The sequence below is a fragment of the Streptomyces sp. NPDC102490 genome, assembly GCF_044765285.1.
In the GTDB taxonomy this organism is placed as follows: domain Bacteria; phylum Actinomycetota; class Actinomycetes; order Streptomycetales; family Streptomycetaceae; genus Streptomyces.
Genome location: NZ_JBIWJU010000012.1, coordinates 57,363 through 113,005 on the forward strand (window position 1 = coordinate 57,363; position 55,643 = coordinate 113,005).

Below are 55,643 nucleotides of genomic sequence, written 5' to 3' on the forward strand. Positions count from 1 at the left end.
AGGACGACTGGTCGGCCCGCGTCACCATGGAGATCAACGGCGACGTGCGGCTGCCCGCCGACGCCACCGCACGCCTCCAGCAGTCCAGCCTGCTCGGCGAGAAGTACGTCCAGCTCGTCGCCCCCGCCCGGGAGACCGGAACCGGCCGGCTGACCGACGGCAGCGTCATCCCGCTCTCCCGCACCAGCCGCAACACCGAGGTCGAGGAGGTGTTCGGCGCGCTGTCCCTGCTCCTCAACGGCGGCGGAGTCAACCAGCTCAAGACCATCACCCGGGAACTCAACGCCGCGCTCGGCGGCCGCGAACCCGAGGTCCGCTCGCTGCTGAAACGGGTCAACACCCTGGTGGGCGACCTCGACGACCACCGCAAAGACATCACCGACGCCCTCGACGCCGTCAACCGGCTCTCCTCGACCCTCGCCACCCGCAAGGACGACGTCGGCACCGTCCTCACCGGCCTCTCGCCCGGACTGAAGACGCTGGAGCGGCAGCGCGGCTCCCTGCTGACCATGCTGCGCTCCCTCGACACCCTGTCCGGCGTCGCCGTCTCCACCATCGACGCGAGCAAGGAGGACGTGATCGCCGACCTCAAGGCCGTCGCGCCGACGCTCAAGGCCCTGGCCGACGCGGGCACGGACCTGCCCGACTCGCTCCAGGTGCTGCTGACGTACCCGTTCACCGACGAGGTGCTGCGCGGCGTGAAGGGCGACTACCTCAACACGTACCTGAGCGTGACCGCCGTGCCCGGGACCCAGGTGATCCCGCCGCTCGTGCCCGGCGACACACCGGCGAAGAAGCGGTCCTCCTCGCCCCTGCCGCTGCCCTCCGTGTCCGAGCCCGGAGGTGACCGGGAATGATCACCCTGGCCGTACGGCTGAAGAACCTCGCCTTCCTCGTGATCGCCGTCCTCGCCCTGTCCTACCTCGGCATCCGCTACGCCGACCTCGGCCGGTACGTGGGCGCCGCCGACTACTACACCGTGGACGTGCGACTCCCGCGCACCGGCGGCCTCTTCACCCACTCGGACGTGACCTACCGGGGCGTCTCGGTGGGCCGCGTCGGCCCGATCGACCTCACCGCCGAGGGCGTCGTCGCCGAACTCCGCATCAAGAAGTCCGCGCCCCGCATCCCGGCCGACACCAAGGCCGTGGTCGCCGGGCTGTCCGCCGTCGGCGAGCAGTACATCGACCTGCGGCCCGAGAGCGACGGCTCCCCCTACCTCGCCGACGGCACCCGCATCGAACAGGCCGACACCGAGGTGCCCGCACCCGTCACCGACGTCCTCACCAGCGTCGACGACCTCGTGAGCTCGGTCCCGCTGGAGGACCTGCGCACGGTCGTCGACGAGTTCGGCAAGACCTTCGAAGGACACGGCGACGACCTCCAGGTGCTGCTGGACAGCGGCAGCGACTTCGTCGCGGCCGCCGACCGCGCCCTGCCCTCCACCTCGCTGCTCATCCGCGACGGCGAGACCGTCCTGCGCACCCAGGCCCAGGAGTCGCGGGCCATCCGCGACTTCGCCGTCGGGGCCAAGGACCTGGCCGCCGCGCTCAAGGGCTCCGACGCCGACCTGCGCCGCCTGCTCGCGGTCACCCCCGAGGCCGCCACCCAGGTCAGCGGTCTGCTGCGGGACCTCGACCCGAGCCTCGGCGTCGTCCTCGCCAACCTCCTGACCACCTCCGAGGTCGCCGTCACCCGGCAGCGGGGCATCGAGGAACTCCTCGTGACGTACCCGGCGGCCGTCGCCGCGGGCGCCACCGCCGTCGACGGGGGCAAGCTGAACCTCGGCCTGGCCGTCACCTTCTTCAGCCCCCTGCCCTGCACCGAGGGCTACGGTGCCACGCGCTACCGCAACGGCCTCGACCTCGGCACCGCGCCCGCCCTCAACACCGGCGCGGCCTGCACCGCCCCGGCGTCGAGCGGGAAGAACGTGCGCGGCTCGGCCCACGCCCCGAAGGGCGGCGCGGTGCCCGACCCGGCCACACCCGGCTCCCTGCCCTCGGGCAGCGGCGGCCGGACCACCCCCGGCAAGGACGGCACCCCGGCCCTGCCCGGCGCGCTCGCCCTGCCCGGACAGAGCGGTGAGGCACCGGCCGGCCTGACCGGTCTCCTCGCCCCGGCCACCGGGAGCACACGATGAGGCGGGCCAAGATCCTCACCGGGGCGGGGCTGGTGCTGGCCCTCGCCGTCTGCGGCACCGGCGCGTGGACCTACGCCGAGGCCCGCACCGACGACGCGCTCGCCTACGGCCGGGAGCGGGACGAGGCGCTCGCCGACGGGCGGGACGGCATCGCCGTACTCACCACGCTCGACGCCTCCACCCGGCAGCACGCGCAGCGGAGCATCCGGGACTGGCGCGCCGTCTCCACCGGGCCGCTGCGCGAGGAACTCGGCGACACCGAGGCGGCGGCCGGGACCTCGGCGCGCGGCACGGTCACCGAGGCCGCCGTCACCGCGCTCGACACCCGGTCCGGCACGGCCGAGCTGATCGCCACCGTCCGCGTCCGGGTCACCCCCGCCGGGACGAAGAAGCCGTCCACCGACCGCAAACGCCTGGAGGCGGTCCTGGCCCGCACGGGCGAGGGGGAGTGGAAGGTACGGGCGCTGAGCGCCGTGCCGGTGGCGCAAGGGAAGGGCGAGCAGTGATGACACCGACGTGGCTGCTGCGCGGGGACGCCGCACCGGAGCCCGGCACGGAGCCGGACCAGGAGACCCAGCGCACGGACGCGCCCGCCGAGAAGGGCCCGCCGAACGGGCGCCTGCGGAGGGCGGCCCTGGCCGCTACCGCCGCCGCCCTCGTCCTCGGCGGCTGCGGATTCTTCTACGCCGCCCACCAGGTGAGATCGCAGGCGCCCGCCCAGAACCACGCGCTCACCGACACCGAGGCCACCACCCGCGTCGCGGGCGAGGTCGGCGACGCCCTCGCCCGGATCTTCTCCTACACACCGGACGGCACCGCGGCCGCCGAACGCTCCGCGACCACCGTCCTCGACGGCCGCGCCGCCCGCCAGTACGAGACCCTCTTCGCCCGGGTCCGCGACGACCTCGCCGAGCAGCGCGTCACCCTGAGCACCCGGGCCGTCCGCACCGGAGTGATCGAACTCGACGGCGACCGGGCCCGCCTGCTGGTCTTCCTCGACCAGACCTCCCACCGCGGCGAAGACAAGGCCAAGGGCAAGGCCACCACCGCCGCGGCCCAACTCACCGTCACCGCACGCCTCGACGACGACCGGTGGCGGATCGTCGACATCAAGGCCCGCTGACCATGCGCGGGAGACTGGAGCACCCCATGACACGCGCGGTCCCGGCCCTGGCCCTCGCCCTCACCCTCGTGGCGGGCGGTTTCGCCGCCTGGGCCGGTCAGGACTGGTACGGAGCGGCCCACGACGAGCAGGCCGCCTACGCCGCCCAGCGGGACGCGGCACTCTCCGCCGGTGAGCAGGCCGTGCAGAACCTCAACACGCTCGACCACCGCGAGCTGAAGCGCGGCCTGGACCTGTGGGAGTCGTCCACCACCGGCGAACTGCACGAGCAACTCGCCTCCGGGCGGGACGCGTTCACCGCCCAGGTGAAGGAGGCGAAGACGGTGAGCACGGCCCGGGTGCTGTCCGGCGCCGTCACCGAACTCGACGACCGCGCCGGACGCGCCCGGGTGCTGGTCGCCCTGCGCGTCACCGTCAAGGCGGCCGACGGGGCGAAGAGCGACAAGGACAGCCGCATGCTCGGCGAACTCACCCGGACCGACGGCCGGTGGAAGCTCAGCGCCCTGGGACAGGCACCCGTCGGCGGCACATCGACCGGCTGACCCGGTTCCCGTACCGCGAAGCCGGCCGCAGCGAGGAGGACACCGCACCATGTCGACGACCCGTCACCACATCAACCGCCAGCGGCGCCGCCAGGCCCGCGAGACCCGGCCCGCCGCCTCCGCCGGGAACCCGGAACACACCGAGCGCACGCCGGTGGCGACCGGTACACGCGGCGCCACCGCCGTCCTGGAGCCCGCCGGGGCCGCCGCCACCGACCCGCCCACGGACGGAGCGGCCCCGAAGGCCACCGGGGACCGGCCGCGCCGCCGCCCCCCGCTCCTCGTGCTGCTCTGCGCGCTGACCGTGCTCCTCGGCGGCTTCGCGGGCTGGGCGCACGCGAAGGCCGAGGGGCTCAGGTCCGAGCCCGCGCGGAGCAACACCGCGCTGACCGACCTGGCCCGCACCAGCGAGATCAAGGGACAGGTGACCAAGGCCGTCGACCGGCTCTTCTCCTACGACCACGCCGACCCCGGCGCCCTCGACGAGGCGGCCAAGGACCTGCTGACGGGCAAGGCCGTCGACCAGCACCGCGATCTGCTCGCCGACGTCCGCGCGCGGGCCGACGAACAGAAGGCGGTGATCACCACGACGGTCACCGAGAGCGCGGTCGAACGGATCGACGGCGACCGGGCCCGGGTCCTCGTCTACGCCGACCAGAGCAGCGTCGCCACCAGGGGCAAGAAGAGCAAGGCAGGCGAGGAGGCCGCGCGGGACGAGGGCGTGTACGCGGCGGCCATGCTCGCCGTCGACGTCGTGCACCGCGACGGACGCTGGCTGGTCTCCGCCCTCGACACCTTCGGCCGCTGAACCGCCGCACCACCGACCACACTTCGCCCCGCAGCCCCGACCCGCCTCCCGCCCCCCCCGACGGAACCGACAGGAGTGACGACCATGTCCGTACGCCGTGCCCGACGCCTGTACCGCGGGCGGGCCCGCAAGGGACTGCGCACGACCGCCCTCGCGGTGGCGGCCATGGCGGCCCTCACCGCGTCCCAGGCCCCCGGCCTCACCGGCGACGCGCGGGACACCCGCACCGGACCGGCGGCCGACGACCCGAGCCTGCCGACGACGGACGGCCCGTTCGCGGCGCTCACTCCGCCGGGCGACGGCTCCTACCACACCGAACTCCCGCCCCTGACGCCCCGGAACGGGGGAGCGGCGGCCGCTCCCGCGCTCGGGCCGGAGATCCGCGCCCAGTCGGGCATCCCGGCCACCGTGCTGCGCGCCTACCGCGCCGCCGAGACGGTCGTCGGCAGGACGGACCCGGGCTGCCGGCTGCCCTGGGAACTGCTCGCGGCGATCGGCAAGGTCGAGTCCGGCCAGGCACGCGGCGGCGCGGTCGACCGGAACGGCACGACCCGCGGCCGTATCACCGGACCGCCGCTCGACGGACGGGGCTTCGCCCTGATCCGGGACACGGACGGCGGCGCCCACGACGGCGACACGGTCTACGACCGGGCGGTGGGCCCGATGCAGTTCCTGCCGTCCACCTGGGCCCGCTGGGGCGCCGACGGCAACGGCGACGGCCGCGCCGACCCGAACAACGTCTTCGACGCGGCGCTGGCGGCCGGGCACTACCTGTGCGCCGGTGACCGGGACCTGGGCCGGGCGGCGGACCTGGACCGGGCGGTCCTCAGCTACAACAACTCCCGCACCTACCTCGCACTGGTCAGGCACTGGCTGGAGTTCTACCGCCGGGGAGTCCACACCGTCCCCGACGGCGCGGGCGTGGTCCCGAGGAGCCCCGGCGCGGGCGGCGAGACCCGGGCGACCGAGCCCGTCGACGGCGAGAGCGGCAGCGGCGGCAGCGGCGGGGGACACGGCGGCGGGAACGGCGGTGGAGGCGCGGGCGACGGCATCGACATCGGCCCGGACCCGAGCACCACGCCGGGCGGCCCCGGACCGTCCCCGTCGGCGTCCCGCCCCGTACCGTCCACGGGCCCGTCCTCCCCGACGGCGCACCCGACGAGCCCGGACCCCTCCCAGTCGCCCACCGGGTCCCCGGACCCCTCGCCGGACCCGACCGGCCCGAGCCCCTCGCCGACGCCCACGGACGGCTGCTCCACGGAACCGGGGACCGCGTCCCCGGACCCCGCGGCCTCCCCGACGGGCCCGGCCTGCCCGTCCCCGTCGGGCAGCACGCCGGCCACCTCGGCGGCCTCGGCCGGGTAGGAGCGCCCGGCGCGGATCAGCCCACGCGGCCCATCCCCGCCGCGTTCGGCCAGCCCGTCGCCGGGACCGACTCCAGACCGTCGGTGCCCCGGACCTGGGCGGCGGTGAGGCCGCCGCGGGCCGGGACGCCGGGCGGGGTGGGCCCGAACGGCGGCGGGTACGCGGCGGCCGGGGCGGGCACCGGCACCGGCGCCGGCCCGGGCTGCGGGGCCGGTGCCGGGTGGGGGACCGGCGCCGGCCCGGGATACGGCACCGGCTGGGGGCCCGGCACCGGCTGGGGCACCGGCGCGGGGCCGGGCACGGCGGCCGCCGCCGGAGCGACCGGCACCGCGGCGGGGAGCGGCATGCCGGTGCCGGTGCCGGTGCCGGTGCCGGGGGCCGGAGCGGCGGCGAGCCCCGGGGCACCGGCACCGGCGGTCTGTGCGGTGATCGCGCGCATACCGGAACCGTTGGTCTCGTGCATCAGGCGGTCCACCGCCGCCGTGCCCGAGCTGTAGCCGGTCCCGGTGGCCGGCCCGGGCACGGCGGCTCCCCTCCCGGTCCCGTAGAGCACCTGTTCCAGGCCGGACACCAGGCGACGCACGTCCGCCTGGGGGCGCACCACGAGACGCAGGAAGCGGCTGGACGAACCGATCTTGTTGCCGCACTCCCGGACCAGCACCCGGTGCTCGGTGAGCATGCGGTCGCGCACGGCGGTGCCCTCCGCGCCCACGGGGAGCCGGACGAAGAGGAAGTTGCCCTGGGAGGGGTAGACGGTCAGACCGGGCAGCGCGGACAGCTGGGCGGCCATCTCCAGGCGGTCGCGGCGCACCTGGTGCAGGCTCCGCGCGTACTCGGGACCGTGGTCGCGCAGCATGAACACCACGTGCTCCGCCAGGGAGTTGAGGTTCCACTTGGGCAGCATGGCGCGCACCCGGCCGGCGAGCGCCGGGTTGGCGACGAGGTAGCCGAAGCGGATGCCGTGCAGCCCGAAGTTCTTGCCGAGGCTGCGCAGCACGACGACGTTGGGGCGGAGCATCGCCTCCTGGACCACGCTGGGTTCGGCCTCCGCGTCGGCGAACTCCAGGAAGGACTCGTCGATCACCACCAGGTCCCGGTCGGCCATCGCGTCCATGAACTGCACCAGCGCCTGCTTGTGCAGATAGCCGCCGTCGGGGTTGTTGGGGTTGCAGACGACCACGGCCCGGGTGCCCCGGGCCCGGACGAACTCGGCGTACCGGGCGAGGTCGAGGGCGAAACCGCCGGCCTCCTGGAGCGGGAACATGTCGACCCGCTTGCCGGTCTCCATGGGCTGGTCGGTCCAGCGGCCGAAGGTGGGGACGGGGACGGCGAGGGACTCCCGGACCAGCAGGTGGTCGATCCAGGTGATCAGCTCGGTGGAGCCGTTGCCCATCGCCACGCACTGCGGCGGGAGCTGGAGCAGGCCGCACAGCTCGGCGGTGATGGTGTCCGCGCCGCTCGGGTAGTACGTGATGATGTCGCGCAGCCGGCCGGCCAGCTCGTCGAACATCGCCGGGGTGGGGAAGTACGGGTTGCAGGGGGTGCAGAAGTCCACCGGACCGGCGCCCGCCGCCTCGCCGCTCTCCCGCGTCAGCGCCGCCATCGAGGGGCTGTGCGCCGCGGTGCTGCGGAACAACGAGGTGACGTTGCCGGACAAGGGGACCTCCGTGAGTGGGCGGCCCGCGCGGGGGCACGGGCCGCCCTTGTGTACGGAGGCGGACGGGGCACCGTTCAACAGGTGTGAAGAAAGTGTGCCCGCGCCCCGTCGTCGGCTAGGCGTCGAAGGAGTGCACCGTCGACGTCCGGTAGGTCTCGCCGGGCCGCAGCACGGTCGACGGGAACGACGGCTGGTTCGGCGAGTCCGGGAAGTGCTGCGTCTCCAGGCACAGGGCGTCGCCCTGGCGGTAGAGGGAGCCGCCGGTGCCGGTGAGGGTGCCGTCGAGGAAGTTGCCCGAGTAGAACTGGAGCCCGGGCTGGTCGGTGGCGATGCGCAGGGTGCGGCCCGAGCTGTTCTCGCGCAGGGTGGCGATGTGCTCGGGGCGGTCCGTGATGCCCTTGTCGAGCACCCAGTTGTGGTCGAAGCCCTTGGCGGTGACCAGCTGCGGGTGGGCGTCCCGGATGTCCCGGCCGATCGGCTTGGCCCGGCGGAAGTCGAAGGGCGTGCCGGACACCCGGGCCAGCTCGCCGGTGGGGATCAGGCCCGCGTCGGTGGGCGTGAAGCGGGAGGCGGCGATCGACAGCTCGTGGTCCTCGATCGTGCCGCTGCCCTCGCCGGCCAGGTTCCAGTAGACGTGGCTGGTGAGGTTGACGACGGTGGCCTTGTCGGTGGTGGCCTCGTAGTCGATGCGCCAGTCGCCGCGCCGGGTGAGGGTGTACGTCACCTTCGCCTTGAGCGTGCCCGGGTAGCCCATCTCGCCGTCGACGCTGGTGTAGTGGAGCACCAGACCGGTGTCGGAGCCCTCGGTGAAGGGCTCGACGTCCCACACCCGGTAGTCGAAGCCGAGGGCGCCGCCGTGCAGGGAGTTCTCCCCGTCGTTGACGGAGAGCTGGTACTCCTTGCCGTCCAGGGTGAAGCGGCCCTTGGCGATGCGGTTGCCGTAGCGCCCGATCAGGGCGCCGAAGTGCGGGCTGCGGGCGACGTAGTCGTCGAGGTTGTCGAAGCCCAGCGAGACGTTCGCGTAGCGGCCCCGGCGGTCCGGGATCTCCAGGGACTGCACCACGCCGCCGTACGACAGCACCTTCATCCGCGTGCCGCCGTTCTCCAGCGACCAGCGGTACACCTTCGTCCCGTCGGCCAGTTTGCCGAAGAGTTCCTTCACCGGTTTCCTGCCTCCCGACGCGTGCGCCGTGCCGCCGACCGCGGTGGCGGCCACGCCGGCCGCGGCCGCCGACGCGATGACCGTTCGTCTGCTCAGTTCCATACGTGCGGCTCCTGTACTTCCGAGAAGAAGCGGGCCCCGCCGTGAGTGGCGGGGCCCGAGATCCGTTACGAACCGACCCTGCGCTTGTTCCACACGTCGAACCCGACCGCCGCCAGCAGCACCGCGCCCTTGATGACCTGCTGCCAGTCGGTGCCGATGCCGACGAGGTTCATGCCGTTGTTCAGCACGCCCAGGACCAGACCGCCGATGATCGCGCCGAGGACCGTGCCGACGCCGCCGCTCATCGACGCGCCGCCGATGAACGAGGCGGCGATGGCCTCCAGCTCGAAGTTGAGGCCCGCCTTGGGCGAGGCCGCGTTGAAGCGGGCGGCGAAGACCAGACCCGCCAGGGCCGCGAGCATGCCCATGTTCAGGAAGACCAGGAAGGTGACCTTCTTGTCCTTCACACCCGACAGCTTGGCCGCGGGCAGGTTGCCGCCGATGGCGTAGATGTGGCGGCCGACGATCGCGTTGCGCATCAGGTAGCCGAAGCCGACCACCAGCGCGCCCAGGATGAGCAGCACGATCGGGGCGCCCTTGTAGCTGGCCAGCAGCAGCGTGACCACGAGGACCGCGGCGATCAGCGCGACCAGCTTGAGCAGGAACAGCTTGACCGGCGGCACGTCGAGGGAGAACTCCTGCTGCCGCTTGCGGTCGCGGACCTCCTGGTACACCACGAAGGCGATCAGGGCGAAGCCCAGCAGCAGGGTGAGGTTGTGGTAGTTGGTGTTCGGGCCGACCTCGGGCAGGAAGCCGTTGGCGATCTTCTGGAGGTCCTTCGGGAACGGGCCGAGGGTCTGGCCCTTGAGGAAGATCTCCGTCAGACCGCGGAAGAGCAGCATGCCCGCGAGGGTCACGATGAACGACGGTATGCCGAGATAGGCGATGAAGAAGCCCTGCACGGCGCCGGCCGCGGCGCCGATGGCCAGGCAGAGGATCACCGCCACCGGCCAGGGCAGGTCGTGGTTGACCATCAGGACGGCGGCCGTCGCGCCGACGAAGGCGGTCAGTGAGCCCACCGACAGGTCGATGTGGCCCGCGATGATGACGAGCATCATGCCGATCGCGAGGATCAGGATGTAGCTGTTCTGCAACACCAGGTTGGAGACGTTGCGCGGCAGCAGCAGGTCGCCGTCGGACCACACCGCGAACAGCACCACGATCAGGCCGAGGGCCATCAGCATGCCGTACTGGCGCATGTTGCGGCGCATGCCGTCGAGCATCAGGTGGAGCAGGCCGCCGCCGGAGGCCGAACCCCCTCGGCCGGGCGGCGCCGGTGCCGGGGTCTTGGCGGTCACGTCGGTGCTCATCGGCTTACCTCTTCGTCCTTCCGGTCCAACTTGTCCTTCGTCATCTGCCGCATCAGCGCTTCCTGCGAGGCTTCGGCCCGCGAGAACTCACCCGTCAGCCGTCCCGCGGCCATCGTGTAGATGCGGTCGCACATGCCGAGCAGCTCCGGCAGTTCGGAGGAGATGAACACGACCGCCTTGCCCTCGGCCGCCAGGCGGTCGATGACCGTGTAGATCTCGTACTTGGCGCCCACGTCGATGCCGCGCGTGGGCTCGTCCAGGATCAGCACCTCGGGACCCGCGAAGATCCACTTGCTGAGGACGACCTTCTGCTGGTTGCCGCCGGACAGCTTGCCGACCGGCTCGAAGACGGTCGGCGCCTTGATGTTCATCGACTTGCGGTAGCCCTCGGCGACCTGGCGCTCGCCGTGCTCGTCGACCACGCCGCGCTTGGAGACCTTGCCCAGCGCGGTCAGCGAGATGTTCCGGTTGATGGTGTCGATGAGGTTGAGGCCGTAGTGCTTGCGGTCCTCGGTGACGTACGCGATCCCGTGCCCGACCGCCTCCGGGACGGACTTGGTGCGGATCTCCTTGCCGTCCCTGAGCACCGTGCCGCCCGCGTGCCGGCCGTAGGTGCGGCCGAAGACGCTCATCGCCAGCTCGGTGCGGCCGGCGCCCATGAGTCCGGCGATGCCGACGATCTCGCCGCGCCGCACCTCGATCGAGACGTCGTCGACCACCTTGCGCTGCTGGTCGATGGGGTGGTGCACGGTCCAGTTGCGGATCTCCAGGGCCGGCGCCGCGCCCTGCTCGGGCTGGTGCGGGGTCCGGTCCGGGAAGCGGTTCTCCAGGTCGCGGCCGACCATGCCGCTGATGATCCGGTCCTCGGTCGTCTCCGCCGCCTTCACGTCGAGCGTCTCGATGGAGCGCCCGTCGCGGATGATGGTCACCGAGTCGGCGACCGTGCGGATCTCGTTGAGCTTGTGCGAGATGATGATCGAGGTCATGCCCTGTTCCTTCAACTGAAGGATCAGGTCGAGGAGTTTGCCGCTGTCCTCGTCGTTGAGCGCCGCCGTCGGCTCGTCGAGGATGAGCAGCTTCACCTTCTTCGACAGCGCCTTGGCGATCTCCACCAGCTGCTGCTTGCCCACGCCGATGTCGGCGACGCGGGTCTCGGGGTGCTCGTCGAGACCGACCCGGCGCAGCAGTTCGGTGGCGTGCTTGAGGGTGTCGTTCCAGTTGATCAGTCCGCGCTTGGCGTGCTCGTTGCCGAGGAAGATGTTCTCCGCGATCGACAGGTACGGCACCAGCGCCAGCTCCTGGTGGATGATCACGATGCCGTGCTGTTCGCTCGCCCGGATGTCCTTGAACCGGCAGGTCTCGCCCTCGAAGAGGACCTCACCCTCGTAACTGCCGTGCGGATGGACGCCGGAGAGCACCTTCATCAGGGTCGACTTGCCGGCGCCGTTCTCCCCGCAGATGGCGTGGACCTCGCCCTGGCGAACGGTCAGCGTGACGTCCGACAGCGCTTTGACACCGGGAAAGGTCTTGACGATCGAGCGCATTTCCAGGACGGGTCCCGCCATGGTCGTGCCTTCCAATCCTTGAGGGGTCCCGGTCAGTTGAGCTGGTCGGCGGTGTAGTAACCGCCGTCGACCAGGGTCTTCTCGTAGTTGGACTTGTCGACGCTGACCGGCTGAAGCAGGTAGGCGGGGACGACCTTGGAGCCGTTGTCGTACGACTTGGTGTCGTTGACCTCGGGCTTCTTGTCGTTCAGGACCGCGTCGACCATGTTCGCGGCGACCTTGGCCAGCTCGCGCAGGTCCTTGAAGACGGTCTGGGTCTGCTGGCCCGTCTTGATCGACTTCACCGAGGCGATCTCGGCGTCCTGGCCGGTGACGACCGGCATGGCCTTGCTGCCGGAGCCGTAGCCGTCCGACTTCAGGGCGGACAGGATGCCGATGGAGATGCCGTCGTAGGGCGAGAGCACCGCGTCGACCCGGGCGCTGCGGTAGGTGGAGGTGAGCAGGTCGTCCATGCGCTTCTGCGCGGTGCCGCCGTCCCAGCGCAGGGTGGTGACCTGGTTGAGCGCGGTCTGCTTGGAGCGGACGACCAGCTGGCCCTTGTCCAGGTACGGCTTCAGCACCTTCATGGCGCCGTTGAAGAAGTACTTGGTGTTGTTGTCGTCGTTGGAGCCGGCGAACAGCTCGATGTTGAACGGGCCCTTCTTGCCGGCCTTCAGGCCGAGCTTGTCGACGATGTAGCCGCCCTGGAGCTCGCCGACCTTCTCGTTGTCGAACGAGGCGTAGTAGTCGACGTTCTCCGTGCCGAGGATCAGCCGGTCGTAGGAGATGACCGGGATGTCGGCGTCCTTGGCCTGCTGCATGACGTTGCCGAGGGACTTGTTGTCGATCGCGGCGACGATCAGCGCGTCCACACCCTGCGTGATCATGTTCTCGATCTGCGAGACCTGCTGGTCCGGGTCGTCCTCGCCGTAGACGAGCTTGGTCTTGAGGCCCTTGGCCTTCAGTTCCTTCTCGACGTTGGCGCCGTCGGTGATCCAGCGCTCGGAGGACTTGGTCGGCATCGCGATGCCCACGGTGGCGCCGTCGCTGCCTGACTTGTTGTCCTCGCTGCCGCCCTCGCTGTCCTGGCCGCAGGCGGTCAGCGTGAGGGCGAGCGAGGCGACGGAGGCTATCGCGGCGAGAGCGGCTCTGCGGTTGCGCATGGTCATCATCCTTGATGTGAGGACTGGGTCGGCGAGGCAGGTGTGTGGGATTGTGCGCGGTCGTGTCGTCTTTTGAGAAGGAAGTTTCCGGAACGTTATGACGAGATCTCGAACCGGTTGAGCGACCCCGGCAGTCGGGTGCCGAGCGGCGCCATGTCGCCGTCCGCGCCGTGCCGGGCGAGCAGGTCCAGGGCGAGCCGGCCGCGCCGCACCCGCTCCTTCGCGGTGGCCAGCGTCAGTTCCCGCAGGTGGTGGCCGTACGGATAGATGCCGGGCGCCTTGGACAGGCCGAACTTCAGATACAGCGGGGCGCCGCGCCGGATCAGCTCGGCCACCTCGTACATGCGCACATAGCCGCCGAGGTCGTCGGGAGCCTCGATGTACATGTCCATCGGCGCGGCCGAAACCCGCCGTATTTCGGTCAGGTGATCCAGCGTCAGGTCGCTGGGCACGTTGATGGAGTCGGCGCCCAGCCGCTCGTACACCGCGTACGAGGCCGGGTTGACCGGCCCGACGAGCGCCGAGAGCTTCAGCGTGGTGCCGGCGGGGAGGATGCCGGCGGCGCGGGCCCGGTGCAGGGTCCACAGCACGCCCTCGTCGGCGACGAGCAGGCACGCGACGCCCAACTCGGTGGCCCGTACGGCGTCTTCGACGCATCCGGCGACCGCGTCGTGGCCGCGGGCGCGCAGGCCCGCGCCGCCCGAGTCGGTCCGGGTGGAGCCGCCGATGTCCCAGGTGCCGCGCGGGCCGGTGAACAGGCACAGCTCGATGTCGCGTTCGGCGGTGGCCTCGACCATCTCGGTGATCTCGGCGTCGGTCAGCATCCACACGCCGCTGCCCTGGCTGATCCGGTGGATCGGCACGTCCAGGCGGGAGGACTCCTTGAGCACCACCCCCAGCGCCTCCGGCCCCTCGCAGGAGGGGATCTCGGTGCGCCAGCGGCCGCCGCCCGGGAAGGAGTGCGGCGAGGCGTCGGCGGGATCGGGGGCGGGCACGGCCAGGCCGAGGGCGGTGAGGGCCTGCTCACCGGGCCTGCGTGCGGCGGCCGTGGCGGAAGCGTCGGTCACAAGCGTTCCTTAGTGTTCGATATGTCGGACGAGGTTCGCGGCCGTGGGCGCGGGTGGCGCGGGCGGGCGACGTCCGGTCCGGTGGGTGTACGCCGGTGGGGAGGCCGTCAGGTCGCCGCCGCACCGGCGTACGGCTCAGGGGTGGGCGTCCGGGCGCAGCAGCACCTTGCCGACCTTCGGGTCGCCGGAACCCACCAGTTCGATGGCCTGCGAGAAGTCGGCGAGCGGCAGTTCGTGCGTCACCAGGGGCCGCGGATCGAGCAGACCGGCCGCGAAGACCCGCACCGTGTGCGCCCAGGCGTCCGGCGGCGCCCCGAAGACCGTGTGCACCTCCAGCTGCCGTACGACCAGGTCGGTCGGGTCGAGGCCGTCGGCGCCCGGCGCGGGGATGCCGGTCAGCACCAGCCGTCCGCCCCGGCGCAGCAGCGCGGCGGCGGTGCGGGCGGCGTCCGCGGACCCGGCGGTCTCGATCACGACGTCGACGTCGTCGGGGAGCGGCCGGTCCTTGGTGCGGAAGTCGGTCGCGCCGAACTGCCGGGCCAGCGCCTCCCGGTCGCCGCGCGTCCCGACGACCAGCAGCTCGGCCGGGGAGGCGGCCCGCAGGAACTGCACGGCGAACATGCCGAGCGTGCCCGTGCCGACCACGGCGACCCGCTCGCCGGGCCGGGCGTTCGCCTTCAGCGCGGCGGCGGCGATGCAGGCCGCGGGCTCCAGCAGGGCGGCGCCGGTGAGGTCGGCGTCCTCGGGCAGGACGTGCAGCAGCCGGGCGGGCAGCGTCAGCGTCGGCGCCATGGCGCCCGGCTGGGTGAACCCGGTCTCCTCGTACCCGGCCGTGCACAGCGTCGTCTCGCCCGCGTGGCAGCGGTCGCACACCTGGCAGTTGCGGAAGCCCTCGCCGACGACCTTCCGGCCGGCGAGCGCGTCCGGCACCCCGGCGCCGACCCGCTCCACGGTCCCGGACCACTCGTGTCCGGGGGTGAGCGGGTACCGCACGTACCCCTCGGGGCGGTTGCCCTGGTAGACCTCCCGGTCGCTGCCGCAGATCCCGGCGGCGTGCACCCGCACCAGCGCCTCGCCGGGCCCCGGTTCGCGCGGCTCGTGCGGCACCAGCCGGTGCTCGCCCGGTGCCTCGACGACGACCGCGCCGCTCATGCCCCGGTCCCCTTGGGGGCGCGCTTCTCCCAGCCCTCGGCCCACAGGTCGAACCGCGCCTGCTGCTGCGGGAACTCGGCCGCCGCGTCGGTGTCCAGCTCGACCCCGAGACCGGGCGCGTCGGACAGGTGGAAGCACCCGTCCTCCGGGTCCACCTGCGGGGCGCCCTTCACCACCTTCTTGATCTCCGCGTCCGCGAAGTCGTTGAAGTGCTCCAGGATCTTGAAGTTCGGCGAGGTGAACCCGACCTGGAGGCTGGCGGCGGTGAGCACGGACCCGCCGACGTTGTGCGGGGCGACCAGCGTGTAGTGCGTCTCGGCGGTCGCGGCCAGCTTCCGGGTCTCCCAGATGCCGCCGATGTGACCGACGTCGGGCTGGATGACGTCCACCGACTGGTCCTCGAACAGCTCGCGGAACTCGATCCGGTCGTGGATGCGCTCACCGGTGGCGACCGGGATCTCGACCTTCTCGGCGACCTTCTTCAGCGCCTTGAGGTTCTCCGGCGGCACCGGCTCCTCCAGCCAGGCCGGCTTGAACGGCGCGAGTTCCCGCGCGAGCCGGACGGCCGTGGAGGGCGAGAACCGGCCGTGCATCTCCAGCATCAGCTCGGCGTCGGGCCCGATGGCGTCCCGCACGGCCTCGATCAGCGACACCGCGTAGTTCGTCTGCTGCTGGTCCAGCTCGAAGTGCCCGGTGCCGAACGGGTCGATCTTCAGCGCCCGGTATCCGCGCTCCATGACCCCCTGCGCGGCCTTGTGGTACGCCTCCGGCGTCCGCTCGGTGGTGTACCACCCGTTGGCGTACGCCTTGACCTTGTCGGTGACCTTCCCGCCCAGCAGCTGCCACACGGGGACGCCGAGGGCCTTGCCCTTGATGTCCCAGCACGCCATCTCGACGACCGCGATGCCGGACATCACGATCTCGCCCGCGCGGCCGTAGTCGCCGTACTTCATGCGGCGGACCAGGTCCTCGACAGCGAACGGGTCGGAGCCGAGAATGTGGTTGGCCTCGGCCTCCTTCAGATAGCCGAGGAGCGCGTCGGTGTGCCCCAGCATCCGGGTCTCGCCGACTCCGGTGATGCCCTCGTCGGTGTGCACCTGGACGTAGGTCAGGTTGCGCCACGGCGTCCCGACCACGTGTGTGCTGATTCCGGTGATGCGCACGGAGGCTGCCCTTCACTCTGTTCGATATTTCGTCACTCGTTCGAAATGCTGGCGTGACAGTAAGGACGGGGTGCGCGGAGTGTCAATGGGTCGGACACATAACGGTTTCGGCAGTTTCGAAAGTCGGGGAGCGGCCGCCTCGCGTGCTTCCCCACACAACCTTCACAGTGGCCTCTAGGAACGCGCCCGTCCCGGAACTTAATCTTCCCGCGTCATGGACTACTGCCACCCGTGCCGACGGCACCTCAACGGCGCCCTCGCCTGCCCGGGGTGCGGCACGCCCGCCCAGGAACTCGGCGCCCCGGACGCTCACCTGACGGCGCGTGAGGAGATCCCGCCGCGACGCGCGGACGAGGCGGCGGCGCCCGACGAGAACTCCGGCGACGGTACGGACGACGCCACCCCCGGCGACCGGTCCAGCCGCCGCGACCGCAAGGCCGCCGCACACCGCAGGCGCCGCCGCCGGACCCTGCTGGTCGCCGCGGGCTTCGTCCTGGCCGCCGGCGGACTGAGCCTCGCCGAACTCGGCACGGACGCCCCGCACTCCCCGGACAAGCCGGCCGCGGCGGGCGGCGAGACCACGGACGGCGAGGCGAGGGAAGAGGTGGGGGAGGGGGCGTCGGCGGTCCCGGTCGACGCCCCCTCGCCGACGACCACGGCCTCGGGCACCCCGTCCCCCGACGCATCGGCGTCGACAACGGTGTCGCCGTCCCCGTCGTCCTCCACCGCGACGACGGAGCCCGGGACGGCGACCGGCTCCGCCCCTGCACCGTCCTCCCGCCCCCACTCCCCGGCCCCGACCGACCCCGCGAACCCGGACCCGTCACCCCCCGAGTCCGACGACCCCCCACCCCCGACGACGACCCCCACCCCGCCCCAGTCCCCGGACCCGACCCCGACGCAAACCTGCGACCGGTTCCTGTGGTGGTGCACGTAAGGCGTTTCGCGGACGCCCCGCCGGCGAGCTAGCGGGTGGCCCCGGTGTGCTCCCGCTCAGCCGCCGCCTTGCTCGCCGTCGTCCCGGCCCCCGGCCCGGCGCTCTGCTGCGCGAATCCGCGCCGGCCCGGCAGGATGGCGAGGACGATCAGTGTTCCGGCGGCCATGATGATCCCGCCGATGAGGCTGGTCTGGGCGACTCCGTGGGCGAAGGCCTGGTGCACGGCGTCCACGGCGGCCTGGGCCTGCTGGGGCCCGGCGGAGGGGTCCTGCCCGACCCGCTCCGCGACGGCCAGACCGGCGCCGACCGAGTCCTTGGCGGTCTCCATCGCCTCGCCCGGGAGCCGGTTGCCGACCAGGTCGGTCAGCTCGTCCCGGTAGGCCGTGCCCAGCAGCGAGCCCAGCACCGCGATGCCCAGCGCCCCGCCGAGTTCCAGCGCGGTGTCGTTGACCCCGCCGCCGACGCCCAGCTCGGACTCGGGGAAGGAACCCATGATCGTGTCGGTCGCCGGGGAGATGGCCAGTCCGAGCGCGAGGCCCAGCATCATCAGCGGCGCCAGGAAGTCCCCGTACGTCGACCCCTGGTCGATCTGGGTGAGCAGGAACATGCCCGCCGTGCCGAGGGCCAGGCCGGTCACGGCCATCACCCGCACCCCCAGCTTCGGGGCGAGCACCCCGGTCACCGCGGACCCGAGGAACACCGCACCGCCCAGCGGCAGCAGCCGTACACCCGTGTCCAGGGCGCCGTAGCCGAGGACGAACTGCAGGAACTGCGTCGCGTAGTAGATGACGGCGAACATGCCGAAGAAGAAGAACATCACCGCGAGCATCGAGCCGCTGAAGGGCCGCAGCGCGAACTTCCGGACGTCCAGCATCGGGTGCGGGTGCCGCAGCTCCCAGGCGACGAAGGCGACGAGACCGACACCGGCGACCACGGCGGCGGTGACGGGGCCGACGCCCCAGCCGGCGTGCGGGCCCTCGATGGCGGCGTAGATCAGGGAGCCGACGGTGACGATCGACAGCAGACCGCCGACGTAGTCGATCCGGCCCATGCCCTCCGCCTTGGACGGCGGTACCAGGGCGAGCGCGCCGAACACGGCGAGGACGGCGATCGGCACGTTGATCAGGAAGGTCGAGCCCCAGGCGTGGTCTTCGAGCAGCCAGCCGGAGACCAGCGGGCCGACGGCTATCGCCACCCCGGAGGTCGCGGCCCAGGCGGTGATGGCCTTGGCCCGCTCGCTCCGGGGGAAGGTCGCGACCACCAGGGACAGCGTGGCCGGCATCACGACCGCGGCGCCCACACCCATGATCGCGCGGGCCACGACGACCAGCGAGGTCTCGTCGACCATGCTCCCCATCACCGAACCGCCGGCGAAGATCAGCAGTCCGAGGACCAGCGCGCCGCGCCGGCTGTACTTGTCGCCGATCGCGCCGAGCACCAGCATCAGCGCCGCGTACGGAACGGTGTAGCTGTCGACGACCCACTGCAGATCACTGCTGCTCAGGCCCAGGTCGGTGGTCATGTCGGGGGCGGCGACGATCAGCGACGTATTCGCCATCACCGTGATCAGCAGGCTCAGGCACAGCACGAGCAGTGCCCACCAGCGCCGCGCGTACGGCCCGGTCATCTTCTCCACGGGGGTGTTCGCAAGGAAGGACATCAGTGGCTCCCCCGGACGGCCGCGTCGGTGTCCGCGGTGGCCAGCATCCTGTTGATGTAGTCACCGGCCAGCGCGCCGGCCGCTGCGGAGGCCCCGACCTGGGCGACCGGATCGGTGGCGTTGCCGGCCACCCACACCCCCGGCACCTCGGTGGAGCCGGCCGTGCCGGAGGCGACACCGCGGCCCATGTGGTTCGGCAGATCCTGCACCTGCAGGCCCAGACCCTCCAGGCCCCGGGTGCGGGCCTCCATCCGCGGGGTGACCGCGAGGACGCGGCGGGCCACGACCCGGCCGTCGGCCAGGCGCACCCCCGCGAGGGCACCGTCCTCGTCGCCGACGACCTCGGTGACCGGGGTGTCGATGACGCGGATGCCGCGGGCGGCGAAGCGGGCGCGGCTGTCCTCGTCCAGTTCGGTGCCGTGGGTGAAGTAGGTCAGGTCCTCGGTCAGCTGGCGGAACAGATACGCGTGGCCGACGGAGGCGGGGCCGGTGGCGAGGATGCCGATGGGCTCGTCGCGCACCTCCCAGCCGTGGCAGTACGGGCAGTGCACCACACCGTGCCCCCAGTGCTCGGCGAGCCCGGGCACCTGCGGCAGCACATCCGTGAGGCCGGTGGCCACCAGGATGCGGCGGGCGGTGATGCGGCGGCCGTCGGCCAGGGTGACGGTGAACCGCAGGTCCCCGTCCGCCGACGGGGCGGCGGACTCGGCCGAGGCCACCTCGCCGAACACGACGCGTCCGCCGTACTGGCGCACCTGCTCCCGGCCCCGGCGAAGGATCTCGAACGGCGGGGTGCCGTCCAGGACGATGAAGCCGTGCATGGCCTCCGCGGGCGCGTTGCGCGGAGAGCCGCTGTCGATCACGACGACCGAGCGGCGGGAGCGGGCGAGGATCAGCGCACCGTTCAGCCCCGCGGCGCCCCCGCCGATCACCACCACGTCGACGGTCCCCTCGGCCAGTGCGTCGCTCGCGTACGGAGGAGGCGCCACAGTCGTGGCCTCCTGCCTGTCCTGATCAGTCATGGTTCGGTCAACCCTTTGAGTTCTGGGCGGTGGGAGGGGGAGCGGCTGTGCGGAAAGCCGAGGATGCGGTCGGTGACCGTCACGGGATGTTCGCGGTGCGGGAGGGGCCCCGCGCCGGGACCGGGCCTCGCCGGCCTGCCTGGCGCCAGGGGTGCCCGCAGCCTGTCCGATGAGCTCAGGACAGTTATGTACTGAACAGTCAGAAACCTAGGCGGTTCTGTACTGGGTTGTCAAATATGCCGGGCCGGCTTTACCGTCGAGGTATGGCGAGACCGCGAAGCTTCGACCCCGACCACGTCCTCCATGCCGCCGAGCGGCAGTTCCGCACCTCGGGGTACAACGGCACGAGCGTCGACGACATCAGCGCCGCCACCGGCCTGGGCCGCGGCAGCCTCTACGCCGCGTTCGACGGCAAGCACGGCGTGCTGCTGCGGGCGATGGCCGGGTACTTCGCCCGGCTGGGGCAGTTTGTGCCGCAGGCACTCGCCGGACCGGACGAGGGCGCCCTGGAACGACTGCACGCGTACTTGCTCCGCGCCGTCCACGGCGTGCCACTCGCTGCCGACGTGCCCCCCGCCCCCGACCGGGCGGCGGCGGCCTGCTTCGCCGCCAAGATGGCCCTGGAGATCGGCGCCTCCGACGCCGAGGTGCAACGCGTGGCCAACGACTGCTTCACCGTGGTCGCGTCAGCGGTGGCCGAGTGCCTGCGAGCGGCGCAGCGCAACGGCGACATCGACCCCGACGCGGACGCCGACGACCTTGCGTACCTTCTGCTGACCCTCGTCCGCGGGACCGATGTCGTAGGCGCGTACGGCCACAGCCCCGACCGCCTGACCGCGATTGCGGAGAGCGCGTTCGCCCTGCTGCCTCGCCCGCGCCACGCCTGACACTGGGCGGTGAGGGTCAGCCCTCCCGCGAGCCCTCCCCGACCATCAGGCGCAGCGCGTCCCGGAGGGCCATCCGCTCGCCCTCCGACAGTCCCGCCAGCGGCTCCCGGGCGAAGCGCAGGGACTCCCGCAGCCCCCGTGCCACCCGGCGGCCCTCCTCCGTGGCCGCCGCGACCTTCACCCGGCGGTCGCCGGGGTCGGGTCGGCGCTCGACCAGCCCCCGCGCCTCCAGCCGGTCCACGATCCCCGTGACGTTCGACGGCTCGCACTTCAGCTTCTGGGCCAGCTTCCGCATCGGCAGCGGCTCCAGCGACAGCAGGCTCAGCAGCTTGGCCTGCGCCCCGGTCAGGGCGCGCTCCGCCGCCGCCTCCTCGTAGTCCGCGTGGAAGCGGGCCACGACCTCACCGATCAGCTCGACGACTTCGAGGGTGAGAGCGTCGGGTCGGTGCGTGGTGTCGCGTGGTGGGGCCATGGAATCCAGGGTACCCATTTGTTTGACAACCTGAAATGTTCAGCCGCATGGTTGTTTCAGAGCCTGAAACATTCTCGGCAGGCAAACCCCGAGCAAGCCCCAGGAAAGGTGCCTCATGACCGACTCCCCCGCCCTCCCCGCCGTCAACCGCGAGTGGCACCTGGTCACCCGCCCGGTCGGCTGGCCCAAGCCCGAGGACTTCGCGCTCGTCGAGGCGGAGGTCCCCGCCCCGGGTGACGGACAGGTGCTGGTACGCAACCTGTACGTCTCCGTCGACCCCTACATGCGCGGGCGCATGAGTGCCGCCAAGTCCTACGCCGCCCCCTACGAGCTGGGCAAGCCCATGCTGGGCGGCGCGGTCGGCGAGGTCGTCGCCTCCAACGCCGAGGGCCTCGCCGTCGGCGACCACGTCCTGCACTTCTTCGGCTGGCGCGAGTACGCCGCCGTGGACGCGGGCAACGCCGTCAAGGTGGACCCGGACGCGGCGCCGCTGTCGACGTACCTGGGCGTGCTCGGCATGACCGGGCTCACCGCCTACGCCGGTCTGCTGCGCACGGCCGCCTTCAAGGAGGGCGACTCCGTCTTCGTCTCCGGCGCCGCGGGTGCCGTCGGCAGCCAGGTGGGCCAGATCGCCAAGCTCAAGGGCGCCTCGCGGGTCATCGGCTCGGCCGGCTCGGACGAGAAGGTCAAGCTGCTCCTCGACGAGTACGGCTTCGACGCCGCCTTCAACTACAAGAACGGCCCGGTGAGCGAGCAGCTGCGGGCCGCCGCCCCGGACGGCGTCGACGTCTACTTCGACAACGTGGGCGGCGACCACCTGGAGGCCGCCATCGGCTCCCTCAACCTCAACGGCCGCATCGCCATCTGCGGCGCGATCTCCGTCTACAACAACACCGAGCCCGCGCCCGGCCCGAAGAACCTCGCCCGCCTCATCCAGACCCGCGGCCGCATCGAGGGCTTCCTGGTCGGCGACCACTACGACCTCCAGCCGCAGTTCGTCGAGGAGGTCGGCCCCTGGGTCCGCGAGGGCGCGCTGAAGTACCGCGAGACGGTCGTCGAGGGCATCGAGAACAACCTGGAGGCGTTCCTCGGGGTCCTGCGCGGCGACAACACCGGAAAGATGATCGTCAAGCTCTGACCTCCTCTGACCTCCGGCAGGGAGAGGACGGGCTTCACTGGACTTCCGGCATGCGGTAGCGTCATTCCGAAATCCGTCGTGATCGTGGGCGCGAGTCACGGCGGACCGAGGAGGAAGACACCCGTATGCCCATCCAGCAGTCCGAAGTCCTCTACACCGCCGTCGCCACCGCCGAGAACGGCCGCGACGGCCGGGTGGCCACCGACGACGGCAAGCTCGACGTCGTCGTGAACCCGCCCAAGGAGATGGGCGGCAACGGCGCCGGCACCAACCCGGAGCAGCTGTTCGCCGCCGGGTACAGCGCCTGCTTCCAGGGCGCGCTCGGCGTCGTGGCCCGCCAGGAGGGCGCCGACATCACCGGTTCCACCGTCACCGCGAAGGTCGGGATCGGCAAGAACGACGACGGCTTCGGGATCATCGTCGAGATCTCCGCCGAGATCCCGTCCGTCGACGCCGCCACCGCGCGGTCGCTGGTCGAGAAGGCCCACCAGGTCTGCCCGTACTCGAAGGCGACCCGCGGCGACATCACCGTGACGCTCGCCTGAGCGAGAAGGGGCGGGCGCGCCGACCGGTAGAGTGCCGCCCATGCGTGATCTCGGGGCGGGGTTCGGCCACCTTCTCAAGGGCCAGCGGTGGGTGGCCCGGCACGGCCGGAGCTACGGCTTCGGGCTCGTCCCGGGCCTGATCACCCTGGTCCTGTACGTGGGCGTGCTGGTCGCGCTCGCGCTGTGGGGCGAGGACGTCGTCGGCTGGGCGACCCCCTTCGCCGACGACTGGTCGAGCCCCTGGCTCGGGCTCTTCCGCGGCTTCCTCACCGCCGTGCTCTTCGCCCTGGCCCTGCTCCTGGCCGTGCTCACCTTCACCGCGGTCACCCTGCTGGTCGGCCAGCCCTTCTACGAGGCCCTCTCCGAGCGCGTCGACCGGGACGTCTCCCCGGACGGCACCGCTCCCGAGTCCGGCCTGCCGCTCTGGCGCGAGCTGTGGATCTCCGGCCGCGACAGCCTGCGGATCCTGGTCCGCGCCGCGCTCTGGGGCGTGCTGCTCTTCGCGCTGGGGTTCATCCCGGTCGTCGGCCAGACCGTGGTCCCGGTGGTCGGCTTCTTCGTCACCGGCTTCTTCCTCACCGAGGAGCTGGCCGCCGTCGCCCTCCAGCGCCGCGGGGTCGAACTGCGCGACCGCCTCGCCCTGCTGCGCTCCCGCAGGATGCTGGTCTGGGGCTTCGGCACCCCGCTGGGCGTGTCCTTCCTGGTGCCGTTCGTCGCCGTGTTCCTGATGCCGGGCGCGGTCGCGGGCGCCACGCTCCTCGCCCGGGAACTGCTGGGCGAGGAGACCCGCGACGGCGCCGAGGACCGGACCGGGGACGGCCCGGCCGACCCGGCGGTCAGCCCCGCTCCGGCCCCGAGGCACTGACCGCTACGGCCACGATCGCCCGGGTCTGCGCCACGATGTCCAGCCGGTTGCGCACGAACTCCGGGTCGGTGACCGACCCGGTCGCCGGATCGGTGTTCCCGGCCCCGAATTGCAGCACCGGTGTGTGCACGTGCCCGCCCGGCAGCGTGCCGCGCAGCCCGAGCCGGTCCCGCAGCAGCGTCGCGCGGTAGGCGATCTCGTTGGAGAGGTAGTTCCCGCCGCCGCCCTCCCGGGCCGTCGAACCGGGCGTGGGCCCGTCGGGTCGTACGACCGCCTCGGTGCCTCCCGCCGGGATCTCCGTCACTCTCGTGTTGTCGTACACCGGGAAGCGGCCGGTGTCCGCGGCCGTGATCGCCGCGTACGGCAGCGTGGTCGTCGTCCACTGCGGCTGCGAGGCCGGGTCCGCCACCGGGACGGTCTCCGTGCGGGAGACGTTGTCGTTGTCCGGGAAGCCGCCCCGCCAGGCCCCGTTGGTCCGCTCCACGTCGAACCGCCCGACCCGGCCCTGGCTCACCGTGGTGAACAGGTCGACACGGGGGAGGTACGGCCGCAGCGCCCGCTCCACCGCCCCCTCGGCGAAGTCCCGCCAGCGCACCGGGAACACGGCCGTCTCCACCCGGGCGGGACCGCCCGGGGTGTCGATCACCGTGCCGTCCAGCGCGAGCGCGACGGCGCCGGACGGGTTGGAGATCCGGATGTCCCGGTCCAGCGTGAACGGGTCGAAGCCGGTGAGCAGCACCCGCTTCAGCCCCTTGCGGTGCCCGCCGTGTCCGTCGCGCGGCAGGCGCAGGTCGCGCTGGCCGCGCGAGGCGCGCTCCAGCTCCGTCAGCAGCGCGGCCCGCTGCCGCTCGCTCAGCGCGAACCCGGGCTCCCAGGTGCGCAGTTCCCGCGTCATCCCGAGCCGCGCCCAGTACAGCGGCCGGTCGTCGTCGCGGCTGAGGTCCCCGCGGGCCGGCCCGCGCCCCTGCACCCGGTCCACCGCCCGCCGCCACAGCGCCGCGCCCTCGTGCGCCACGACGGCACTCGCCTCGCGGTAGGAGTCCGCGCGCCCGAGCCCCCGGGCGAACGCCGGTGCCACCGCGGCGAATCCGGAGCGCCGCAGGATCTCCTGGGGCACGTCCCCGTCGAGCCGCCGCTCCTCGACGGTCGGTGCGGGGGCGGCGCCCGCCGGGGGAGCCGCCCCGGCCGCCGTCGCCGTCGTGGGGGCCGCGAGCCCCGCCACCAGGGCCAGTCCGAGTACGCCGATCCGAACACGTAGAGGTGCCAAGGGAGTCCAGGTCCTTCCGTCGCCGTGGGGTGCTGCCGGAACGGCGGCAGTATCGCGTGACGGAAGGGGGATGCGCCATGGCGCGTGACCGACCGACTCGTGGCCGTTTGTGAAGGGTTCGTACGAACTCCTGATCGCACACCCGATCGCGGACCGCCGGATCACCGCGGCGATTACCGTCTGACGCGGGACGCCCGCGAGCGCGTCCCCCGTGAACAGCCCCGGTCCGGGACCTGACGGCCGGGCCGGGGCTCAGCCCTCCCGGGGGCCTACCGGCGGACCGAGAAGCCGTACACCGTCTCCGAGCGGAACACCTCGCCCGGCCGCAGCACCGTGCTCGGGAAGCCGGGCCGGTTCGGGGAGTCCGGGAAGTGCTGGGTCTCCAGCGCGACGCCGTCACCGGGGGCGAAGGGCGCGCCCAGGTGGTCGGCGGTGTACAGCTGGAGCCCCGGCTCGGTCGTCGCCACCGTGAGCACCCGCCCCGACGCCGGGTCGTACAGCTCGGCGACCTCCTCGGCAGTGGCGGTCACGCCCTTGTCGAGGACGAAGTTGTGGTCGTAGCCCGAGCCGATCTTGCGCGCCCGCCGGAAGTCGAAGCGGGTGTCCGTCACGTCGTCCAGGCCGCCCGTCGGGATCAGGGCGGCGTCGACCGGCGTGATCCGGGAGGCGGCCAGCCGCAGTTCGTGCCCGCCCGTGTGCCCGGAGCCGCCCAGGTTGAAGTAGCTGTGGTTGGTCGGGTTCAGCACCGTCGGCGCGTCCGTGACCGCCTCGTACCCGATCCGCAGCGCGCCCGACCCGTCCAGCGTGTACGTCGCCGACATCTCCAGGCGCCCCGGGAAGCCCTCCTCGCCGTGCGGGGAGACCCGGCTCAGCCGGACGCCGTGGGCGACCGGTTCCACGTCCCACACGCGCTTGTCGAAGCCGCGCTCGCCGCCGTGCAGCGAGTTCGGCCCGTCGTTGAGCGCCAGCGCGTACGTCCGGTCGTCCAGCGGGAAGCGCCCGCCCGCGATCCGGTTGGCGTACCGCCCGACCAGCGCGCCGAAGTAGGGCTCCGGGTGCGTCAGATAGCCGTCCAGGTCCGCGAACCCCAGCACCACGTCGGCGGTGTCGCCGTCCCGGTCCGGGACCTCGGCCGACTGCACGATCCCGCCGTACGACAGGACCCGTACCCGTACGCCGGCCCGCTCCAGGGTCCAGCGGTGTACCGGGGTGCCGTCGGACAGGGTGCCGAAGAGTTCGCTCATGGGCGGAACTCTAGGACACGCCCAGGTCAGCGGCCGGGTCAGGGACTCTTCGCGGTGACCGCGCGGTAGGCGATCTCCGCCAGCCGCGCCTGGCCGTCCACGCTCGGGTGGAACCAGTCCCAGTGGCTCAACTGGTCCGTGCCGAACCGGTACGCGTGCACCGCGCCGTCGTCGGTGCGGCACCGCCGGTCCTTCGCGCAGACCTCCCGCAGCACCTCGTTGTAGTCCTCCACCCGGTCCCGCACCGTGTTGCGCCGCAGGGTCGCCGCCGCGTCCATGGAGTCCGCGTCGCCCAGCATCGACGGGCACAGGCCCAGCTTCCACACCTGCTTGCCCAGCGCGTTGGTGCGCCCCTGGGACCACAGCCGCTTCAGGTCCGGGATGCTCGACACGTACACCTGCGCCTTGGGGAGCTTCGCGCGCAGGGTGGCCATCGCCTCCTGGAACTGGGCCCGGAAGTCCGCCACCGGCGTCATCGCCGAGGTCGTGGACCGGCACGCGTCGTTCGCCCCGGCCATCACCGCCACCAGCTCCGGCTCGCGCCGCGCCGCCCGCGTCACCTGAGCGGTCAGATCCGCCATCCGGGCCCCGGTCACCGCGTAGTTCCAGCTGTGCCCGGCCGCGTCCGCCTTCCCCAGCAGCCGTACGGCGAGCGAGTCGACCTTCGCACTGCTGCCGGTCGCCCACGACACCTCCGGGCAGTCCGACAGCACCGCGCAGGCGTCGAAGCCGCGCGTGATGGAGTCGCCCACGGCGGCGACGGACGCCGGGCTCGGGTCCCAGGCGGGCGCCGTCCTCGTCCGCTTCGACGGGCTGCCGGACGGAGCGGGGGAGTCGCCGCCCGCCGCGTCACAGCCCGCCGCACCCGCGCCCAGGACGGCGGCGGTCAGCACGGCGAGCGCGGCACGCGCCCGGCGGCGCCCGTACCGCGTCCCCTGCTCCGTCCCTCGCCCCATACCGGTCCCACCCCTCGCCTCGTGCCTCCACCGTGCTCAACCCATGACACCGCGCGAGGGTTCCCGACGCCGGCGATGCAACGTCTCACACCCGTACAAGCGTCCTGCCGGGTGAATGGCGGAGGTTTGTCGGCGGCGGGACCGACGGTACGTCACACTCCTTGCCCCGTCGCACGGTAGCCTCGCCATCAACGTGGCCCGCCCGGTCACGGCCGTTCCACCCCGTTCCGAGATGTCCCGCTCAGCCCGGAGGTTCCGGTGACGACACGTGGAGTCCTGTACGTGCACTCCGCGCCGCGCGCGCTGTGCCCGCACGTCGAGTGGGCCATCGCCGGGGTGCTCGGCACCCGCGTCGGCCTGGACTGGATCCGACAGCCCGCCGCGCCCGGCACCTGGCGCTCGGAGTTCTCCTGGCAGGGACAGCCCGGCATCGCCTCCAAGCTCGCCTCCGCACTGCGCGGCTGGCAACTGCTGCGCTTCGAGGTCACCGCGGAACCCTCCACGAACGCCGAGGGCGAGCGCTACAGCTGCACCCCGGACCTCGGCATCTTCCACGCCGTCACCGGCATGCACGGCGACATCATGATCCCCGAGGACCGGCTGCGCGCCGCCCTGGTCCGCTCCCAGCGCGGCGAGACGGACCTCGAGTCGGACCTCGCCAAGCTCCTCGGCAAGCCCTGGGACGACGAGCTGGAGCCCTTCCGCCACGCGGGCGAGGGCGCCCCGGTCCGCTGGCTGCACCAGGTGGTGTGACGCCCCGCCCCACCCGGCCCGCGCACACGTGAAGAGGGCCCCCACCGTCCGGTGGGGGCCCTCTTCACGCGCGTACGGCGGTCGCTCAGACCGACCGGAACGCGAGCACCACGTTGTGGCCGCCGAAGCCGAACGAGTCGTTCAGCGCGGCGATACGGCCCTCGACCGGCAGCTTCCGGGCCTCGCCGCGGACGATGTCCGCGTTGGCCTCGGCCTCCGGGTCGAGGTTCTCCACGTTGATGGTCGGCGGCGCCACCCGGTGGTACAGCGCGAGCACGGTCGCCACCGACTCCACGCCGCCCGCGCCACCGAGGAGGTGACCGGTCATCGACTTGGTGGCGGAGACCGCCATGTGGTCGACGTCGTCGCCGAGGACCTTGCGCAGCGCCTTCAGCTCGGCGATGTCACCGGCCGGCGTCGAGGTGGCGTGCGCGTTGACGTGCACGATCTCCGCCGGGTCCAGGTCGTTGCGGTCCAGCAGGTTCTGGAGCGCGGCGGAGATGCCGCGGCCCTCCGGCTCCGGCTGCACGATGTCGTGGCTGTCGGCGGAGACGCCCTGGCCGACCGCCTCCGCGTAGACGCGGGCGCCGCGCGCGGCGGCGTGCTCGGCGGACTCCAGGACCAGGACGCCGGCGCCCTCACCGAGGACGAAGCCGTCGCGCGCCGTGTCGAAGGGGCGCGAGGCACCCTGCGGGTCGTCGTTGTTCTTGGACATCGCCATCATGTTGCCGAACGCGGCGATGGGCAGCGGGTGGATCGCAGCCTCCGTGCCACCCGCGACGACGACGTCGGCGCGGCCGGTGCGGATCATCTCGATGGCGTAGCCGATGGCCTCGGCGCCCGAGGCGCAGGCCGAGACCGGGGTGTGCACGCCCGCGCGGGCGCCCACGGCCAGGCCCACGTTGGCCGAGGGGCCGTTCGGCATCAGCATGGGGACGGTGTGCGGGGAGACGCGGCGGACGCCCTTCTCCTTCAGCACGTCGTACTGGTCGAGCAGCGTGGTCACGCCGCCGATGCCGGAGGCGATGACCGCGCCGAGCCGGTCGGGGTCGACGTGGGCCGCGCCGTCCTCGGCGGGGCTCTCGCCCGCCTTGCCGACGTACCCGGCGTCCTTCCACGCCTCCTGCGCCGCGATCAGCGCGAACTGCGCCGAGCGGTCCAGGCGGCGGGCCTGCGGCCGCGGGATGACCTCGGAGGGGTCGACGGCGGCGGGCGCGGCGATGCGGACCGCCTGGTCGGCGGCCCACTCCTGCTCCAGGGGCTTGGCTCCGGACGTGCCGGCGACCAGGCCCTCCCAGGTCGAGGCTGCGTCGCCACCCAGCGGTGTGGTTGCGCCGATACCGGTGACGACCACGGTGCGATTGGTCGAGCTCACGGGAATTCTTTCTCCAACGGGATACGGATTCGTACGGCGCCACCGCCGGGTGGCGGGGCAGTCTGCCCGGATCTGCCCGATACTCGGGGTGTGCCCGAGTATCGGAAGATCAGGCCTGGTGGTCGAGGATGTACTTCGTCGCGTCGCCGACGGTCTTGAGGTTCTTGACGTCCTCGTCCGGGATCTTGACGTCGAAGCGCTCTTCGGCGGCGACGACGACCTCGACCATGGACAGCGAGTCGACGTCCAGGTCGTCGGTGAAGGACTTGTCCAGCTGGACGTCCTCAACCGGGATGCCGGCGATCTCGTTCACGATCTCCGCGAGACCGGCGACGATCTCTTCCTGAGTGGCGGCCATGATGGCGCTCCTTCTTTGTTGTCCAGAGGGTGTGGCGGCCCGCCGCGTCGGCGGCGGGTGTTGCTGCTCTCCGTTCCGGACCGCGTGATCCGGCACGGAGTGCCTAGGGGAGGGTAACGACCGTCGCGGCGTAGACGAGACCCGCCCCGAAGCCGATGACGAGCGCGGTGTCGCCGCTCTTCGCGTCGCCGGTCGCCAGGAGCCGCTCCATGGCGAGCGGAATCGAGGCGGCCGAGGTGTTGCCGGTGGTGCGGATGTCACGGGCGACCGTGACGTGCTCCGGCAGCTTCAGTGTCTTCACCATCGAGTCGATGATCCGCACGTTGGCCTGGTGCGGGATGAAGACGTCCAGGTCGTCCGGGCTGATCCCGGCCGCGTCCAGCGCCTGCTGCGCGACCTTCGCCATCTCGAACACGGCCCAGCGGAACACCGCCTGGCCCTCCTGCGTGATCGCAGGAAACTTGACGTTGCCCGCGGAGTCGACGGGCAGTTCGGAGACGTCGCCGGTGGGGGTCCCCCCGCCGGAGCGGAGCCGGAGGTGGGGGAGGAAGCGGTCCCAGGGGACCGTCTGCTTGATCGTTTCGGCCTTGTCGCCCTCCGAGCCCCAGACCGTCGGACCGATCGCCGGCTCCTGGGACGGGCCGACCACCACCGCGCCGGCCCCGTCGCCGAACAGGAAGGCCGTGGCCCGGTCCTCCAGGTCGGTCAGGTCCGAGAGCCGCTCCACGCCGATGACCAGCACGTACTCGGCCGAGCCCTCGACGATCATGCCCTTGGCCAGGGTCAGGCCGTAGCCGAAGCCCGCGCAGCCCGCCGAGATGTCGAAGGCCGCGGCCCTGTCCGTGCCGAGCCGGTCGGCGATCTCGGTGGCGATGGCCGGGGTCTGGCTGAAGTGCGACACGGTCGAGACGACCACGGCGCCGATCCGGGAGGCGTCGATCCCGGCGTCCGCGAGCGCCTTGCCGGACGCCTCCACGGACATCGCGGCGACGGTCTCCTCGGGACCGGCCCAGTGCCGGGTCTCGATGCCGGAGCGCGAGCGGATCCACTCGTCGGACGAGTCGATCTTCTCGAGGATCACCTCGTTCGGCACCACCCGGGTCGGACGGTATCCGCCGACGCCGAGGATGCGCGCGTACGGGGCGCCCTTGCTGGGCTTGATCTTCGACATGCTCTCGCGCTCCTTGTCAGGCCTGGGTGTGCTCGGCGACGAGCTCGCGGGCCGCGTCGAGGTCGGCGGGGGTCTTCAGGGCCAGCGTCCGCACGCCGGGCAGCGCCCGCTTGGCCAGCCCGGTCAGCGTGCCGCCCGGACACACCTCGATGACCGCGGTGACGCCCAGTTCCTTGAACGTCTCCATGCACAGGTCCCAGCGCACCGGGTTGGCGACCTGGCCGACGAGCCGGTCCAGCACCTCGGTGCCGGCGGCGACGGTCCGGCCGTCCTTGTTGGAGACGTACGTCACCTTCGGGTCGGCCGGCGTCAGGGCCTTCGCGGCCTCGGCGAGGCTGTCCACCGCGGCCGCCATGTGGTGCGTGTGGAAGGCACCGGCCACCTTCAGCGGCACGACCTTGCGGACGCCCTCGGGCTTGTCCTCGCTCAGCGCGGCCAGCTGCGCCATGGTGCCGGCCGCCACGATCTGACCGGCGCCGTTCACGTTCGCCGGGGTCAGGCCGAGCTTCTCCAGGTGCGCGACGCTCACCTCGGGGTCGCCGCCGAGCAGCGCCGACATGCCGGTCTCGGTCACCGCGGCGGCCTCGGCCATGGCCAGACCACGGCGGCGTACGAGGGTCAGCGCGGCGGTGTCGTCGAGGACGCCCGCGAAGACGGCCGCGGTGATCTCGCCGACGCTGTGGCCCGCGACCGCGCCGGGCGCGATGTCGGAGATGTCACCGAGTGCCGCGGCGGAGAGGATTCCGGCGGCGACCAGCAGCGGCTGGGCCACGGACGTGTCTCGGATCTCGTCCGCGTCGGCCTTGGTGCCGAAGTGGGCGAGATCGAGTCCGATGGCGTCGGACCACGCGGCGACGCGGTCCGCGGCGCCGGGGAGGGCGAGCCAGTCAGTCAGGAAGCCGGGCGTCTGGGCACCCTGGCCGGGAGCGACGAGTACGAGCACTCTCACACTCTCTCTTGAGGACGGCCACGACCGCCCGTGGGGACAGGGACGAAGAACAGGGGCGGGTTTTGTGGACCCTGCACAAAATCCTAGGACTGCGGATCTCCGTCGGCGAGACGCCCCAGGATGAGCGCGATCCGCAGTGTGAACGCAGACCGTACATCAGAGGGCGACCATCCGGTGACGTCAGTCACACGTCGGAGCCGGTAGCGCACGGTGTTCGGGTGAACGAAGAGCATCCGGGCGGCACCCTCCAGACTGCTCGCCTGTTCGAGATAGACGCTGAGCGTCTCCAGGAGCGCCGCCCCCGCCTCCTCCAGCGGTCTGTAGATCTCCTCCACCAGTTGCTCACGGGCCGAGGGGTCCGAGGCGATCGCGCGCTCGGGCAGCAGATCGTCGGCGAGCACCGGGCGCGGCGCGTCCTGCCAGGCGGTGCACGCCTTGAGCCCGGCTGCGGCGGCCTGGGCTGACCGGGTCGCGGCCTGCAAATCCGGCACCACGGGCCCGGCGACGACCGGCCCCTGGGCAAACGGCCCGATCAGCGACTTCGCCACCGCCAGCGGGTCGTTGCGGCCTCCCGCGATCACCACCAGGCGGTCCCCGAGCACCCCGGTCAGCACCTGGAGCTTGGCGTGCCGGGCCGCCCGCCGGATGGCCTCCACGGTCAGCTCGGAGTCCCCGTCGGGAGCGGTGCCCAGCACGACGCACACGTGCTCCGGCGAGTTCCAGCCGAGGGCGGCGGCCCGCGACACGGCCCCCTCGTCGGCCTCCCCGCTGAGCACGGCGTTCACCACCAGCGACTCCAGGCGCGCGTCCCAGGCACCGCGTGCCTCGGCGGCCTGCGCGTACACCTGGGCGGTCGCGAAGGCGATCTCCCGCGCGTACACGAGCAGCGCCTCGCGCAGCACCGACTCGTCACCGGGGGCGGCGACCTCGTCGATCGCGGACTCCATCACCTCGATGGTGGTCCGCACCATCTCCACGGTCTGCCGCAGCGTGATCGCCCGGGTCAGCTCGCGCGGCGCGGTGCCGAACACGTCGGTGGAGATGGCCTGGGGCGCGTCCGGCCGCCGGAACCACTCGGTGAACGCGGCGATGCCGGCCTGGGCGACCAGCCCGATCCAGGAACGGTTCTCCGGTGGCATCGCCCGGTACCACGGCAGCGTCTCGTCCATGCGCGCGATGGCCTGCGCGGCGAGCGATCCGGAGGACTGCTCCAGCCGCTTGAGCGTCGCGGTGTGCGAGTGGGCGGGCTGGGCGGGGGCGTCGGGCTTGCCGGTTTCGGGTTCGGGCACGGGGACAAGACTGCCTTATCGGGCCGGGCGGGTGTGCCGCCGGGGCTACGGTGAACGACGTGATGGACGTACGCCGCGCCGACGAGCGCTACCCCGGGGGCGACGAGGCCGCGGGCATCGTCTCCCGCCACGCCTTCTCCTTCGGGCCCCACTACGACCCCGACAACCTCCGCTTCGGCGCCCTGCTCGCCTGCAACGAGGAGCGCCTCGCACCCGGCGCCGGCTTCGACGAGCACCCGCACAGCCACACCGAGATCGTCACCTGGGTCGTGGAGGGCGAGCTGACCCACCGCGACAGCGCGGGCCACGAGACGGTGGTGCGCGCCGGTGACGTGCAACGCCTCAGCGCGGCGGGCGGTGTCCGCCACGTCGAACGCAACGACGCCGCCGTCCCGCTGACCTTCGTCCAGATGTGGCTGGCCCCGCGCGAGCCCGGCGGCGACCCCGGCTACGAGATCGTCCGCGGCATCGCCGACTCCACCCCGTACGCCGTCCCGGAGGCGGGCGCGATGCTCCACGTGCGGCGCCTGGCCGCGGGGGAGCGGACCGCGGTGCCGGACGGGGCGTACCTGTACGTCCACGTCGTGCGCGGCGAGGTACGCGTCGGCGACGCGGAACTGGGCGCGGGCGACGCGGCCCGCGTCACGGACGCCGAAGGGGTGGAGGCGGTGGCGGTGACGCGGGCCGAGGTGCTGCTGTGGGAGATGGCCTAGGACCGGCTCCGTGCCTCGGCCAGCACCGCGTCCGTGAAGGGCGGCCACGCCTCGACCGCCCACGGTCCGAAGGCGCGGTCGGTGAGGGCCACGCAGGCCAGGGCGGCGTCCGGGTCGATCCACAGGAACGTGCCGGACTGGCCGAAGTGGCCGAAGGCGCGCGGGGAGGACGAGGCGCCGGTCCAGTGCGGGGACTTGCCGTCGCGGATCTCGAAGCCGAGGCCCCAGTCGTTGGGGTTCTGGTGGCCGTAGCCCGGCAGGACGCCCTTCGTGCCCGGGTACTGGACCGTCATCGCCTCCGCGACCGTGCGCGGGTCCAGCAGCCGGGGCGCCTGCACCTCGGCGGCGAAGCGGAGCAGGTCCTCGACGGTGGAGACACCGTCCTTCGCCGGGGAGCCGTCCAGCGAGGTGTGCGCCATGCCCAGCGGCTCCAGCACCGCCTGCCGCGCGTACTCGGCGAACGGCATGTCCGCCGCCTTCGCGATGTGGTCGCCGAGCTGCTCGAAACCGGCGTTGGAGTACAGCCGGCGCTCCCCGGGCGCGGAGGTCACCCGGTGCTCGTCGAAGGCGAGCCCCGAGGTGTGCGCGAGCAGGTGGCGGACCGTCGCCCCGGGCGGCCCGGCGGGCTCGTCCAGCTCGATCGCGCCCTCCTCGTACGCCACCAGCGCCGCGTAGGCGGCCAGCGGCTTGGTGACCGAGGCGAGCGGGAAGCGGTGCGCGACGGGGCCGTGGGTGCCGAGGGCCGTGCCGTCGGCCCGTACGACGCCCGCCGCCGCGGTGGGGACCGGCCAGTTCTCGATCGACGCGAGGCTGTTCAAGGACATGGCGTCGAGCCTAAGCGGCTCAGAGGTGCAGCCGCATCGAGGGGGTCGCGTCGTGCGTGAAGCCCATCGACGCGTACAGGGGCTCGGCGTCGGGGGAGGCCGTGAGCATGACGTGCCCGGCGCCGCGCTCGCGGAACCACTCCAGCAGCTCGTCCATGCACGCGCGCGCGTACCCGCGGCGCCGGGCGTCCGGGTCGGTGGCGACGCTGAAGACGTAGCCGATCAGGCCGTTCGCCGGACGGCCCGGCCCGCCGATCCGGTACTCCAGCGTCCCCACCACCAGCGCCGCCAGCGCGTCCGGCCGCTCCGGGTGGTCGACCACGAACGCCGCGAAGCTCCCGTCCGGGTCCGCCAGTCTGGTCCGCAGGGCGGGCAGGGACTCCGCCTGCCAGTCGGTGGAAGCACCGGGGTCCATGGAATCGATCATCACCTGTCGCAGGCGGAGCACTTCCTGCGCGTCTTCGACCACGGCACGGCGTACGAGGCTCATGCCCGCACGCTAGCGACCCGCCGGATCGCGTGTCCCGTGGATTTCCCGCCGGACGCGCTTGCTTGGAGTGCACTCCAAGGTCATAGCGTTGAGGTCATGACGGTGATGCAGACCACGGCCGGGACCCTCGGTCCGAACGCCACCAGCAACGCCACGAGAACGGACATCTGCTCCGCCCCGCCCCGGCGCCACCCGCGCCCCGACGGGCAGGACCGCTACACCATCAGCGAGGTCGTCGCCTTCACCGGCCTGACGGCCCACACGCTGCGCTGGTACGAGCGGATCGGCCTGATGTCCCACATCGACCGCTCGCACACCGGGCAGCGCCGCTACAGCAACCGCGACCTGGACTGGCTCGACTTCGTCGGCAAACTGCGCATGACCGGCATGCCGGTCGCCGACATGGTGCGGTACGCGGAGCTGGTGCGCGAGGGCGAGAGCACCTACCTGGACCGACGGGAACTGCTGGAGTCCACCCGGCGCGACGTACTGACGCGGATCGCCGAACTCCAGGACACCGTCGCCGTACTCGACCGCAAGATCAGTTTCTACGGGGACGCCGGACGTTCCCGTGACACGGAGGGCACCGGATGACCGACAGCAGCATGCCGACGGCCCGGCTCGGCACGGACGGCCCGGAGGTGGGCGCGCAGGGCCTCGGCTGCATGGGCATGAGCTTCGCCTACGGACCGGCGGACGCCGACGCCTCCCGGGCGACCCTGGAACGGGCGCTGGAGCTGGGCGTGACGCTGTACGACACGGCGGACGTCTACGGGCTCGGCGACAACGAACGGTTCCTCGCGCCGTTCCTGCGGGCGCACCGCGACGAGGTCGTGCTCGCGACCAAGTTCGCCCTCTCGCTGGACCACGTCGACCCGACGAAGCGGACGATCCGCAACGACCCGCCGTACGTACGCCAGTGCGTCGAGGCGAGCCTCGAACGCCTCGGGGTCGACGTGATCGACCTCTACTACATGCACCGGCGCGACGTGAAGGTGCCGATCGAGGAGACCGTCGGCGCCATGGCCGAGTTGGTGCGGGAGGGCAAGGTCAAGCATCTCGGCCTGAGCGAGGTCACCGCCGAGGAGCTGCGGGCGGCGCACGCCGTCCACCCGATCGCGGCCGTGCAGTCGGAGTGGTCGCTGTTCAGCCGGGACATCGAAGCGGGCGTGGTGCCCGCCGCCGCCGAGCTGGGCGTCGCCCTGGTGCCGTACTCACCGCTGGGCCGAGGCTTCCTCACCGGCTCGGTCACCAGTACCGACGGGCTGGCCGACGACGACTTCCGGCGCCAGCAGCCCCGCTTCACCGGCGACAACGCGGCGGCCAACGCGGCGCTCCTCGCCCCGGTCCGCGCCGTGGCCGAGGCGCACGACGCCACCCTCGGGCAGATCGCCCTGGCCTGGGTCCACCAGCGCGCCCGGGTCCACGGCCTCCCGGTGGTCCCGATCCCGGGCACCCGGAAGCCGACGCGGGTGGCGGAGAACACGGCGGCGGCCGGGATCGTCCTGACGGACGACGAGCTGGCGTCGCTGGAGCCGATCGCGGAGAAGGTGGCGGGCGACCGCTACGCGGACATGACGTTCACGTCAGCCGGCCGGGAGTAGCACAGCACCCCAGGGCGCGGGGCTGCATCGATGTGCGGCTCCGCCGCGCGGGCGCGACCAGCCACATCGGCGCCGCACCGGAAAACGAAACAGAACCCGGCAGACGCTAAAGCTCCGCCAGCAACTCCGCCTTCTTCGAAGAGAACTCCTCGTCCGTCACCAGCCCCTGCTGGTGCAGCTCGCCCAGGTGCCGTATCCGCTCGGCGATGTCCGCGGGGTCACGACGGGGGGCCGGCACCGGAACCGGCACCGGGGTGCTCGCGCCCCGTTCCCGCACCGCCGCCAGCACCGCCGCGGCGAACGGCAGCGACTCGTGCACCGGCCCGTACCCGAGCCCGAACACGACCGCCGCCGGGTCCTGGTCCGCCTGCGGGACGGCCGGCGCCGCACCGCCGGCCGAGGCGTCGATGTCGCGCGGCAGCAGCCGCAGGTACCCCTCGAACAGCTCGGGGGAGCGCCACTCCACCCCGCCCAGGCCGGCGACCGGGAAGCTCTGGTCGCCGGCCTTCCACTTCGCCGAGGACGCGCCCGTCCAGGACCACCGGAAGGACACCGCCTTCCCGTCGAAGGACGCCTTCCCGTCGTACGCCTTGAACTGCAAGGGCGCCTCGGGCGCGGCCACCAGGTAGCGCTCGGTCTTGCCGGACTCGGTCAGCAGTCCCCGCAGCTCGTCGGCGTAGTACTCCGCGAGCGTCTCCCGTTCGGCGGGCAGCACCAGCCGGTAGGGGTCGCCGCTCTCCTTCAGCTGTCCGGCCGCCGCCTCGATCAGCGGATCGGCACCCGCGCGCGGTTCGACGCGCAGCACGACGGTGCCGCGCCTGCCGGGTGTGAGCGTCACGCCCTCGATCGCCTCCAGGGGCACACGACGCTCCCCCAGGGCCTGGAACAGCTTGGGTGTTCGAATCCCCCGTTCGTAACGGATGAGCACGGAGTCGGACTCGAACTCCCAGGCGGCATGAAATCCGGCCAGTACGTCACCCATGCGGCTCATCGTATGCGGCACGAGCCTTCCCGTCCCCTCCCCGTGCAAACCGGAGTTTCTGCGCCTCTACGCGCGTCCGGCCGCCGTCGCCGCGGACAAATCCGCCCGGCATGTGTCGTCTTCGGCGGCGCAGGAGACCGTGCGGTACGCGCCAACCCCGATCCCCGCGAAGTTCCGCAGGCTGTCCGTGCCGGGCACGAAGTAGCCGCCGTGCCCCCGGGCGTCCCGCGCGGACAGCACCCGCGCCCCGAAGTCGGCGGACACCGGGTCGGCGCCGTGCCCGAGGCCGCCGACCTCCAGATACGGCACGTCCTGGATCCAGTCGTCGGCGTCCCGCATCGCCCACACCCGGGCGGAGGTGTCCAGGCGGGAGGCGTTCTCGGCACGCATGCCGGGACTGCCGGCCACCGCTATGTCGCTCACCCGGCCGGGCAGCCGGTCGGCGGCGAGGCCGCACACCACCGAACCGTAGCTGTGGCAGAAGAGGGATACGGGGGCCTTGCCGGGCAGCGCGCGCAGCAGCGCGTTCAGCCGTACGGCCCCGTGCGCGGCGCGGTTCGCGGTGGCCGCCTCCATGCCGAGGCCGCTGGGGGAGGTGTAGTCGGCCCAGGCGATCACGGCCGTGTCGGTGCGCGGCCCGGCCGCGCGCTCGGCCGCGTACAGCGACTCGGCCATGCCGACCGGCGCCGCGTACTTCTTGCGGTCGGTGCGCTGGAAGGTGAGCAGCTCGGTGTCCACGCCGGGCACGACCACGGACACCCGGTCGGCGCGGTTCAGGTCGCCGAACACCTCGGCGACCTTGCCCGAGCCCGCCGGGTCGAAGGCGAGGATGTGCCGGCCGGGGTCGAGCAGCGACTCGTAGTTGCGCATCCGCCGGCCGGCCTCGCGCTGCCCGGCCGGGGACAGGTGCTCGTCGTGCATACGGGCGCGCTCGACCGACCGCGCCTGCTGGAGCGCGGAGCGGTTGGCGAGGTAGCGCAGCCGGACGGGGGCGCCGTTCATGTTGCCGACGGCCAGCGGATACCGGTGGGCCAGGCTGGTGCGCTGCCCTGTGGTGAGCGAGGCGAAGAAGCGGGCCAGCCGGGCCGGCGCCGCCTGGGCGTCGGGCAGCCGCCGTCCGTCGATCCGGCCGTGCTCCCAGGCCGTGACCGACGCTTCGAGTGCCGTGGGGTGCCGCTGGTTGCGCAGGGCGGTCCAGCCGGTGGTCGCCAGCATCACGAACACCACGGCCAGGGCGAGCAGTGCGCGCCAGACGTTCAGCTGCGGGGAGGTGTCGAAGGAAGTCACTGGGAGGACACACTAGGAGAACGGGACGGTCTCGCGTGAATCCAGTGACACGGATCACGTTTCGGAGCGCTGCCAGTCCCCGGTGAGCGCGGGCGCCACCTGGTCGAGGTAGGCGGCCGTCAGGTCCCGCAGGGCCGCCAGACCGGCGTCGTCGCGTGCCGACCAGATCCGTTCGGTCACCCGCATCACCGCGCCGAAGACGGCCACGACCACCCGGGGCCGCGGGTCCGTCTCCAGGTCGAGCCCCTCGCGGGCCGCGACGACGCGGGCGATCTGCTCCTCCAGCTCCGTCGCGCGCCGCAGATGGGCGGCGAGCAGCGCGGGCGTCGACTCGATGACCCGGTAGAAGCGCATGTGCAGCTCCAGCGGGACCAGCTGCTCGACCGCCTCGCCGATGGTGTCCCAGCTCTCCGTGAGCGCCAGGCGCAGCGCGTCCAGGGGCGCCTCCTCGGGCGGGCGGGCGAGCACGGCCTCGACGAAGTGCGACTCCGCGAGCCGTGCCACGAAGAACGCCGCGTCCTCCTTGGAGGCGAAGTAGCGGAAGAAGGTGCGCTGCGAGACGTCGGCGGCCTCGGCGATGTCGTCGACGGTCGTCTCCTCGTAACCGCGCTCGGTGAACAGTTCGAGGGCGGAGCGCAGCAGCAGGTCCCGGGTGCGCTGCTTCTTGAGTTCACGCAGGCCGGGGCGGGAAGCCGCGGGTGCCGCGGTCTCCGAGGGCGGCGGTGTGCCGGCCACCTTCAAAAGTTCTCTCCTTCATACGGTTTGCGCAGTTCAGGCTATACGGGGGAGGTCCTGTCAGTTACTGACTCGTGAATTGGTTTGTCAACTGTCAGCGACTGTCATTAGCCTCGGCGGTATGACTAGTCAGACCACCGTCGACAAGCCGGGACCGGGTGGCGGCACCCCGGCGGGTTCAGCGCCCGCCAAGGGATGGCGCGGCCATCCGTGGGTCACCCTCGTCACCGTCGCGGTCGGGGTCATGATGGTGGCCCTGGACGGCACCATCGTGGCGATCGCCAACCCGGCCATCGGCAAGGACCTGGGCGCCAGCTGGTCCGAGCTGCAATGGATCACCAACGCCTACTTCCTCGCGCTCGCGGTCTCCCTGATCACCGCGGGCAAGCTCGGTGACCGCTTCGGTCACCGGCAGACCTTCCTCATCGGTGTGGCGGGCTTCGCCGCCTCCTCCGGCGCCATCGGACTGTCCGACAGCATCGCGACGGTCATCGTCTTCCGGGTCTTCCAGGGCCTGTTCGGCGCGCTGCTGATGCCGGCCGCGCTCGGCCTGCTGCGGGCCACCTTCCCGGCCGAGAAGCTCAACATGGCCATCGGCATCTGGGGCATGGTCATCGGTGCCTCCACCGCGGGCGGCCCGATCCTGGGCGGGGTGCTGGTCGAGCACGTCAGCTGGCAGTCGGTGTTCTTCATCAACGTGCCGGTCGGTGTCCTCGCCGTGGTGCTCGGCGTGCTGATCCTGCTGGACCACCGGGCCGAGAACGCGCCGCGCTCCTTCGACATCCTCGGCATCGTGCTGCTGTCGGCCTCGATGTTCGCTCTCGTCTGGGCGCTCATCAAGGCACCCGAGTGGGGCTGGGGCTCCGGCCAGACCTGGCTGTACATCGGCGGGTCGGTGGTGGGCTTCGCCCTGTTCGCCGCGTGGGAGACCAGGGTGAGGGAGCCGCTGATCCCGCTGGCGATGTTCCGCTCGGTGCCGCTGTCGGCCGGTGTGGTCCTGATGGTCCTGATGGCCATCGCCTTCCTGGGCGGCCTGTTCTTCGTCACCTTCTACCTCCAGAACGTGCACGGCATGAGCCCGGTCGACGCCGGCCTGCACCTGCTGCCGCTCACGGCGATGATGATCGTCGCCTCGCCGCTCGCCGGCGCGATGATCACCAAGGTCGGCCCCCGCATCCCGCTGGTGGGCGGCATGGCGTGCACCGCGATCGCCATGTACGGCATGTCCACCCTGGAGACGGACACCGGCAGCCTGGCGATGTCCGTCTGGTTCGCGCTGCTCGGCCTCGGTCTGGCGCCGGTCATGGTGGGTGCCACCGAGGTCATCGTGGGCAACGCGCCCATGGAGCTGTCGGGTGTCGCGGGGGGCCTCCAGCAGGCGGCGATGCAGATCGGCGGCAGCCTGGGCACGGCGGTCCTGGGCGCCGTGATGGCTTCCAAGGTCGACAACGACCTGGCGGGCAACTGGGCCGACGCGGGCCTGCCCGAACTCACCCCGGCGCAGCAGGAGCTGACGGGCCAGGCCGTGCAGCAGGGCATCGCACCGGTACCCGAGGGCACTCCGGCCCAGGTCGCCGAGAAGATCGCGGGCGTCGCCCACGACACCTTCATCTCCGGCATGAGCCTCGCCTCGCTCGTCGCCGCCGGGGTCGCGGTCGTGGCGGTGTTCGTCGCCCTGCTCACCAAGCGGGGCGACAACGCGGAGGCGGGCGCCGGCGTCGGACACATCTGAGCCGCGCCCCTGAGGCCCACGGGCCCGCGCGTTCCCGGCCGCGTCACCCTGGTTCGTCCATCAGGGTGACGCGGCCCGCGAACTCTCCCCTCCGCCGGACACCGCAGGTCACAGTGGGTCAAGTCCTCCGCAGGGCATGGAGGACGAGAGGCTGCGGCGTGCCGCCGGAGGGGGGCGGCGCGCAGGCAGCACGTTCGAAGCAGGCATGACACGCCGCACGGGGGTACCCGAACTCCACGAAGAGTTCAGGGAGTTGATGATGACGAGCTTCGGACAGGGATCGCGCAGGCACCCCCGCTCACGTGGCCGGACGTGGTCACGGACCGGGCCGGACGGCGCGACCCTCGCGATCGTCGGCGTCGTCTGCGCGGTCGCCGGCTTCTTCGCACTGGGCATCGTCCTCGGTCCCGCGGCGATCGTCTGCGGCTGGCTCGCGATGGGCCGCAGCTGGGCGGGGCCCCACCCGGTCCCGGCCGTGGTCGCCCTGGCCCTGGGCGCCATCGACACGCTCCTGGCACTCATCGGGCTCATCGGAGCGACGACTCCGGGCTACGGCGTGTTCTAGCACCGTACGGCGGCATCACCTGTCGCCCGGATGTTCCCCACCCCCGCCCTTCGAGGACGGGGGTGAGCCATGTGCCGTGGACGGCACCGGCCGCCGTGGGACACGGCGGCCGGCAGCACGCCCTACGCGTCCCCGCCGGCCACCCCCGGGTCCGCCGCCGCCACGTCGAGCAGCCGGTACCGGTCGATCGCCTGCTTCAGCGCCGACCGGTCGACCTTCCCCTCCCGCGCCAGCTCGCTCAGCACGCCCACCACGATCGACTCCGCGTCGATGTGGAAGAACCGCCGCGCCGCGCCCCGGGTGTCCGCGAAGCCCCAGCCGTCCGCGCCCAGCGACTGGTACGTCCCCGGCACCCAGCGCGCGATCTGGTCCGGCACCGACCGCATCCAGTCGGACACCGCCACGAACGGCCCCTGCGCGCCCGCCAGCTTGCGGGTCACGTACGGGACCCGCTGCTCCTCCTCGGGGTGCAGCAGGTTGTGCTCCTCGCAGGCCACCGCCTCGCGCCGCAGCTCGTTCCAGGAGGTGGCCGACCAGACGTCGGCACGCACGTTCCACTCCTCGGCGAGGATGCGCTGCGCCTCCACGGCCCACGGCACCGCGACGCCCGACGCCATGATCTGCGCCGGGATCGAGCCGCCCGTGCCCTCGCTGAAGCGGTACACGCCCTTGAGGATGCCCTCGACGTCCACGTTCTCGGGCTCGGCCGGGTGCCGGATGGGCTCGTTGTAGACGGTGAGGTAGTAGAAGACGTCCTCGCCGTGCGGGTGCCGCTCGTCCCCGCCGTACATCCGGCGCAGCCCGTCCTTGACGATGTGCGCGATCTCGAACCCGAAGGCGGGGTCGTACGCCACGCACGCCGGGTTGGTCGAGGCCAGCAACTGCGAGTGGCCGTCCGCGTGCTGGAGACCCTCACCGGTCAGCGTCGTACGGCCCGCGGTCGCGCCCAGTACGAAACCGCGCGCCAACTGGTCGCCCATCTGCCAGAACTGGTCGCCGGTGCGCTGGAAACCGAACATCGAGTAGAAGACGTACACCGGGATGAGCGGCTCGCCGTGCGTGGCGTACGCCGAGCCCGCCGCGATCAGCGAGGCCGTGCAGCCGGCCTCGGAGATGCCGTCGTGCAGCATCTGCCCGTTCGGCGCCTCCTTGTAGGCGAGCAGCAGATCGCGGTCCACCGACTCGTACTGCTGCCCGAGCGGGTTGTAGATCTTCGCGCTCGGGAAGAACGAGTCCATGCCGAAGGTCCGGTACTCGTCCGGCGCGATCAGCACGAACCGCTTGCCGATCTCCTTGTCCCGCATGAGGTCCTTCAGCAGCCGCACAAAGGCCATGGTCGTCGCGATGGACTGCTGACCTGAGCCCTTCTTCACGGTCGCGTACGTCTTGTCGTCCGGCAGGGGGAGCGGCTTCGCGCGGACCACCCGGGTCGGCACGTACCCGCCGCAGGCCCGGCGCCGGTCGTGCATGTACTGCATCTCCTCGGTGTCCCGGCCCGGGTGGTAGTACGGCGGCGGGCCGGACTCCAGCTCCTTGTCGGAGATCGGCAGGTGCAGCCGGTCGCGGAAGCGCTTGAGGTCGTCGACCGTCAGCTTCTTCATCTGGTGCGTGGCGTTGCGGCCCTCGAAGTTGGGGCCCAGCGTCCAGCCCTTGATCGTCTTGGCCAGGATGACCGTCGGCTGGCCCTTGTGCTCGAGGGCCGCCTTGTACGCCGCGTAGATCTTGCGGTGGTCGTGGCCGCCACGGCCCAGGTGCAGGATCTGGTCGTCGGTCATGTTCTCGACCATCGCGCGCAGCCGGTGGTCGTCACCGAAGAAGTGGTCGCGGATGTAGGCCCCGGACTCGGTGGCGTACGTCTGGAACTGGCCGTCCGGGGTCGTGTTCATGCGGTTGACCAGGACGCCGTCGCGGTCCTGGGCCAGCAGCGGGTCCCAGGTGCGGTCCCAGACCAGCTTGATCACGTTCCAGCCGGCCCCCCGGAAGATCGACTCCAGCTCCTGGATGATCTTGCCGTTGCCGCGCACCGGGCCGTCCAGGCGCTGGAGGTTGCAGTTGACCACGAAGGTCAGGTTGTCCAGGCCCTCCCGGGCGGCGATGGACAGCTGCCCCAGCGACTCCGGCTCGTCCATCTCGCCGTCGCCGAGGAAGGCCCACACGTGCGACGCGGAGGTGTCCGCGATCCCGCGCGCGTGCATGTAGCGGTTCATCCGGGCCTGGAAGATCGCGCCGATCGGGCCGAGGCCCATGGAGACCGTCGGGAACTCCCAGAAGTCCGGCATCGACCGCGGATGCGGGTACGAGGACAGCGCGTGCGGCGCCCTGGACTTCTCCTGGCGGAAGCCGTCGAGGTGCTCCTCGCTGAGCCGGTCCAGCAGATACGCGCGCGCGTAGATGCCCGGTGAGGCGTGTCCCTGGAAGAAGACCTGGTCGCCGCCGTCGCCCTCGTCCTTGCCCCGGAAGAAGTGGTTGAAGCCCACGTCGTACAGCGAGGCGGAGGAGGCGAAGGTCGCGATGTGACCGCCGACGCCGATGCCGGGCCGCTGCGCGCGCGAGACCATCACCGCCGCGTTCCAGCGGGTGGCGTTGAGGATCTTGCGCTCGATCTCCTCGTTGCCCGGGAAGAACGGCTCGCTCTTGGTCGGGATGGTGTTGACGTAGTCCGTGCTGCGCATCTCGGGCACGGCCACGCGCTTCTCGCGGGCCCGCTCGATCAGCCGCAGCATCAGGTACCGGGCACGCTCCCGGCCGCGCTCGTCGACGGCGGCGTCGAGGGAGTCGAGCCACTCCTGGGTCTCCTCGGGATCGAAGTCAGGTACCTGACTCGGAAGGCCGCCAATGATGATCGGACTGCGATCACTGCGATCGGATGCGGAAGCCACGCTGTTCCTTCGCTGTCAGAGGGCCGATTTTCCGGTTGTTTTCCGGGGTTTGTTTCCGGGTTCTTTCCGGGTTTCTGCGCCGGTTCCCCCGCCGGTTCCCCATCGTGTACCTCGCGGGGGCCGTCGTCATCTGTACCGTGGGGTAACCGGTCCTCCCGTGAGGGCCGGGGGTACGTTCATTCGAGTCTCGTACCCACCCATGGTTCCCAAATACGCAAACGGGGCAGATAGGTGTGGTGTACGTCACCTTCGGGCTGGACGGCATGGCTGGAGTTGCGACGACACGGCCGGGATCGTCACCGTTTCGGCGGTCCCGGACGCCGGGTACTTGCGCGATCCGCCCCGCCCGTGTGGACTACGCCCAAGCTTCGCGCACGCGCGTGGCTGAAGACATCTACCGAAACATGATCAGGAGGCAACCCGTGAGCGCGACCGCGGACCACGCGGAGGAGCGGACGAACCCTGCCGCCAGGCTGGGTTTCCAGCCCGGGCAGGTGGTCCAGGAGATCGGCTACGACGACGACGTCGACCAGGAGCTCCGCGAGGCCATTGAGGGCGCCGTCGAGGGCGAGCTGGTGGACGAGGACTACGAGGACGTGGCCGATGCCGTCGTGCTGTGGTTCCGTGACGACGACGGCGACCTGACGGATGCGCTGGTGGATGCCACCACGTACATCGAAGAGGGCGGCTCGATCCTCCTTCTCACGCCGAAGACCGGCCGTGACGGTTACGTCGAGGCCAGTGACATCTCGGAAGCCTCGACGACCGCCGGACTGACGGCGTCCAAGAGCGTCAGCGTCGGCAAGGACTGGAGCGGCAGCCGGCTGGCGACGCCCAAGGCCGCCAAGTCCAAGCGGTAGCCCGCCGGGCTCCGCTCCGTGACACCCCGGACCCCGGACGGGCCGGCAGCGACCGCTGTCGGCCCGTCCGCGGGTCCGCGACCGTCCCTGCGTAGGGTGTGTCCAGCGCATCATTCACGGAGAACCTCCTGCGGAAGGGACGAACGGGACATGGCGATCCAGGTCGGCGACAAGGCCCCCGACTTCGAACTCAAGGACAACCACGGCGCGACCGTCCGGCTGTCCGAGTTCCGCGGCCGCAAGAACGTCGTGCTGCTCTTCTACCCCTTCGCCTTCACCGGCGTGTGCACCGGCGAGCTGTGCGAGGTGCGCGACAACCTGCCGCAGTTCTCCGACCGTGACACCCAGGTGCTCGCCGTCTCCAACGACTCCATCCACACCCTGCGCGTCTTCGCCGAGCAGGAGGGCCTGGAGTACCCGCTGCTGTCCGACTTCTGGCCGCACGGCAACGTCTCGCGCGCCTACGGCGTCTTCGACGAGGACAAGGGTTGCGCCGTCCGCGGCACCTTCGTGATCGACCAGGAGGGCGTCGTGCGCTGGACCGTGGTCAACGGTCTGCCGGACGCCCGCGACCTGACCGAGTACGTGAAGGCGCTCGACGCCCTGTGACCGGCGTCCGTCGGGCCGACACCACGTGATTCGTCGGCTCCGGGGACTGCGGGGCGCGGGAACCCGTCACTAGGATCGAGTCGTTGATCCGATATCCACGCACTACGGGGCGCCCCGCCCCTGGACACCAATGGAGGACTCGTGGGAGTCAGCCTCAGCAAGGGCGGCAACGTTTCGCTGACCAAGGAGGCCCCCGGCCTGACCGCGGTCATCGTCGGTCTGGGGTGGGACATCCGCACCACGACCGGTACCGACTTCGACCTCGACGCCAGCGCGCTGCTGCTGAACAGCGCCGGCAAGGTCGCCAGCGACGCGCACTTCGTCTTCTTCAACAACCTGAAGAGCCCGGACGGCTCGGTCGAGCACACCGGCGACAACCTCACCGGTGAGGGCGAGGGCGACGACGAGCAGATCAAGATCAACCTCGCCGGGGTCCCGGCCGACGTCGAGAAGATCGTCTTCCCGGTCTCGATCTACGACGCCGAGAACCGCCAGCAGTCCTTCGGCCAGGTCCGCAACGCGTTCATCCGCGTCGTCAACCAGGCCGGCGAGGCCGAAATCGCCCGCTACGACCTGAGCGAGGACGCCTCCACGGAGACCGCCATGGTCTTCGGCGAGCTGTACCGCCACGGCGCGGAGTGGAAGTTCCGCGCCATCGGCCAGGGCTACGCCTCCGGCCTGCGCGGCATCGCCCAGGACTTCGGCGTGAACGTCTGAGCGACTGAGTGACCGGACGGCCGGGGCGAGGCCCCGACCGTCCGGCGGGGCCACGGTCCCGACCCGTCCGGCGCCGCACGGTTTACGTGCGGCGCCGGACGCGCAGGAAACCAGGAACCATCACCCGGGGAGGGACCATCACCATGGGCGTCACGCTTGCCAAGGGCGGCAACGTCTCCCTGTCCAAGGCCGCACCGAACCTCACACAGGTACTGGTCGGGCTCGGCTGGGACGCGCGTTCCACCACCGGAGCACCCTTCGACCTCGACGCGAGCGCACTCGTGTGCAGCAGCGGCCGGGTGCTCGGCGACGAGTGGTTCGTCTTCTACAACCAGCTCAAGAGCCCGGACGGCTCGATCGAGCACACCGGTGACAACCTCACCGGCGAGGGCGACGGTGACGACGAGTCGCTGCTGGTCGACCTCTCCAAGGTGCCGGCCCACTGCGACAAGATCGTCTTCCCGGTCTCGATCCACATGGCCGACGAGCGCGGCCAGACCTTCGGCCAGGTCAGCAACGCCTTCATCCGGGTCGTCAACCAGGCCGACGGCCAGGAACTGGCCCGCTACGACCTCAGCGAGGACGCTTCCACGGAGACCGCGATGATCTTCGGCGAGCTCTACCGCTACCAGGGCGAGTGGAAGTTCCGTGCAGTGGGGCAGGGGTACGCGTCGGGGCTTCGCGGCATCGCTCTAGACTTCGGAGTCAACGTTTCGTAAAGCCGAGTACGGCGCGGGGGAGCCCCGTACACACACGATTGGGTAGCCAGTGCTTCTGAAAACCTTCGGCTGGTCGTTCGCGGTCACCGCGCTCGGCCTGGTCGCGGCGGTCTTCTACGGGGGGTGGACCGCCTTCGGCATCGTCGCGATCCTCTCCATCATGGAGATCTCGCTGTCCTTCGACAACGCGGTGGTCAACGCCGGGATCCTGAAGAAGATGAATGCCTTCTGGCAGAAGATCTTCCTCACCATCGGCATCCTCATCGCCGTGTTCGGCATGCGCCTGGTCTTCCCGGTCGTGATCGTGGCGATCAGCGCCCAGCTCGGACCGATCGAGGCCGTCGACCTCGCGCTCACCGACAAGGACCGCTATCAGGAGCTGGTGACGGACGCCCATCCGTCGATCGCCGCCTTCGGTGGCATGTTCCTTCTGATGATCTTCCTCGACTTCATCTTCGAGGACCGGGACATCAAGTGGCTGGCCTGGCTGGAGCGCCCGCTGGCCAAGCTCGGCAAGGTCGACATGCTGTCGGTCTGCATCGCCCTGATCGTGCTGCTGGTCTCCGCCATCACCTTCGGCGCCCACGCCCACCAGCACGGCGGCGCCCACGCCGACAAGGCCGAGACGGTCCTGCTGGCGGGCATCGCGGGCCTGATCACCTACATGATCGTCGGCGGTCTCTCCGGCTACTTCGAGGACAAACTCGAAGAGGAGGAGGAACGGGAGCACGAGGAGGAAGAGGCCGCCGCGCGCACCGGCAAGCCCAAGTCGGCCGTCAAGCTGGCCGGCAAGGCCGCGTTCTTCATGTTCCTCTACCTTGAGGTCCTGGACGCGTCGTTCTCCTTCGACGGCGTCATCGGCGCCTTCGCCATCACCAACGACATCGTCCTGATGGCCCTCGGCCTCGGCATCGGCGCCATGTACGTGCGTTCGCTCACGGTCTACCTGGTCCGCCAGGGCACCCTCGACGACTACGTCTACCTGGAGCACGGCGCGCACTACGCCATCGGCGCCCTCGCCGTGATCCTGCTGGTCACCATCCAGTACGAGATCCACGAGATCATCACCGGCCTGGTCGGCGTCGCCCTGATCGGCTGGTCCTTCTTCTCCTCCGTGCGCCGCAACCGCGCACTGGCGGCGGCCGGGGGAGACGGCGACAAGACGAAGGCGGAGGTCTCCTCCGGGGTGTGAAACCCCTGATCCCCGGGCCGGGGCGCGCCCCCGGTGCGCCCGCACCCCTGGTGTGAACCCGGCCCGGACGAGGAACGCTCTGAGCGGGGCGGCCGACGAGGACGACTCCTCGGGGCCGCCCCGTCGGCGGTGACGTGAAGGTGGGGCGGGAATGGGCTTCTTGGACGGGCTGTGGCGCGGCCGCGAGTCCGAGTTCGACTCGGGCAGCGCGGCGACCAACTCCATACAGCTGACCAAACGGCACAGCCAGGTCTCCCTGACCAAGCAGGGCGCGGCGACCGGCAACCTCCGGGTCAACCTCTCCTGGCGGATGCGGACCTCCGACATCTCGGGCGTCCAGCGGGAGAGCCTGCTGCGCCACCCCTTCAAGGCGCTCAAGCCCCCCGAGGTCGTCGGCCACAGCCAGAGCATGGTCAACGTCGACCTCGACCTCGGCTGCCTCTACGAACTCCAGGACGGCACCCGCGGGGTGGTCCAGCCGCTCGGCGGCTTCCTGGGCGACGTCAACGCCCCGCCGTACGTCAAGCTCAGCGGCGACGACCGCTTCGGCTCGGCCTCCGGCGAGACGCTCTACATCAACCTGGACCACAAGGACGCCATCAAGCGCCTGCTGCTCTTCGCCTACATCTACGACCAGACCCCCGCCTTCGACCGGACCCACGCCATCGTCACGCTCTACCCGAGCAACGGTCCGCGCATCGAGATCGGCCTCGACGAACGCCATCCGCAGGCCCGGTCCTGCGCGGTGGTGATGATCGAGAACGTCAAGGACGAGATCATCGTCCGCCGCGAGGTGAAGTTCGTCTACGGCTTCCAGGGCGAACTGGACCGGCTGTACGGCTGGGGCCTGCAATGGGGCCGGGGGCACAAGAGCAAGGCGGAGCGCTGAGCCCGGCCCGAACCGCCCCGGCCTCCCGGGGCGGGGCGGGGCCCGTGGTGGTTACCGGCCGAGGAACTGCGGCCCCTGCGGGGGCAGCCGGAAGTCCGGATCGGGTGCCCCGGTGACCGGCTGCGGATAGCCGTAGCCGGACTGCGCCCCGGTGACCCCGGCCGCCGCGGGCGCCTGCGGATACCCGTACCCGGGCCGGCCGGCGTCCGGCTGGGGATAGCCGTAGGCGGGCGGGGCCGTCGGCGGCTGCTGCGGATAGCCGTACGTGGGCTGCGCCGGTACGCCGGTGGGCTGCTCCGGCGGCAGCGGCCGCGAGGTCTCCGGGAGGGGCTGCACGGCCGTCGGATGGTCGGGTCCGACGACCTGCGCGGCGGGGGCCGCCGGGGTCTGTTCGGGCCGAGGGGCCGACATGGGGTCGTCCGCCCCCTCCGACTCGTCCACCGAGATGCCGAAGTCGGTCGCCAGGCCCTTGAGCCCGTTGGAGTAGCCCTCGCCCAGCGCCCGGAACTTCCAGCCCTCCCCGCGCCGGTACAGCTCGCCGCAGATCAGCGCCGTCTCCTGGCCGGTCTCCGGGGTGACGTCGAAGTACGCCAACGGTTCCGCGTCGGCCGCCGCGTCGTGCAGCAGGATGCGCAGGGACCGGACGTGTTCGAAGGGCACGCCGTCCGCCGAAGCGACCAGCAGGATCCGGCCCACGGAGGGCTCGACACCGGACAGGTCCGTCTGGATGGTGTCGGTCAGGCCCTCGGCGACGCGCTTCTTGCCGAGCCGCCAGACCTGACCGGAGGGGTGCCGTGGCTGGTTGTAGAAGACGAAGTCCTCGTCGGAACGCACGCGGTCGTCCGGCCCCAGCAGCAGCGCGGAGGCGTCGACGTCGGGGACCCCCTGCCCAGGAGTCCAGCGCAGCACGGCGCGTACCGTGGTGGCTTGCAGCGGGACGTTCGACCCCTTCAGCATCGCGTGCGTCATGCCGTCATCCTGCCCTCTCGGTCCTGCTCACGACAACGCGGGGCGGGTACTCGGCCCGTGTCCGCCCGCCTCGGGTCGCCGTCGACGACACGGCCGGGTTACCTGGAATTCATGCCCGGTGGGAACCTCCGACATGGATACCTACGTACTATTACCGGCCACCTTTCGACGATTCCAGGTCGCCCAGACATCACGGGGGAGTTTAAATGCGTCATTTCGGACAGATAGCCCCTGATGTACGGAAGCGTCTCTTTCACCAGGAGCCCTGCTCCTTCACGGCGGACTCGCCGGCCAGGCTGCTGTCCGCGGCCCTGGGCGCCACGCTCTACAGCCCGGCCACCCGACCGAGCCTCGCCGACGACATCCTGAAGCAGGGTGCGCGCGGACTGGTGTCGATGGTGCTGTGCCTGGAGGACTCGATCGACGACGCCGACGTACCCGTCGGCGAGGAGAACCTCGTCCGTCAGCTCACGGACCTGGAAAAACGTTCCGACGCCGATGTCCCCCTGCTGTTCATCCGGGTCCGCACCCCCGAACAGATCCCCGACCTCGTACGGCGCCTCGGCCCCGCCGTCCGGCTGCTGTCCGGATTCGTGCTGCCGAAGTTCACCGAGGAACGCGGCATGCCCTTCCTGGAGGCGCTCGCCACCGCCGAGGCCGGCAGCGGACGCAGGCTCTTCGCCATGCCCGTGCTCGAATCCCCGGACCTGCTGTACCGCGAGTCCCGGGTGCAGACGCTGGAGGGCATCTTCCGCGCGGTCGACAAGTACCGGGACCGGGTGCTCGCCCTGCGGCTCGGCGTGACCGACTTCTGCTCCTCCTACGGGCTGCGCCGAGGCCCCGACATGACCGCCTACGACGTCCAGATCGTGGCCTCCGTGATCGCCGACGTGGTCAACATGCTCGCCCGCGCCGACGGCACCGGGTTCACGGTGACCGGCCCCGTGTGGGAGTACTTCCGCGTCCAGGAGAGGATGTTCAAACCGCAACTGCGGCAGAGCCCCTTCCTCGAGGGGCAGGCCGTCGAGCTGCGCCAGAAGCTCATCGAGCACTCCATGGACGGCCTGCTGCGCGAGATCTCCCTGGACCGGGCCAACGGCCTGCTGGGCAAGACCTGCATCCACCCCTCGCACGTGCTCCCCGTGCACGCACTGTCCGTGGTCAGCCACGAGGAGTTCAGTGACGCCCAGGACATCCTGCGGCCCGAGCGAGGCGGCGGAGGCGTGATGCGGTCGGCCTACACGAACAAGATGAACGAGGTGAAGCCCCACCGCGCCTGGGCCGAGCGGACCCTGCTGCGCGCCGAGGTCTTCGGGGTGGCGAACGAGGACATCGGCTTCGTGGAACTGCTCGCCGCCGGCCTGTCCGACTGAACGCCGGGCGACCGGACGCAAGCGATCCATGACCGACGCCGGGGCCCGTGCCGCGGCGGACAACGGGAGGCACGAGTACATGACCGACAGGGCGCACGCCGACGGGCACGCCGAAGAGCGCGCCGGAACCTGGTCCGGCAGCTGGGTCGCCGAGCGGCTCGGCGTCGAACTCACCGGCGACGAGGCGCTGACCGGCCTGCTCGGGCTCGCCCTGCGCCGCAACCCCAAGAGGGCGCACCTGCTCGTCTCCAACGTGCTCGGCAAGCACGTCCCGCAGTCCCCCTCCGTCGTCTACGGCCACGGCGTCGCCCTCGGCCGCCGCGTCCGCGCCCTGCTCGGCGCCGAGGCCGCCGAGCGCGCGGTCGTCCTCGGCTACGCGGAGACCGCCACCGGACTCGGCCACTCCGTCGCCGACGGGCTGGGCCCCGCCCCCTATCTGCACTCCACCCGCCGTCCGGTCACCGGAGTCGCCCGGGCGGGCGGCTTCGAGGAGTCCCACTCGCACGCGACCTCCCACCTCCTGCTGCCGGAAGACCCCGCGCTGCTGGCCGGGGACGGGCCACTGGTCCTCGTCGACGACGAGTTCTCCACCGGCAACACGGTGCTCAACACCGTCCGCGCCCTGCACGAGCGCTATCCCCGCAAGCACTACGTCGTGGTGGCCCTGGTCGACATGCGCTCGCCCGCGGACGCCGGCCGGCTGGACGACTTCGCCCGGGAGATCGGCGCCCGCGTGGACCTGGTGACCACCGCCTCCGGCACCGTCCGGCTGCCCCCGGGCGTACTGGAGAAGGGCCAGGGACTGGTCGCCCGCCACGAGACGGCGGCCACGGACCCGACGACGGACCCGATCACCGACCCGACCGGCCGCACCTCGGCCGCGGCGGCGTCCGGAACCGTCCGGCGCCTGGAGCTGCACTGGCCCCACGACGTGCCCGACGGCGGACGGCACGGCTTCACGGCGGCCCACCGGGCCCGGCTGGAGGCCGCCCTGCCCGCCATGGCGGCGCGGATCGCCGAGGCGCTGCCCGCCGGGGCCCGCCGGGTCCTCGTCCTCGGCTTCGAGGAACTCATGTACGCCCCCCTCCGTCTGGCCCACGCGCTGGAGCAGACCGTCGGCGGCGACGTCGCCGTGCGCTACTCCACCACCACCCGCTCTCCCGTCCTCGCCGTCGACGACCCCGGCTACGCCATACGCACCCGCCTGGTCTTCCCCGCGCACGACGACCCGGCCGACGGTCCCGGCGAGCGCTACGCCTACAACGTCGCGGGCAACGGCTTCGACGCCGTCGTCGCCGTGGTCGACTCGGCCGCCGACACCCCCGCGCTGCACGCCCCGGACGGGCTGCCGGCCCGGCTCGCCGCCCACGTCCCCCATGTCCTGCTCGCGGTCGTCCCGTCCTACGTGCCGACCGCCCCGCACGCCCCCGAAAGGCCCTCCATGCTGCCCGAGCCCCTGCGCGGCCCCGACTTCTCCTCGTACGCGCGGGACGAGGTCGGCTGGCTGCTCCAGGACCTCTCGGACGTGACGCTGGAGGCGCCGACCGAGGAGCGCGAGGAGGCGATCCAGAGCGGCGGCGCGCACTACGCGGAGTCGCTGCCCGTGGAGTACCAGCCCAGCGAGCAGTACCAGCAGCTGTTCCACGCGGCGCTGGAGACGTCCGCCGCGCGGCTGGCGCGTGCCGTCGGCGCCGTCACCGAGATCGTCCTCGCCGAACGGTCGCCCCGCCCCGTCCTGGTCTCCCTCGCCCGCGCGGGCACCCCGATCGGTGTGCTGATGCGCCGCTGGGCGCAGTTCCGCCATGGTCTCGACCTCCCTCACTACGCCGTGTCGATCGTCCGGGGCCGCGGCATCGACGCCAACGCGCTGCGCTGGCTGGCCGACCATCACGACCCCGCCGATGTCGTCTTCGTCGACGGCTGGACCGGCAAGGGCGCCATCACCCGCGAACTCGCCGCCGCCCTGCGCGCGTTCGAGATCTCCGACGGCATCACCGGTTTCGACCCGGAGATCGCCGTCCTGGCCGACCCCGGCTCCTGCGTGCGCACCTACGGCACCCGCGACGACTTCCTCATCCCCTCCGCCTGCCTCAACTCCACCGTCTCCGGACTGATATCCCGCACCGTGCTCCGCGCCGACCTGGTCGGCCCGCACGACTTCCACGGCGCGAAGTTCTACCGCGAACTCGCCGGCGCCGACCTGTCACCGGACTTCCTCGATGCCGTCTCCGCCCGCTTCCCCGAGGTCACGGAAACGGTCGACGCCCAGGCGAAGGACCTCCTCTCCGCCGACCGCACCCCCACCTGGGAGGGCTGGGCCGCCGTCGAGCGCATCAGCGAGGAATACGGCATCCACGACGTCAACCTCGTCAAGCCCGGCGTCGGCGAGACCACGCGGGTGATGCTCCGCCGCGTCCCGTGGAAGGTGCTGGCCCGGGCCGGTGCCGGCGCCGACCTGGACCACGTCCGCCTGCTGGCCGAACAGCGGGGCGTACCCGTGGAGGAGGTCGCCGACCTCCCGTACACCTGCGTCGGACTGATCCACCCCCAGTACACGCGGGGCGCCACCGGCGCCGACGGCAAGGCGGTGACGCTCTGATGCCGGTGCTCGTCGCCAGCGACCTCGACCGCACGCTCATCTACTCCGCGGCCGCCCTCGGACTGACCATGCCCGACCTGAGAGCGCCCCGCCTGCTGTGCGTGGAGGTCTACGAGAGCAGACCCCTCTCCTACCTGACCGAGACGGCCGCCCACCTGCTGACCGACCTCGGCGACTCGGCCCTCTTCGTGCCCACCACCACCCGGACCCGCAAGCAGTACCAGCGGATCAACCTCCCCGGCCCGCCGCCGAAGTACGCGATCTGCGCCAACGGCGGCCACCTCCTGGTCGACGGCGTCTCCGACCCCGGCTGGCACGCCCGGGTGACCGCACGGCTGGCCGACGAATGCGCCTCGCTGGCCGAGGTCCGCGACCACCTGACGAACACCGCCGACCCGCTGTGGGTGCGCAAGCACCGGGTCGCCGAGGACCTCTTCGCCTACCTGGTCGTCGAACGCGACCTGCTGCCCCAGGACTGGGTGAAGGAACTCGCCGTGTGGGCCGAGAACCGCGGCTGGACCGTGTCCCTCCAGGGCCGCAAGATCTACGCCGTCCCCAAACCGCTCACCAAGAGCGCCGCCGTGCACGAGGTCGCCCGCCGCACCGGAGCCGAACTCATCCTCGCCGCCGGCGACTCGCTCCTCGACGCCGACCTGCTCCTCGCCGCCGACCGCGGCTGGCGCCCGGGCCACGGCGAACTGGCCGACTCCGGTTGGACG

Annotated in this window: 53 protein-coding genes (2 of these 53 cut by a window edge); 27 read left to right on the forward strand and 26 right to left on the reverse strand. The window is 71.8% G+C overall.

Going from position 1 to position 55,643, the window contains the following annotated elements; translation table 11 throughout:
• From ACIRGB_RS26765 to ACIRGB_RS26795, 7 genes are all read left to right on the forward strand, one after another.
• On the forward strand, window positions 1–857 hold the 3' portion of the coding sequence (locus ACIRGB_RS26765) for an MCE family protein (protein WP_403870054.1). The gene continues 280 nt to the left of window position 1, outside the view; the window shows 857 of its 1,137 coding nt (coding positions 281–1,137); its start codon lies off the left edge, out of view; it ends in the stop codon at window positions 855–857.
• Window positions 854–2,140 (forward strand): MlaD family protein, encoded by a 1,287-nt coding sequence (locus ACIRGB_RS26770; protein ID WP_403870057.1) that lies wholly within the window; start codon window positions 854–856, stop codon window positions 2,138–2,140. Before ACIRGB_RS26765 ends, ACIRGB_RS26770 begins: the two co-directional genes overlap by 4 nt.
• Complete coding sequence (locus ACIRGB_RS26775; RefSeq protein WP_403870060.1) at window positions 2,137–2,646, forward strand: hypothetical protein; 510 nt, start codon at window positions 2,137–2,139, stop codon at window positions 2,644–2,646. The genes ACIRGB_RS26770 and ACIRGB_RS26775 overlap by 4 nt, the downstream gene beginning before the upstream one ends.
• Entirely contained in the window at window positions 2,646–3,263 is a 618-nt protein-coding gene (locus ACIRGB_RS26780) for a hypothetical protein (protein WP_403870062.1), read from the forward strand. Before ACIRGB_RS26775 ends, ACIRGB_RS26780 begins: the two co-directional genes overlap by 1 nt.
• 2 nt (window positions 3,264–3,265) lie before the next feature.
• Window positions 3,266–3,805: a nuclear transport factor 2 family protein gene (locus tag ACIRGB_RS26785; protein WP_403870065.1), complete on the forward strand. Its 540-nt coding sequence runs from the start codon at window positions 3,266–3,268 to the stop codon at window positions 3,803–3,805.
• A 49-nt stretch (window positions 3,806–3,854) separates the two neighbouring features.
• Window positions 3,855–4,613, forward strand: coding sequence for a hypothetical protein (locus ACIRGB_RS26790; protein ID WP_403870068.1), 759 nt, complete (start codon window positions 3,855–3,857; stop codon window positions 4,611–4,613).
• A gap of 84 nt (window positions 4,614–4,697) precedes the next feature.
• Complete coding sequence (locus tag ACIRGB_RS26795; RefSeq protein ID WP_403870071.1) at window positions 4,698–5,978, forward strand: lytic murein transglycosylase; 1,281 nt, start codon at window positions 4,698–4,700, stop codon at window positions 5,976–5,978.
• Between the two features lie 16 nt (window positions 5,979–5,994).
• On the opposite strand, the gene ACIRGB_RS26800 is transcribed toward ACIRGB_RS26795, so the two are convergent.
• From ACIRGB_RS26800 to ACIRGB_RS26835, 8 genes are all read right to left on the reverse strand, one after another.
• The gene (locus ACIRGB_RS26800; protein ID WP_403870074.1) at window positions 5,995–7,635 is read right to left on the reverse strand and encodes a pyridoxal phosphate-dependent aminotransferase; all 1,641 of its coding nucleotides are present in this window, start codon (window positions 7,633–7,635) and stop codon (window positions 5,995–5,997) included.
• Window positions 7,636–7,750: 115 nt separating this feature from the next.
• Entirely contained in the window at window positions 7,751–8,899 is a 1,149-nt protein-coding gene (locus ACIRGB_RS26805) for an aldose epimerase family protein (RefSeq protein ID WP_403870076.1), read from the reverse strand.
• A gap of 65 nt (window positions 8,900–8,964) precedes the next feature.
• The gene (gene mmsB, locus ACIRGB_RS26810; RefSeq protein WP_403870079.1) at window positions 8,965–10,209 is read right to left on the reverse strand and encodes a multiple monosaccharide ABC transporter permease; all 1,245 of its coding nucleotides are present in this window, start codon (window positions 10,207–10,209) and stop codon (window positions 8,965–8,967) included.
• Window positions 10,206–11,774, reverse strand: coding sequence for a multiple monosaccharide ABC transporter ATP-binding protein (mmsA, locus tag ACIRGB_RS26815; protein ID WP_403870081.1), 1,569 nt, complete (start codon window positions 11,772–11,774; stop codon window positions 10,206–10,208). The genes mmsB and mmsA overlap by 4 nt, the downstream gene beginning before the upstream one ends.
• Window positions 11,775–11,806: 32 nt before the next feature.
• Entirely contained in the window at window positions 11,807–12,916 is a 1,110-nt protein-coding gene (gene chvE / locus ACIRGB_RS26820; protein ID WP_403870084.1) for a multiple monosaccharide ABC transporter substrate-binding protein, read from the reverse strand.
• Between the two features lie 95 nt (window positions 12,917–13,011).
• On the reverse strand, window positions 13,012–13,983 hold the full coding sequence (locus tag ACIRGB_RS26825) for a hypothetical protein (RefSeq protein WP_403870087.1): 972 nt from the start codon (window positions 13,981–13,983) through the stop codon (window positions 13,012–13,014).
• A gap of 135 nt (window positions 13,984–14,118) precedes the next feature.
• A complete protein-coding gene (locus tag ACIRGB_RS26830) occupies window positions 14,119–15,135 on the reverse strand; it encodes a zinc-binding dehydrogenase (RefSeq protein ID WP_403870090.1) in 1,017 nt (338 codons plus the stop codon).
• On the reverse strand, window positions 15,132–16,298 hold the full coding sequence (locus ACIRGB_RS26835) for a mandelate racemase/muconate lactonizing enzyme family protein (protein WP_393638407.1): 1,167 nt from the start codon (window positions 16,296–16,298) through the stop codon (window positions 15,132–15,134). Before ACIRGB_RS26835 ends, ACIRGB_RS26830 begins: the two co-directional genes overlap by 4 nt.
• A 214-nt stretch (window positions 16,299–16,512) precedes the next feature.
• Here ACIRGB_RS26835 and ACIRGB_RS26840 point away from each other — a divergent pair, with 214 nt between their 5' ends.
• Window positions 16,513–17,235 (forward strand): hypothetical protein, encoded by a 723-nt coding sequence (locus ACIRGB_RS26840; protein ID WP_403870093.1) that lies wholly within the window; start codon window positions 16,513–16,515, stop codon window positions 17,233–17,235.
• Window positions 17,236–17,263: 28 nt separating this feature from the next.
• Here the strand turns inward: ACIRGB_RS26840 and ACIRGB_RS26845 are convergent, their stop codons facing one another.
• Together ACIRGB_RS26845 and ACIRGB_RS26850 are read right to left on the reverse strand one after the other, a co-directional pair.
• Window positions 17,264–18,895, reverse strand: a complete 1,632-nt coding sequence (locus tag ACIRGB_RS26845; protein ID WP_403870095.1) for an MFS transporter — start codon at window positions 18,893–18,895, stop codon at window positions 17,264–17,266.
• Window positions 18,895–19,917, reverse strand: a complete 1,023-nt coding sequence (locus ACIRGB_RS26850; protein WP_403870098.1) for an NAD(P)/FAD-dependent oxidoreductase — start codon at window positions 19,915–19,917, stop codon at window positions 18,895–18,897. The genes ACIRGB_RS26845 and ACIRGB_RS26850 overlap by 1 nt, the downstream gene beginning before the upstream one ends.
• A 263-nt stretch (window positions 19,918–20,180) precedes the next feature.
• Between ACIRGB_RS26850 and ACIRGB_RS26855 the strand changes: the two genes are divergently transcribed.
• The gene (locus tag ACIRGB_RS26855) at window positions 20,181–20,804 is read left to right on the forward strand and encodes a TetR/AcrR family transcriptional regulator (RefSeq protein ID WP_403870101.1); all 624 of its coding nucleotides are present in this window, start codon (window positions 20,181–20,183) and stop codon (window positions 20,802–20,804) included.
• A 16-nt stretch (window positions 20,805–20,820) separates the two neighbouring features.
• Here the strand turns inward: ACIRGB_RS26855 and ACIRGB_RS26860 are convergent, their stop codons facing one another.
• On the reverse strand, window positions 20,821–21,276 hold the full coding sequence (locus ACIRGB_RS26860; protein WP_403870104.1) for a MarR family winged helix-turn-helix transcriptional regulator: 456 nt from the start codon (window positions 21,274–21,276) through the stop codon (window positions 20,821–20,823).
• Between the two features lie 115 nt (window positions 21,277–21,391).
• Between ACIRGB_RS26860 and ACIRGB_RS26865 the strand changes: the two genes are divergently transcribed.
• The 3 genes from ACIRGB_RS26865 (at window position 21,392) to ACIRGB_RS26875 (ending at window position 23,824) form a co-directional block, all read left to right on the forward strand.
• Complete coding sequence (locus tag ACIRGB_RS26865; RefSeq protein ID WP_403870107.1) at window positions 21,392–22,414, forward strand: NADP-dependent oxidoreductase; 1,023 nt, start codon at window positions 21,392–21,394, stop codon at window positions 22,412–22,414.
• 125 nt (window positions 22,415–22,539) lie between these two features.
• Window positions 22,540–22,959 carry an organic hydroperoxide resistance protein gene (locus ACIRGB_RS26870; RefSeq protein WP_104630995.1) on the forward strand — a complete coding sequence of 140 codons (420 nt, stop codon included), beginning with the start codon at window positions 22,540–22,542 and terminating at the stop codon, window positions 22,957–22,959.
• 40 nt (window positions 22,960–22,999) lie between these two features.
• The gene (locus ACIRGB_RS26875) at window positions 23,000–23,824 is read left to right on the forward strand and encodes an EI24 domain-containing protein (protein ID WP_403870111.1); all 825 of its coding nucleotides are present in this window, start codon (window positions 23,000–23,002) and stop codon (window positions 23,822–23,824) included.
• Here the strand turns inward: ACIRGB_RS26875 and ACIRGB_RS26880 are convergent.
• The 3 genes from ACIRGB_RS26880 to ACIRGB_RS26890 form a co-directional block, all read right to left on the reverse strand.
• Window positions 23,796–25,091 (reverse strand): pyroglutamyl peptidase, encoded by a 1,296-nt coding sequence (locus tag ACIRGB_RS26880; protein ID WP_403870113.1) that lies wholly within the window; start codon window positions 25,089–25,091, stop codon window positions 23,796–23,798. The genes ACIRGB_RS26875 and ACIRGB_RS26880 overlap by 29 nt on opposite strands.
• 269 nt (window positions 25,092–25,360) lie before the next feature.
• Entirely contained in the window at window positions 25,361–26,335 is a 975-nt protein-coding gene (locus ACIRGB_RS26885) for an aldose epimerase family protein (protein ID WP_403870116.1), read from the reverse strand.
• Between the two features lie 38 nt (window positions 26,336–26,373).
• Window positions 26,374–27,291 carry an SGNH/GDSL hydrolase family protein gene (locus ACIRGB_RS26890; RefSeq protein WP_403870119.1) on the reverse strand — a complete coding sequence of 306 codons (918 nt, stop codon included), beginning with the start codon at window positions 27,289–27,291 and terminating at the stop codon, window positions 26,374–26,376.
• 258 nt (window positions 27,292–27,549) lie between these two features.
• Between ACIRGB_RS26890 and ACIRGB_RS26895 the strand changes: the two genes are divergently transcribed.
• Complete coding sequence (locus tag ACIRGB_RS26895) at window positions 27,550–28,044, forward strand: DUF3145 domain-containing protein (RefSeq protein WP_403870122.1); 495 nt, start codon at window positions 27,550–27,552, stop codon at window positions 28,042–28,044.
• Between the two features lie 85 nt (window positions 28,045–28,129).
• Here the strand turns inward: ACIRGB_RS26895 and ACIRGB_RS26900 are convergent, their stop codons facing one another.
• The 5 genes from ACIRGB_RS26900 to fasR form a co-directional block, all read right to left on the reverse strand.
• Window positions 28,130–29,419: a beta-ketoacyl-[acyl-carrier-protein] synthase family protein gene (locus ACIRGB_RS26900; protein ID WP_403870125.1), complete on the reverse strand. Its 1,290-nt coding sequence runs from the start codon at window positions 29,417–29,419 to the stop codon at window positions 28,130–28,132.
• Between the two features lie 109 nt (window positions 29,420–29,528).
• On the reverse strand, window positions 29,529–29,777 hold the full coding sequence (locus ACIRGB_RS26905) for an acyl carrier protein (RefSeq protein ID WP_052842858.1): 249 nt from the start codon (window positions 29,775–29,777) through the stop codon (window positions 29,529–29,531).
• A gap of 103 nt (window positions 29,778–29,880) precedes the next feature.
• Complete coding sequence (locus ACIRGB_RS26910) at window positions 29,881–30,948, reverse strand: ketoacyl-ACP synthase III (protein WP_403870128.1); 1,068 nt, start codon at window positions 30,946–30,948, stop codon at window positions 29,881–29,883.
• A 16-nt stretch (window positions 30,949–30,964) separates the two neighbouring features.
• Entirely contained in the window at window positions 30,965–31,891 is a 927-nt protein-coding gene (locus tag ACIRGB_RS26915) for an ACP S-malonyltransferase (RefSeq protein ID WP_403870131.1), read from the reverse strand.
• Between the two features lie 89 nt (window positions 31,892–31,980).
• The gene (gene fasR / locus ACIRGB_RS26920; RefSeq protein ID WP_403870134.1) at window positions 31,981–33,186 is read right to left on the reverse strand and encodes a fatty acid biosynthesis transcriptional regulator FasR; all 1,206 of its coding nucleotides are present in this window, start codon (window positions 33,184–33,186) and stop codon (window positions 31,981–31,983) included.
• A gap of 62 nt (window positions 33,187–33,248) precedes the next feature.
• On the opposite strand from fasR, the gene ACIRGB_RS26925 reads away from it, so the two are divergent.
• Complete coding sequence (locus tag ACIRGB_RS26925; protein ID WP_403870695.1) at window positions 33,249–33,899, forward strand: pirin family protein; 651 nt, start codon at window positions 33,249–33,251, stop codon at window positions 33,897–33,899.
• Here ACIRGB_RS26925 and ACIRGB_RS26930 read toward each other — a convergent pair.
• Entirely contained in the window at window positions 33,896–34,723 is an 828-nt protein-coding gene (locus ACIRGB_RS26930; protein WP_403870137.1) for a serine hydrolase domain-containing protein, read from the reverse strand. The genes ACIRGB_RS26925 and ACIRGB_RS26930 overlap by 4 nt on opposite strands.
• Before the next feature lie 19 nt (window positions 34,724–34,742).
• The gene (locus tag ACIRGB_RS26935) at window positions 34,743–35,213 is read right to left on the reverse strand and encodes a GNAT family N-acetyltransferase (RefSeq protein WP_403870140.1); all 471 of its coding nucleotides are present in this window, start codon (window positions 35,211–35,213) and stop codon (window positions 34,743–34,745) included.
• 96 nt (window positions 35,214–35,309) lie between these two features.
• Here ACIRGB_RS26935 and ACIRGB_RS26940 point away from each other — a divergent pair, with 96 nt between their 5' ends.
• Together ACIRGB_RS26940 and ACIRGB_RS26945 are read left to right on the forward strand one after the other, a co-directional pair.
• Window positions 35,310–35,807 carry a MerR family transcriptional regulator gene (locus tag ACIRGB_RS26940; protein ID WP_403870142.1) on the forward strand — a complete coding sequence of 166 codons (498 nt, stop codon included), beginning with the start codon at window positions 35,310–35,312 and terminating at the stop codon, window positions 35,805–35,807.
• Window positions 35,804–36,817, forward strand: coding sequence for an aldo/keto reductase (locus ACIRGB_RS26945; protein WP_403870145.1), 1,014 nt, complete (start codon window positions 35,804–35,806; stop codon window positions 36,815–36,817). Before ACIRGB_RS26940 ends, ACIRGB_RS26945 begins: the two co-directional genes overlap by 4 nt.
• 106 nt (window positions 36,818–36,923) lie before the next feature.
• Here ACIRGB_RS26945 and ACIRGB_RS26950 read toward each other — a convergent pair whose 3' ends face one another.
• The 3 genes from ACIRGB_RS26950 to ACIRGB_RS26960 form a co-directional block, all read right to left on the reverse strand.
• Window positions 36,924–37,799 carry a DUF4429 domain-containing protein gene (locus ACIRGB_RS26950; RefSeq protein ID WP_403870148.1) on the reverse strand — a complete coding sequence of 292 codons (876 nt, stop codon included), beginning with the start codon at window positions 37,797–37,799 and terminating at the stop codon, window positions 36,924–36,926.
• A gap of 66 nt (window positions 37,800–37,865) precedes the next feature.
• Window positions 37,866–39,086 carry an alpha/beta hydrolase family protein gene (locus ACIRGB_RS26955; RefSeq protein WP_403870150.1) on the reverse strand — a complete coding sequence of 407 codons (1,221 nt, stop codon included), beginning with the start codon at window positions 39,084–39,086 and terminating at the stop codon, window positions 37,866–37,868.
• A 54-nt stretch (window positions 39,087–39,140) separates the two neighbouring features.
• Window positions 39,141–39,827 carry a TetR family transcriptional regulator gene (locus tag ACIRGB_RS26960; protein WP_403870152.1) on the reverse strand — a complete coding sequence of 229 codons (687 nt, stop codon included), beginning with the start codon at window positions 39,825–39,827 and terminating at the stop codon, window positions 39,141–39,143.
• Between the two features lie 115 nt (window positions 39,828–39,942).
• Between ACIRGB_RS26960 and ACIRGB_RS26965 the strand changes: the two genes are divergently transcribed.
• Complete coding sequence (locus ACIRGB_RS26965; protein ID WP_403870155.1) at window positions 39,943–41,553, forward strand: MFS transporter; 1,611 nt, start codon at window positions 39,943–39,945, stop codon at window positions 41,551–41,553.
• A 256-nt stretch (window positions 41,554–41,809) separates the two neighbouring features.
• A complete protein-coding gene (locus ACIRGB_RS26970; protein WP_403870158.1) occupies window positions 41,810–42,118 on the forward strand; it encodes a small hydrophobic protein in 309 nt (102 codons plus the stop codon).
• A gap of 122 nt (window positions 42,119–42,240) precedes the next feature.
• Here ACIRGB_RS26970 and aceE read toward each other — a convergent pair whose 3' ends face one another.
• A complete protein-coding gene (gene aceE / locus ACIRGB_RS26975; RefSeq protein WP_403870161.1) occupies window positions 42,241–44,997 on the reverse strand; it encodes a pyruvate dehydrogenase (acetyl-transferring), homodimeric type in 2,757 nt (918 codons plus the stop codon).
• Between the two features lie 422 nt (window positions 44,998–45,419).
• Here aceE and ACIRGB_RS26980 point away from each other — a divergent pair, with 422 nt between their 5' ends.
• The 6 genes from ACIRGB_RS26980 to ACIRGB_RS27005 all read left to right on the forward strand — a co-directional run bounded on the left by ACIRGB_RS26980 (window position 45,420) and on the right by ACIRGB_RS27005 (window position 49,983).
• Window positions 45,420–45,857, forward strand: coding sequence for a DUF3052 domain-containing protein (locus ACIRGB_RS26980; protein ID WP_007449195.1), 438 nt, complete (start codon window positions 45,420–45,422; stop codon window positions 45,855–45,857).
• Between the two features lie 150 nt (window positions 45,858–46,007).
• Window positions 46,008–46,466, forward strand: coding sequence for a peroxiredoxin (locus tag ACIRGB_RS26985; RefSeq protein WP_052842816.1), 459 nt, complete (start codon window positions 46,008–46,010; stop codon window positions 46,464–46,466).
• Window positions 46,467–46,607: 141 nt separating this feature from the next.
• Entirely contained in the window at window positions 46,608–47,183 is a 576-nt protein-coding gene (locus ACIRGB_RS26990; RefSeq protein WP_403870166.1) for a calcium homeostasis/redox stress adaptation protein, read from the forward strand.
• Window positions 47,184–47,326: 143 nt separating this feature from the next.
• A complete protein-coding gene (locus ACIRGB_RS26995) occupies window positions 47,327–47,902 on the forward strand; it encodes a TerD family protein (RefSeq protein ID WP_003976437.1) in 576 nt (191 codons plus the stop codon).
• Window positions 47,903–47,951: 49 nt separating this feature from the next.
• Window positions 47,952–49,094, forward strand: coding sequence for a DUF475 domain-containing protein (locus ACIRGB_RS27000; RefSeq protein ID WP_403870169.1), 1,143 nt, complete (start codon window positions 47,952–47,954; stop codon window positions 49,092–49,094).
• Window positions 49,095–49,245: 151 nt separating this feature from the next.
• On the forward strand, window positions 49,246–49,983 hold the full coding sequence (locus ACIRGB_RS27005; protein WP_403870172.1) for a Tellurium resistance: 738 nt from the start codon (window positions 49,246–49,248) through the stop codon (window positions 49,981–49,983).
• A gap of 51 nt (window positions 49,984–50,034) precedes the next feature.
• On the opposite strand, the gene ACIRGB_RS27010 is transcribed toward ACIRGB_RS27005, so the two are convergent.
• A complete protein-coding gene (locus tag ACIRGB_RS27010; RefSeq protein WP_403870175.1) occupies window positions 50,035–50,952 on the reverse strand; it encodes a TerD family protein in 918 nt (305 codons plus the stop codon).
• 206 nt (window positions 50,953–51,158) lie between these two features.
• Here ACIRGB_RS27010 and ACIRGB_RS27015 point away from each other — a divergent pair, with 206 nt between their 5' ends.
• The 3 genes from ACIRGB_RS27015 to ACIRGB_RS27025 all read left to right on the forward strand — a co-directional run.
• Window positions 51,159–52,325, forward strand: coding sequence for an HpcH/HpaI aldolase/citrate lyase family protein (locus ACIRGB_RS27015; protein ID WP_403870178.1), 1,167 nt, complete (start codon window positions 51,159–51,161; stop codon window positions 52,323–52,325).
• A 79-nt stretch (window positions 52,326–52,404) separates the two neighbouring features.
• Complete coding sequence (locus ACIRGB_RS27020; RefSeq protein ID WP_403870181.1) at window positions 52,405–54,924, forward strand: phosphoribosyltransferase; 2,520 nt, start codon at window positions 52,405–52,407, stop codon at window positions 54,922–54,924.
• On the forward strand, window positions 54,924–55,643 hold the 5' portion of the coding sequence (locus ACIRGB_RS27025) for an HAD family hydrolase (RefSeq protein WP_403870184.1). Its footprint extends 93 nt past the window's final position; 720 of the gene's 813 nt are visible here — the first part of the coding sequence; the start codon lies at window positions 54,924–54,926; its stop codon lies beyond the right edge, outside the window. The genes ACIRGB_RS27020 and ACIRGB_RS27025 overlap by 1 nt, the downstream gene beginning before the upstream one ends.

Bases quoted from the DNA above. Each gene is read 5' to 3' on its own strand.
- mmsA (WP_403870081.1), bottom strand. From the start codon at position 11,774: ATGGCGGGACCCGTCCTGGAAATGCGCTCGATCGTCAAGACCTTTCCC.
- ACIRGB_RS26935 (WP_403870140.1), bottom strand. From the start codon at position 35,213: ATGAGCCTCGTACGCCGTGCCGTGGTCGAAGACGCGCAGGAAGTGCTC.
- ACIRGB_RS26970 (WP_403870158.1), top strand. From the start codon at position 41,810: ATGATGACGAGCTTCGGACAGGGATCGCGCAGGCACCCCCGCTCACGT.
- ACIRGB_RS26985 (WP_052842816.1), top strand. From the start codon at position 46,008: ATGGCGATCCAGGTCGGCGACAAGGCCCCCGACTTCGAACTCAAGGAC.
- ACIRGB_RS26945 (WP_403870145.1), top strand. From the start codon at position 35,804: ATGACCGACAGCAGCATGCCGACGGCCCGGCTCGGCACGGACGGCCCG.
- ACIRGB_RS26775 (WP_403870060.1), top strand. From the start codon at position 2,137: ATGAGGCGGGCCAAGATCCTCACCGGGGCGGGGCTGGTGCTGGCCCTC.
- ACIRGB_RS26930 (WP_403870137.1), bottom strand. From the start codon at position 34,723: ATGTCCTTGAACAGCCTCGCGTCGATCGAGAACTGGCCGGTCCCCACC.
- ACIRGB_RS26965 (WP_403870155.1), top strand. From the start codon at position 39,943: ATGACTAGTCAGACCACCGTCGACAAGCCGGGACCGGGTGGCGGCACC.
- ACIRGB_RS26785 (WP_403870065.1), top strand. From the start codon at position 3,266: ATGCGCGGGAGACTGGAGCACCCCATGACACGCGCGGTCCCGGCCCTG.
- ACIRGB_RS26780 (WP_403870062.1), top strand. From the start codon at position 2,646: ATGACACCGACGTGGCTGCTGCGCGGGGACGCCGCACCGGAGCCCGGC.
- ACIRGB_RS27010 (WP_403870175.1), bottom strand. From the start codon at position 50,952: ATGACGCACGCGATGCTGAAGGGGTCGAACGTCCCGCTGCAAGCCACC.
- ACIRGB_RS26950 (WP_403870148.1), bottom strand. From the start codon at position 37,799: ATGGGTGACGTACTGGCCGGATTTCATGCCGCCTGGGAGTTCGAGTCC.
- ACIRGB_RS27005 (WP_403870172.1), top strand. From the start codon at position 49,246: ATGGGCTTCTTGGACGGGCTGTGGCGCGGCCGCGAGTCCGAGTTCGAC.
- ACIRGB_RS26885 (WP_403870116.1), bottom strand. From the start codon at position 26,335: ATGAGCGAACTCTTCGGCACCCTGTCCGACGGCACCCCGGTACACCGC.
- ACIRGB_RS26840 (WP_403870093.1), top strand. From the start codon at position 16,513: ATGGACTACTGCCACCCGTGCCGACGGCACCTCAACGGCGCCCTCGCC.
- ACIRGB_RS26925 (WP_403870695.1), top strand. From the start codon at position 33,249: ATGGACGTACGCCGCGCCGACGAGCGCTACCCCGGGGGCGACGAGGCC.
- ACIRGB_RS26865 (WP_403870107.1), top strand. From the start codon at position 21,392: ATGACCGACTCCCCCGCCCTCCCCGCCGTCAACCGCGAGTGGCACCTG.
- ACIRGB_RS26875 (WP_403870111.1), top strand. From the start codon at position 23,000: ATGCGTGATCTCGGGGCGGGGTTCGGCCACCTTCTCAAGGGCCAGCGG.
- ACIRGB_RS26940 (WP_403870142.1), top strand. From the start codon at position 35,310: ATGACGGTGATGCAGACCACGGCCGGGACCCTCGGTCCGAACGCCACC.
- ACIRGB_RS26870 (WP_104630995.1), top strand. From the start codon at position 22,540: ATGCCCATCCAGCAGTCCGAAGTCCTCTACACCGCCGTCGCCACCGCC.
- ACIRGB_RS26790 (WP_403870068.1), top strand. From the start codon at position 3,855: ATGTCGACGACCCGTCACCACATCAACCGCCAGCGGCGCCGCCAGGCC.
- ACIRGB_RS26850 (WP_403870098.1), bottom strand. From the start codon at position 19,917: ATGACTGATCAGGACAGGCAGGAGGCCACGACTGTGGCGCCTCCTCCG.
- ACIRGB_RS26890 (WP_403870119.1), bottom strand. From the start codon at position 27,291: ATGGGGCGAGGGACGGAGCAGGGGACGCGGTACGGGCGCCGCCGGGCG.
- ACIRGB_RS26860 (WP_403870104.1), bottom strand. From the start codon at position 21,276: ATGGCCCCACCACGCGACACCACGCACCGACCCGACGCTCTCACCCTC.
- chvE (WP_403870084.1), bottom strand. From the start codon at position 12,916: ATGCGCAACCGCAGAGCCGCTCTCGCCGCGATAGCCTCCGTCGCCTCG.
- mmsB (WP_403870079.1), bottom strand. From the start codon at position 10,209: ATGAGCACCGACGTGACCGCCAAGACCCCGGCACCGGCGCCGCCCGGC.
- ACIRGB_RS27015 (WP_403870178.1), top strand. From the start codon at position 51,159: ATGCGTCATTTCGGACAGATAGCCCCTGATGTACGGAAGCGTCTCTTT.
- ACIRGB_RS26910 (WP_403870128.1), bottom strand. From the start codon at position 30,948: ATGTCGAAGATCAAGCCCAGCAAGGGCGCCCCGTACGCGCGCATCCTC.
- ACIRGB_RS27020 (WP_403870181.1), top strand. From the start codon at position 52,405: ATGACCGACAGGGCGCACGCCGACGGGCACGCCGAAGAGCGCGCCGGA.
- ACIRGB_RS26995 (WP_003976437.1), top strand. From the start codon at position 47,327: ATGGGCGTCACGCTTGCCAAGGGCGGCAACGTCTCCCTGTCCAAGGCC.
- ACIRGB_RS26845 (WP_403870095.1), bottom strand. From the start codon at position 18,895: ATGTCCTTCCTTGCGAACACCCCCGTGGAGAAGATGACCGGGCCGTAC.
- ACIRGB_RS26770 (WP_403870057.1), top strand. From the start codon at position 854: ATGATCACCCTGGCCGTACGGCTGAAGAACCTCGCCTTCCTCGTGATC.
- ACIRGB_RS26830 (WP_403870090.1), bottom strand. From the start codon at position 15,135: ATGAGCGGCGCGGTCGTCGTCGAGGCACCGGGCGAGCACCGGCTGGTG.
- ACIRGB_RS26855 (WP_403870101.1), top strand. From the start codon at position 20,181: ATGGCGAGACCGCGAAGCTTCGACCCCGACCACGTCCTCCATGCCGCC.
- ACIRGB_RS26805 (WP_403870076.1), bottom strand. From the start codon at position 8,899: ATGGAACTGAGCAGACGAACGGTCATCGCGTCGGCGGCCGCGGCCGGC.
- ACIRGB_RS26795 (WP_403870071.1), top strand. From the start codon at position 4,698: ATGTCCGTACGCCGTGCCCGACGCCTGTACCGCGGGCGGGCCCGCAAG.
- ACIRGB_RS26905 (WP_052842858.1), bottom strand. From the start codon at position 29,777: ATGGCCGCCACTCAGGAAGAGATCGTCGCCGGTCTCGCGGAGATCGTG.